At 74.2% G+C, this 53,032-nt stretch carries 59 protein-coding genes and 1 pseudogene (2 of these 60 only partly in view); 30 read left to right on the top strand and 30 right to left on the bottom strand.

Features of this window, described 5'->3' with window-relative positions; translation table 11 throughout:
- Positions 1–900, top strand: partial view of a S8 family serine peptidase gene (locus ACFY7E_RS17830; RefSeq protein ID WP_389486127.1) — the end only. It extends 2,460 nt beyond the left edge of the window; 900 of the gene's 3,360 nt are visible here — the last part of the coding sequence; the start codon falls outside the window, past its left edge; it ends in the stop codon at positions 898–900.
- 341 nt (positions 901–1,241) lie between these two features.
- Here ACFY7E_RS17830 and ACFY7E_RS17825 read toward each other — a convergent pair whose 3' ends face one another.
- Positions 1,242–1,961, bottom strand: coding sequence for a hypothetical protein (locus ACFY7E_RS17825; protein WP_389485845.1), 720 nt, complete (start codon positions 1,959–1,961; stop codon positions 1,242–1,244).
- Between the two features lie 351 nt (positions 1,962–2,312).
- Between ACFY7E_RS17825 and ACFY7E_RS17820 the strand changes: the two genes are divergently transcribed.
- The gene (locus tag ACFY7E_RS17820) at positions 2,313–5,411 is read left to right on the top strand and encodes a glycoside hydrolase family 3 N-terminal domain-containing protein (RefSeq protein ID WP_389485843.1); all 3,099 of its coding nucleotides are present in this window, start codon (positions 2,313–2,315) and stop codon (positions 5,409–5,411) included.
- A gap of 137 nt (positions 5,412–5,548) precedes the next feature.
- Positions 5,549–5,842 (top strand): YkvA family protein, encoded by a 294-nt coding sequence (locus tag ACFY7E_RS17815; RefSeq protein ID WP_389485841.1) that lies wholly within the window; start codon positions 5,549–5,551, stop codon positions 5,840–5,842.
- Positions 5,843–5,903: 61 nt separating this feature from the next.
- On the opposite strand, the gene ACFY7E_RS17810 is transcribed toward ACFY7E_RS17815, so the two are convergent.
- The 6 genes from ACFY7E_RS17810 to ACFY7E_RS17785 all read right to left on the bottom strand — a co-directional run bounded on the left by ACFY7E_RS17810 (position 5,904) and on the right by ACFY7E_RS17785 (position 10,133).
- Positions 5,904–6,293, bottom strand: a complete 390-nt coding sequence (locus ACFY7E_RS17810; RefSeq protein WP_389485839.1) for a PRC-barrel domain-containing protein — start codon at positions 6,291–6,293, stop codon at positions 5,904–5,906.
- An 85-nt stretch (positions 6,294–6,378) separates the two neighbouring features.
- On the bottom strand, positions 6,379–6,813 hold the full coding sequence (locus ACFY7E_RS17805; protein WP_389485837.1) for a glutaredoxin domain-containing protein: 435 nt from the start codon (positions 6,811–6,813) through the stop codon (positions 6,379–6,381).
- Positions 6,814–6,860: 47 nt separating this feature from the next.
- Complete coding sequence (locus ACFY7E_RS17800; protein ID WP_389485835.1) at positions 6,861–7,373, bottom strand: DUF3291 domain-containing protein; 513 nt, start codon at positions 7,371–7,373, stop codon at positions 6,861–6,863.
- A gap of 32 nt (positions 7,374–7,405) precedes the next feature.
- A complete protein-coding gene (locus ACFY7E_RS17795; protein ID WP_389485833.1) occupies positions 7,406–8,095 on the bottom strand; it encodes a helix-turn-helix transcriptional regulator in 690 nt (229 codons plus the stop codon).
- 91 nt (positions 8,096–8,186) lie between these two features.
- Complete coding sequence (locus ACFY7E_RS17790; RefSeq protein WP_389485831.1) at positions 8,187–8,870, bottom strand: response regulator; 684 nt, start codon at positions 8,868–8,870, stop codon at positions 8,187–8,189.
- A gap of 33 nt (positions 8,871–8,903) precedes the next feature.
- Positions 8,904–10,133: a sensor histidine kinase gene (locus ACFY7E_RS17785; RefSeq protein ID WP_389485829.1), complete on the bottom strand. Its 1,230-nt coding sequence runs from the start codon at positions 10,131–10,133 to the stop codon at positions 8,904–8,906.
- Positions 10,134–10,708: 575 nt separating this feature from the next.
- Here ACFY7E_RS17785 and ACFY7E_RS17780 point away from each other — a divergent pair.
- The gene (locus tag ACFY7E_RS17780) at positions 10,709–11,362 is read left to right on the top strand and encodes a serine/threonine-protein kinase (RefSeq protein ID WP_389485827.1); all 654 of its coding nucleotides are present in this window, start codon (positions 10,709–10,711) and stop codon (positions 11,360–11,362) included.
- Between the two features lie 849 nt (positions 11,363–12,211).
- Here ACFY7E_RS17780 and ACFY7E_RS17775 read toward each other — a convergent pair.
- A complete protein-coding gene (locus ACFY7E_RS17775) occupies positions 12,212–12,829 on the bottom strand; it encodes a TOPRIM nucleotidyl transferase/hydrolase domain-containing protein (protein WP_389485825.1) in 618 nt (205 codons plus the stop codon).
- 79 nt (positions 12,830–12,908) lie between these two features.
- Positions 12,909–14,282, bottom strand: coding sequence for a cytochrome P450 (locus tag ACFY7E_RS17770; protein ID WP_389485823.1), 1,374 nt, complete (start codon positions 14,280–14,282; stop codon positions 12,909–12,911).
- Between the two features lie 141 nt (positions 14,283–14,423).
- Between ACFY7E_RS17770 and ACFY7E_RS17765 the strand changes: the two genes are divergently transcribed.
- Both ACFY7E_RS17765 and ACFY7E_RS17760 read left to right on the top strand, forming a co-directional pair.
- Positions 14,424–14,918, top strand: coding sequence for a VOC family protein (locus tag ACFY7E_RS17765; protein WP_389485821.1), 495 nt, complete (start codon positions 14,424–14,426; stop codon positions 14,916–14,918).
- 191 nt (positions 14,919–15,109) lie between these two features.
- The gene (locus tag ACFY7E_RS17760; RefSeq protein WP_389485819.1) at positions 15,110–16,009 is read left to right on the top strand and encodes an NAD-dependent protein deacetylase; all 900 of its coding nucleotides are present in this window, start codon (positions 15,110–15,112) and stop codon (positions 16,007–16,009) included.
- 75 nt (positions 16,010–16,084) lie between these two features.
- Here the strand turns inward: ACFY7E_RS17760 and ACFY7E_RS17755 are convergent, their stop codons facing one another.
- From ACFY7E_RS17755 to ACFY7E_RS17745, 3 genes are all read right to left on the bottom strand, one after another.
- Entirely contained in the window at positions 16,085–17,032 is a 948-nt protein-coding gene (locus ACFY7E_RS17755; RefSeq protein ID WP_389485817.1) for a methyltransferase domain-containing protein, read from the bottom strand.
- Between the two features lie 109 nt (positions 17,033–17,141).
- The gene (locus ACFY7E_RS17750) at positions 17,142–17,738 is read right to left on the bottom strand and encodes a helix-turn-helix domain-containing protein (protein ID WP_389485815.1); all 597 of its coding nucleotides are present in this window, start codon (positions 17,736–17,738) and stop codon (positions 17,142–17,144) included.
- Positions 17,739–17,788: 50 nt separating this feature from the next.
- A complete protein-coding gene (locus tag ACFY7E_RS17745) occupies positions 17,789–18,460 on the bottom strand; it encodes a type III effector protein (RefSeq protein WP_389485813.1) in 672 nt (223 codons plus the stop codon).
- A 132-nt stretch (positions 18,461–18,592) separates the two neighbouring features.
- Between ACFY7E_RS17745 and ACFY7E_RS17740 the strand changes: the two genes are divergently transcribed.
- The 18 genes from ACFY7E_RS17740 to ACFY7E_RS17655 all read left to right on the top strand — a co-directional run bounded on the left by ACFY7E_RS17740 (position 18,593) and on the right by ACFY7E_RS17655 (position 35,351).
- Positions 18,593–19,027: an Hsp20/alpha crystallin family protein gene (locus tag ACFY7E_RS17740; protein ID WP_389485811.1), complete on the top strand. Its 435-nt coding sequence runs from the start codon at positions 18,593–18,595 to the stop codon at positions 19,025–19,027.
- Between the two features lie 107 nt (positions 19,028–19,134).
- On the top strand, positions 19,135–19,533 hold the full coding sequence (locus tag ACFY7E_RS17735) for a DUF2267 domain-containing protein (protein WP_383436588.1): 399 nt from the start codon (positions 19,135–19,137) through the stop codon (positions 19,531–19,533).
- A gap of 103 nt (positions 19,534–19,636) precedes the next feature.
- The gene (locus tag ACFY7E_RS17730) at positions 19,637–20,182 is read left to right on the top strand and encodes a DUF2267 domain-containing protein (RefSeq protein ID WP_389485809.1); all 546 of its coding nucleotides are present in this window, start codon (positions 19,637–19,639) and stop codon (positions 20,180–20,182) included.
- 95 nt (positions 20,183–20,277) lie between these two features.
- Positions 20,278–20,805, top strand: coding sequence for an NUDIX hydrolase family protein (locus ACFY7E_RS17725; RefSeq protein ID WP_125662469.1), 528 nt, complete (start codon positions 20,278–20,280; stop codon positions 20,803–20,805).
- 118 nt (positions 20,806–20,923) lie between these two features.
- The gene (locus ACFY7E_RS17720) at positions 20,924–21,310 is read left to right on the top strand and encodes a hypothetical protein (RefSeq protein ID WP_389485808.1); all 387 of its coding nucleotides are present in this window, start codon (positions 20,924–20,926) and stop codon (positions 21,308–21,310) included.
- 167 nt (positions 21,311–21,477) lie between these two features.
- Positions 21,478–21,726, top strand: coding sequence for a hypothetical protein (locus tag ACFY7E_RS17715; RefSeq protein WP_389485806.1), 249 nt, complete (start codon positions 21,478–21,480; stop codon positions 21,724–21,726).
- A 43-nt stretch (positions 21,727–21,769) separates the two neighbouring features.
- Positions 21,770–22,882 (top strand): YihY/virulence factor BrkB family protein, encoded by a 1,113-nt coding sequence (locus tag ACFY7E_RS17710; protein ID WP_389485804.1) that lies wholly within the window; start codon positions 21,770–21,772, stop codon positions 22,880–22,882.
- 75 nt (positions 22,883–22,957) lie between these two features.
- On the top strand, positions 22,958–23,977 hold the full coding sequence (locus ACFY7E_RS17705; protein WP_389485803.1) for an SDR family NAD(P)-dependent oxidoreductase: 1,020 nt from the start codon (positions 22,958–22,960) through the stop codon (positions 23,975–23,977).
- Positions 23,978–24,026: 49 nt separating this feature from the next.
- Positions 24,027–24,491, top strand: coding sequence for an SRPBCC family protein (locus ACFY7E_RS17700; protein WP_383444655.1), 465 nt, complete (start codon positions 24,027–24,029; stop codon positions 24,489–24,491).
- Positions 24,488–26,068: a phytoene desaturase family protein gene (locus ACFY7E_RS17695; protein WP_389485801.1), complete on the top strand. Its 1,581-nt coding sequence runs from the start codon at positions 24,488–24,490 to the stop codon at positions 26,066–26,068. The genes ACFY7E_RS17700 and ACFY7E_RS17695 overlap by 4 nt, the downstream gene beginning before the upstream one ends.
- Positions 26,069–26,192: 124 nt before the next feature.
- Positions 26,193–26,483 carry a hypothetical protein gene (locus ACFY7E_RS17690; RefSeq protein WP_389485799.1) on the top strand — a complete coding sequence of 97 codons (291 nt, stop codon included), beginning with the start codon at positions 26,193–26,195 and terminating at the stop codon, positions 26,481–26,483.
- A 165-nt stretch (positions 26,484–26,648) separates the two neighbouring features.
- Positions 26,649–27,065 carry a YciI family protein gene (locus ACFY7E_RS17685; RefSeq protein WP_383444664.1) on the top strand — a complete coding sequence of 139 codons (417 nt, stop codon included), beginning with the start codon at positions 26,649–26,651 and terminating at the stop codon, positions 27,063–27,065.
- Positions 27,065–28,210, top strand: a complete 1,146-nt coding sequence (locus ACFY7E_RS17680; protein ID WP_389485797.1) for an RNA polymerase sigma factor — start codon at positions 27,065–27,067, stop codon at positions 28,208–28,210. Before ACFY7E_RS17685 ends, ACFY7E_RS17680 begins: the two co-directional genes overlap by 1 nt.
- 331 nt (positions 28,211–28,541) lie before the next feature.
- On the top strand, positions 28,542–30,260 hold the full coding sequence (locus ACFY7E_RS17675; RefSeq protein ID WP_389485795.1) for a PP2C family protein-serine/threonine phosphatase: 1,719 nt from the start codon (positions 28,542–28,544) through the stop codon (positions 30,258–30,260).
- 283 nt (positions 30,261–30,543) lie between these two features.
- Positions 30,544–31,623 carry an NUDIX domain-containing protein gene (locus tag ACFY7E_RS17670; RefSeq protein ID WP_389485793.1) on the top strand — a complete coding sequence of 360 codons (1,080 nt, stop codon included), beginning with the start codon at positions 30,544–30,546 and terminating at the stop codon, positions 31,621–31,623.
- Between the two features lie 125 nt (positions 31,624–31,748).
- Positions 31,749–32,780, top strand: coding sequence for a saccharopine dehydrogenase family protein (locus tag ACFY7E_RS17665; RefSeq protein WP_389485791.1), 1,032 nt, complete (start codon positions 31,749–31,751; stop codon positions 32,778–32,780).
- A 141-nt stretch (positions 32,781–32,921) separates the two neighbouring features.
- Positions 32,922–33,209: a WhiB family transcriptional regulator gene (locus tag ACFY7E_RS17660; RefSeq protein ID WP_389485789.1), complete on the top strand. Its 288-nt coding sequence runs from the start codon at positions 32,922–32,924 to the stop codon at positions 33,207–33,209.
- Between the two features lie 645 nt (positions 33,210–33,854).
- A complete protein-coding gene (locus ACFY7E_RS17655; RefSeq protein WP_389485787.1) occupies positions 33,855–35,351 on the top strand; it encodes a hypothetical protein in 1,497 nt (498 codons plus the stop codon).
- Between the two features lie 87 nt (positions 35,352–35,438).
- Here ACFY7E_RS17655 and ACFY7E_RS17650 read toward each other — a convergent pair whose 3' ends face one another.
- A complete protein-coding gene (locus ACFY7E_RS17650; RefSeq protein ID WP_389485785.1) occupies positions 35,439–35,807 on the bottom strand; it encodes a PRC-barrel domain-containing protein in 369 nt (122 codons plus the stop codon).
- A 171-nt stretch (positions 35,808–35,978) separates the two neighbouring features.
- Here ACFY7E_RS17650 and ACFY7E_RS17645 point away from each other — a divergent pair, with 171 nt between their 5' ends.
- Complete coding sequence (locus ACFY7E_RS17645) at positions 35,979–36,854, top strand: SDR family oxidoreductase (protein WP_389485783.1); 876 nt, start codon at positions 35,979–35,981, stop codon at positions 36,852–36,854.
- Between the two features lie 97 nt (positions 36,855–36,951).
- Here ACFY7E_RS17645 and ACFY7E_RS17640 read toward each other — a convergent pair whose 3' ends face one another.
- Both ACFY7E_RS17640 and ACFY7E_RS17635 read right to left on the bottom strand, forming a co-directional pair.
- Positions 36,952–37,779, bottom strand: coding sequence for a metallophosphoesterase (locus ACFY7E_RS17640; protein ID WP_389485781.1), 828 nt, complete (start codon positions 37,777–37,779; stop codon positions 36,952–36,954).
- Positions 37,776–38,027: a BON domain-containing protein gene (locus ACFY7E_RS17635; RefSeq protein ID WP_389485779.1), complete on the bottom strand. Its 252-nt coding sequence runs from the start codon at positions 38,025–38,027 to the stop codon at positions 37,776–37,778. The genes ACFY7E_RS17640 and ACFY7E_RS17635 overlap by 4 nt, the downstream gene beginning before the upstream one ends.
- 165 nt (positions 38,028–38,192) lie before the next feature.
- Here ACFY7E_RS17635 and ACFY7E_RS17630 point away from each other — a divergent pair, with 165 nt between their 5' ends.
- The gene (locus ACFY7E_RS17630) at positions 38,193–39,203 is read left to right on the top strand and encodes a DNA topoisomerase IB (RefSeq protein WP_389485777.1); all 1,011 of its coding nucleotides are present in this window, start codon (positions 38,193–38,195) and stop codon (positions 39,201–39,203) included.
- Positions 39,204–39,378: 175 nt separating this feature from the next.
- Here ACFY7E_RS17630 and ACFY7E_RS17625 read toward each other — a convergent pair whose 3' ends face one another.
- Positions 39,379–40,029 carry a TetR/AcrR family transcriptional regulator C-terminal domain-containing protein gene (locus ACFY7E_RS17625; protein ID WP_389485776.1) on the bottom strand — a complete coding sequence of 217 codons (651 nt, stop codon included), beginning with the start codon at positions 40,027–40,029 and terminating at the stop codon, positions 39,379–39,381.
- A 67-nt stretch (positions 40,030–40,096) separates the two neighbouring features.
- Here ACFY7E_RS17625 and ACFY7E_RS17620 point away from each other — a divergent pair, with 67 nt between their 5' ends.
- The gene (locus tag ACFY7E_RS17620) at positions 40,097–41,359 is read left to right on the top strand and encodes a beta-ketoacyl-[acyl-carrier-protein] synthase family protein (protein WP_389485774.1); all 1,263 of its coding nucleotides are present in this window, start codon (positions 40,097–40,099) and stop codon (positions 41,357–41,359) included.
- 99 nt (positions 41,360–41,458) lie between these two features.
- Here the strand turns inward: ACFY7E_RS17620 and ACFY7E_RS17615 are convergent, their stop codons facing one another.
- Positions 41,459–41,716: a hypothetical protein gene (locus tag ACFY7E_RS17615; protein WP_389485772.1), complete on the bottom strand. Its 258-nt coding sequence runs from the start codon at positions 41,714–41,716 to the stop codon at positions 41,459–41,461.
- Between the two features lie 53 nt (positions 41,717–41,769).
- A complete protein-coding gene (locus ACFY7E_RS17610) occupies positions 41,770–42,177 on the bottom strand; it encodes a VOC family protein (RefSeq protein WP_383447152.1) in 408 nt (135 codons plus the stop codon).
- Between the two features lie 446 nt (positions 42,178–42,623).
- Here ACFY7E_RS17610 and ACFY7E_RS17605 point away from each other — a divergent pair, with 446 nt between their 5' ends.
- Positions 42,624–42,770: a hypothetical protein gene (locus ACFY7E_RS17605; protein WP_383447154.1), complete on the top strand. Its 147-nt coding sequence runs from the start codon at positions 42,624–42,626 to the stop codon at positions 42,768–42,770.
- A 76-nt stretch (positions 42,771–42,846) separates the two neighbouring features.
- Here the strand turns inward: ACFY7E_RS17605 and ACFY7E_RS17600 are convergent, their stop codons facing one another.
- The 4 genes from ACFY7E_RS17600 to ACFY7E_RS17585 form a co-directional block, all read right to left on the bottom strand.
- Positions 42,847–44,112, bottom strand: coding sequence for a cation:proton antiporter (locus ACFY7E_RS17600; protein ID WP_389485768.1), 1,266 nt, complete (start codon positions 44,110–44,112; stop codon positions 42,847–42,849).
- Positions 44,113–44,169: 57 nt separating this feature from the next.
- Positions 44,170–44,394 carry a hypothetical protein gene (locus ACFY7E_RS17595; protein WP_389485766.1) on the bottom strand — a complete coding sequence of 75 codons (225 nt, stop codon included), beginning with the start codon at positions 44,392–44,394 and terminating at the stop codon, positions 44,170–44,172.
- Between the two features lie 42 nt (positions 44,395–44,436).
- Entirely contained in the window at positions 44,437–45,708 is a 1,272-nt protein-coding gene (locus ACFY7E_RS17590) for a cytochrome P450 (protein WP_389485764.1), read from the bottom strand.
- Between the two features lie 112 nt (positions 45,709–45,820).
- Positions 45,821–47,011 (bottom strand): zinc-dependent alcohol dehydrogenase, encoded by a 1,191-nt coding sequence (locus ACFY7E_RS17585; RefSeq protein WP_383443267.1) that lies wholly within the window; start codon positions 47,009–47,011, stop codon positions 45,821–45,823.
- Between the two features lie 213 nt (positions 47,012–47,224).
- Between ACFY7E_RS17585 and ligD the strand changes: the two genes are divergently transcribed.
- Positions 47,225–48,142: a non-homologous end-joining DNA ligase gene (ligD, locus tag ACFY7E_RS17580; protein ID WP_389485761.1), complete on the top strand. Its 918-nt coding sequence runs from the start codon at positions 47,225–47,227 to the stop codon at positions 48,140–48,142.
- Here the strand turns inward: ligD and ACFY7E_RS17575 are convergent.
- From ACFY7E_RS17575 to ACFY7E_RS17560, 4 genes and pseudogenes are all read right to left on the bottom strand, one after another.
- Complete coding sequence (locus ACFY7E_RS17575) at positions 48,090–48,515, bottom strand: DUF6213 family protein (protein WP_383443261.1); 426 nt, start codon at positions 48,513–48,515, stop codon at positions 48,090–48,092. The two genes, ligD and ACFY7E_RS17575, sit on opposite strands and share 53 nt — an antisense overlap.
- Before the next feature lie 49 nt (positions 48,516–48,564).
- The gene (locus ACFY7E_RS17570) at positions 48,565–49,038 is read right to left on the bottom strand and encodes a universal stress protein (protein WP_389485758.1); all 474 of its coding nucleotides are present in this window, start codon (positions 49,036–49,038) and stop codon (positions 48,565–48,567) included.
- A gap of 274 nt (positions 49,039–49,312) precedes the next feature.
- Positions 49,313–49,849, bottom strand: a complete 537-nt coding sequence (locus ACFY7E_RS17565) for a cysteine hydrolase family protein (protein WP_389485755.1) — start codon at positions 49,847–49,849, stop codon at positions 49,313–49,315.
- Positions 49,850–50,266: 417 nt separating this feature from the next.
- Positions 50,267–50,725 (bottom strand): annotated as a pseudogene (locus ACFY7E_RS17560) (SRPBCC family protein); the annotation flags it as partial.
- A gap of 358 nt (positions 50,726–51,083) precedes the next feature.
- On the opposite strand from ACFY7E_RS17560, the gene ACFY7E_RS17555 reads away from it, so the two are divergent.
- Positions 51,084–51,377: a hypothetical protein gene (locus ACFY7E_RS17555; protein ID WP_389485752.1), complete on the top strand. Its 294-nt coding sequence runs from the start codon at positions 51,084–51,086 to the stop codon at positions 51,375–51,377.
- Between the two features lie 165 nt (positions 51,378–51,542).
- Here ACFY7E_RS17555 and ACFY7E_RS17550 read toward each other — a convergent pair whose 3' ends face one another.
- The 4 genes from ACFY7E_RS17550 to ACFY7E_RS17535 all read right to left on the bottom strand — a co-directional run.
- Positions 51,543–51,716, bottom strand: coding sequence for a hypothetical protein (locus ACFY7E_RS17550; RefSeq protein ID WP_383443251.1), 174 nt, complete (start codon positions 51,714–51,716; stop codon positions 51,543–51,545).
- A 64-nt stretch (positions 51,717–51,780) separates the two neighbouring features.
- Positions 51,781–52,395: a flavodoxin family protein gene (locus tag ACFY7E_RS17545; protein ID WP_383443249.1), complete on the bottom strand. Its 615-nt coding sequence runs from the start codon at positions 52,393–52,395 to the stop codon at positions 51,781–51,783.
- 150 nt (positions 52,396–52,545) lie between these two features.
- The gene (locus ACFY7E_RS17540; RefSeq protein ID WP_389485747.1) at positions 52,546–52,758 is read right to left on the bottom strand and encodes a hypothetical protein; all 213 of its coding nucleotides are present in this window, start codon (positions 52,756–52,758) and stop codon (positions 52,546–52,548) included.
- 129 nt (positions 52,759–52,887) lie between these two features.
- Positions 52,888–53,032: the end of a hypothetical protein gene (locus ACFY7E_RS17535; RefSeq protein WP_389485745.1), read on the bottom strand. Its footprint extends 1,772 nt past the window's final position; only the last 145 of its 1,917 coding nucleotides appear in the window; its start codon lies off the right edge, out of view; its stop codon occupies positions 52,888–52,890.

The following is a 53,032-nucleotide window of genomic DNA, read 5'->3' as shown; positions in this document are numbered from 1 at the left end:
GCCCTCGCCTCCCCGTACGCGCACCTGCCCGGTGCGCCGGAGGGCAACGGGTTCTCCGCACCCCAGCCGACGCCGGGTACGCGCACCTTCCACGTCTCCACCGGCGACGGGGTCTCGTGGCTCACCCGGTTCAACCAGACGGGCGAACTCGACGAATGGGGCCACCCGGCCTTCGAGGGTGCCTACGAGATGGTCCGGCCGAAGCGCTACGAGGCCGGCGGGACGTACCGGGAGACGTTCAACACGGGGGTCTTCGGCCCGCTCCTGGGCGAGGGCATGGGTGTCTTCCGCACCGCTCCCGACCCGGTCACGGGTGAGCAGCGGCTCGCCGGCGCCCTGCCGGTGCTCGCCGACGGCGAGGGACACGCGGGGAGCACCCGGTACGCCTCGGCCACGTCGGTGCTGTACCGCGACGGCGTCGAGGTCGGCCGGAACGACGACCCGCTGAGCGGCTCCCGGCCCTTCACCGTCGAGGCCGCCGACGCCGAGTACCGGCTGACGGTCTCCGTGGAACGCCCGGCGGACGTCGCGGCGGCCTCCACCCGGGTCGACGCCGGTTTCACGTTCCGCTCGAAGCAGGTCGCGGCCACCACCGCCCTGCCGGTGTCGACGGTCCGCTTCGCGCCCCCCGTCGACCTCGCCTCGCGCCTTCCCGCGGGCGTCCCGGTCCTGGTGCCGGTGACCGTGCAGGGCTCGGCGGCCGGCGGGAACCTCAAGGCGCTCGCCGTGTCCGTGAGTCACGACGACGGGAAGACCTGGAAGGCCGTGGAGGTCCGGGGCGGCCGGATCTCCGTGAAGAGCCCGGCGAAGGGCAGCGGCATCGCCCTCTCCGCCGAGGTCACGGACAAGCAGGGCAACACGTCGACCCTGACGATCCACAACGCGTGGTACGGCAAGTGACGCCGCCCGCCTGACCGTTCCGCCCCGGCCCGGTGCCACCGCCTCGGGCGGCGCCGGGCCGGGGTGCGCCCGGGGGTCGTACACGGCGGGGTCCACGTGGGCCGGATCGGGGTGGTCGGCGTCGTACCGGTCGTTGCCGGCCTCAGAACCGGTACTGCTCGTCGGTCGGCCCGCCTTGTGCCGCCGGCTCGTCGGCGAGCACGAAGACGCCGGGGAAGTGCCCCCGCGGATGCCTCACCCCTCCTTGGAACCGGACGGACGAGGTCTGCTCCACGGGCCTCTTCCCTTCGTGCCGTTCGTGCCCGGCCGACGCGGTCCGGGCGCCCTTGCGCATCAGCCCGTCAGAGGGGCGTGACGCAGGAGCCCGGACGGCCGGGCGAGTCGGTCACGTACGCGGGGCGCAGGAGGTAGTCGCCGGGGCCGCAGGACGCCTCGTCCAGCACCCGGTACTCCGCCGACGGGGAGCCGCAGTCCACCTTCCGCAACTGCTGGTCGGGCCAGTCGGCCTCGTTGCGTACGCAATCGCCCACGGACGGCGCGGCGGGTCCCTCGTCGTCCGCGAGCAGGCCCACGAGCACCAGGGCCGGGACCGCCAGGGCGAGCAGGGCGACCGGGGTGAGCAGCAGCATCGCGGGAGCCCGGCGCAGGACTCGCCTGCCGGGGTCGAGCGGCGGTCGCACGGCGCCGTACGGCTCGGGGAGGCGGCGCAGGGCGGCCCGGGCGCCGAAGACGTTCGCCAGGATCACGAAGGGCGTGACGAAGAGGGAGAAGAGGCCCCACCAGCCGGTCAGCAGGGTGCCGGAGGTCATCTGCCGGTAGACGGCGAGGCCGCACGTGCGGCAGAGGACTCCGCGCCGCGTGATCGTGCGCATGATGACGATCATGCCCTGGTGGGCGCGGACGGTCACGGCGGTCGCGGGCTGCGCCCCGCAGACCTCGCAGCCGGGCGCCGACGGGTACGCGGGCGCGTACGGGTACGGGGGCGGGTACTGCTGGGGATGCGGGTGCGGGTACTGCTGCGGATGGTGCGGTGGGTGCGATTGCGCATGCGGAAACGTCATAGTGCGGTTCCCCCTTCGTCGTCGAACCAGCACCCTAACCGGCGTCCCACCCTCCTCCTGCTGGGGCTCTTCCCCTTGAAGGGACAGCTCGTCAAGCCCCTTCTACCGTTCAGAGTTTGAACGCACATAGGTCGCACGGAGGCCCCTCCAGGGGAGCCGTGCCGGTTTCAGTCGTTGTCCGTGTTGACTCTTGACGACCTGACGGGCTGACGGTTGACTCGCCCGCACCGCTCTGAGAGCGCTCCCAGAGCGGTCCCGGCAGCGATGTCGTCCCTTGACACGGGGGCTCCCCGGTCGCGGACCGTGTTCGTGAAGTGATCGAAGGATCCCGCCCGTACTGAAGGAGCCGCAATGCCACGCACCAGACACCAGAGCCGCTTCGGGAACCGCGTCCGGGGCAGAACCGCGACGGCGGTGGTCGCCGCCGTCGCCGTGCTCGGCGGGCTGCTCGCCGGGGCGCTGCCGAGCGCGGCCGCCGCCGACGAACCCGCGCCGGTGGCCGTCGACCGGTTCGAGGGGGAGGTCCCCTTCGGCAATCCGCCGGCGGAGGGCATCTTCACCTGGGGCAGCGACGCCGACGACCACCCGGCGCTGCGGATCGCCGAGCGCGCCGACGCCCCCGAGGGCTCCAGGGTCCTGGAGGGCACGTTCGACATCAGCGGCTGGGGCGGCTTCACCCACGACTTCGCCTTCGACGAGCCGGCCCACGACTGGACCGCGTTCAAGGGCATCCGCTTCTGGTGGTACGGCCAGAACACCGCTCCCCTGCCGCCCGGTTCGGGCAAGCGGATCAACTTCGAGCTCAAGGACGGCGGCGCCGACGGCGAGGCGTCCGAGCTGTGGACCACGTCCTTCACCGACGACTGGGAGGGCTGGCACCTCGTCGAGATCCCGTTCTCCGAGTTCCGGTACCGGGCCGACTACCAGCCCGTCGGCGGCATCGACCAGGTCCTCGGGCTCAACGAGATGTGGGGCTACGCGCTGACCCTGCCGCCCGGCTCGCCCGGCTCGTTCGCCCTCGACGGGGTGGAGCTGTACGGCAAGGCGGAGCCCGCGCTGAACACCAGGGTGATCACCGACGCCGCCGTGTACCCGGTGGCCGAGGGCGGCAGCGCGCGGGTGAAGGTGACGGTGGCCACCACCGGTTCGGGTCCCCTGGGCGAGCCCGTCACCGTCGCGTACACCACCGGGGAGGGGACCGCCGGGGCCGGGAAGGACTACGCGCCGGTCAGCGGCACCCTGACCTTCCCGGCGGGCACCCCGTCCGGGACCTCGCAGACCGTCACCGTGGCGACGAGGAAGGACGGTTCGGCCGAGGAGGCCGAGACGATCCCGCTCGCCCTGGACGTGACCGGCGCCAAGGCGCCCGCCGAGGTCCCGCAGGTCGTCGTGGACGCGCACGGGCTCCCGTACCTCGACAAGCGGCTGCCGGTGAAGAAGCGGGTCAAGGACCTCCTCGGGCGGATGACCCTGGAGGAGAAGGTCGGGCAGATGACGCAGGCCGAGCGCAACGCGCTGCGGTCGCAGGGCGACATCGCCTCCTACCGGCTCGGCTCGCTGCTCTCCGGCGGCGGCTCGGTGCCGACGCCCAACACGCCCGGGGCCTGGGCGAAGATGATCGACGCCTACCAGCTCAGGGCACGGGCCACCCGCTTCCAGATCCCGCTGATCTACGGCGTGGACGCGGTGCACGGGCACAACAACGTCATCGGCGCGACGATCATGCCGCACAACATCGGCATCGGCGCGGGGCGCGACCCGAAGGTCGCCGAGCGGACCGGGGCGGTCACCGCCAAGGAGGTCCGGGCCACCGGCATCCCGTGGGACTTCGCTCCCTGCGTGTGCGTCACCCGGGACGAGCGCTGGGGCCGTTCGTACGAGGCGTTCGGCGAGGACCCGGCCCTGGTGAAGGCCATGGAGACGGTCATCGACGGCATGCAGGGCGCGCGCGACGGCACGGACCTGGACCGCAACGACAAGGTGCTCACCAGCGCCAAGCACTTCGTCGGCGACGGCGGTACGGATTTCGGGTCGTCGGCGACGGGTTCGTACACGATCGACCAGGGCGTCACCAGGGTGACCCGGGAGGAACTGGAGGCGGTGCACCTGGCGCCGTTCGCCGAGGCGGTCAGGCGCGGTGCGGGCACGGTCATGCCCTCGTACTCCTCGCTCGACATCGTCGGTGACGACAAGGGCCCGGTGAAGATGCACGCCAACGCCGAGATGATCAACGGCGTCCTCAAGGACCGCATGGGCTTCGAGGGCTTCGTGATCAGCGACTGGCAGGCGATCGACCAGATCCCGGGCGACTACGCGAGCGACGTGCGGACCTCGGTCAACGCCGGCCTCGACATGATCATGGTGCCGACCAACTACCAGGACTTCACCCGGATCCTGGCGGAGGAGGTCACGGCCGGGCGGGTCGCCCGGGCGCGCGTGGACGACGCGGTCGCGCGGATCCTGACCCAGAAGTTCCGGCTCGGCCTGTTCGAGAAGCCGTACGCCGACACCACCCACCTCGACGCGGTCGGCTCGGCCGCGCACCGCGCCGTGGCGCGGGAGGCGGTCGCCAAGTCGCAGGTGCTCCTGAAGAACGACGGCGGCGTGCTGCCGCTGAAGAAGTCGCAGAAGGTGTACGTCGCCGGCTCCAACGCCGACGACCTGGGCAACCAGGCCGGTGGCTGGACCATCAGCTGGCAGGGTTCGTCCGGCCGGAACACGGCCGGCACCACGATCCTCGAAGGCATGCGCGAGGCGGCCCCGGACACGACGATCGACTACTCGAAGGACGCCTCGGCCGCGACCGGGGGGTACGACGTCGGGGTCGTGGTGGTCGGCGAGACGCCGTACGCCGAGGGCATCGGCGACGTGGGCAACGGCCACGACCTGGAGCTGACGGCGGCCGACAAGGCGGCGGTGGACAAGGTGTGCGCGGCGATGCCGTGCGCGGTCCTGGTCGTCTCCGGGCGGCCGCAGCTGATCGGGGACCGGCTCGGGGCGATCGACACCCTGGTGGCGTCCTGGCTGCCCGGCACCGAGGGCGACGGCGTGGCGGACGTGCTCTACGGGACGCGGCCGTTCACCGGCCAGCTCCCGGTCACCTGGCCGAAGTCGGAGGCGCAGCTGCCGATCAACGTCGGTGACGCCTCGTACGACCCGCAGTTCCCGTTCGGCTGGGGGCTGACGACCCGGCCGGTGCCGCAGGCCGGGGGCGAGCTGACGCTCAAGGCGATCGGGGTCGCGGCCAAGGTGCTCCAGGCGGCCGGACGCGGCACGTCGCCGGAGGGCCGCGAGCTGCTGTCCCGGGCGCGGGACGTCGTCCAGAAGAGGATCGGCCAGGACGTCACCCCGGCGACGGCCGCGCCGTTCGCGGAGGCGGACCGGCTGCTGCTCTCGGGTGATCTGACGGGCGCGGTCGCGCGGCTGACGACGGCGTACCGGGCGGCCTGAGCCGGTGCGCGGGAGGCCCCTTCCCGGGTGCGGGAGGGGGCCCTTCCCATGGGTTCCGCGCCCGGCCGCTCCCCCTCCCCGGCCGACGGCGGGGCGTACCACCCGTGTGGTGCGGGGACGCGGGGTAGGAGAGCGTCATGGACAGCTCCCTCTGGATCGTGGTGGCCTTGGTCCTCGCCCTCGTGGTGGCGGGATACGCGGCCGTTCTGCTCGTACGTGTCTTCCGGGCCCGCAGGCTGCTGCTCGACGCCGGCGTCCCGTTGCAGTCCAAGGCCCTGTTCTGGACGGCGGTGGTGTACACGGTGTCGCCGGTCGACCTGATCCCGGACCCGGTCTACCTGGACGACGTCGGCGTCCTCCTGCTGGCCCTGCGGGCGCTGCACTCGGCGGCCGCCAGGAGCAGGGCGGGCCGCGAGGAACTCAAGGGCTGACGCGACGAGGCGGTCCCCCGCGATCTTCTGCGGGGGACCGCCTCGTCGTGTACGACCGGGGTCAGAAGGCGCTCGGCCCGTCCTTGAGCGGTCCGCCTCCGAACGGTCCGCCCGTCCGGTAGTACGTGGCGATCTCCTCCCGGTACTGCCGGTCGGCGAGGTGCTTGTCGGAGTGGAACTCCGGCGCGTCCTTGATCTGCTCCTTGGTCAGGTCGAGGTGCACCGCCTCTCCCTCCAGGTCGATCCGGGTGACCGCGCTCGCCGGGATCAGCACCTCCTTGCCGAAGATCCACACCCCGGTGTCGACGACCAGGTAGGAGTCACCGACCTCGTCGGAGTGCTTGTCGACCTTGCCGATGTGCCCGTCGGTCGCCTCGACCCTCCATCCGCTCAGGTCGGTGCCCACCAGGTGACCGAACGCCTGCCCGTAACTCCACACGTTCTCCGCCATGTTGCTCACTCCTCCGTTCTCGGACGTCTCCTCAGGGGGACCGCCTGCCCCGAGGGCCGGACCTCACACCCCCGCGGACGCCGGGTCACGCGGGAGGGGGGAGCTGCGACCGCACCCACGCGGGCTCGGGGTTGACGTGCGGCCGGCCCGCGACGAAGACGGTCGGCACGGTCTCGTCGCCGTCGTTGACGGCCCGCACCACGGCCGCGCCGGCGGGGTCGCGCCAGATGTCGACCCAGAGCAGACGGTCGGCGTCGCGGCCCAGTCGGGCGCGCAGCCGCAGGCAGTACTTGCAGCCCGGCCGCCAGAAGACGATCGGCCGGCCGTCGGCCGCGCCGAGGCGTCGTGCCTCCTCCGCACCGGTCACCCGGGGGAAGACCAGGGGCGAGTGCGCGACGGCGACGAGCGCGAGCACCAGCAGGATCACCGCGGCTTCGCCGGGGTTCTCGCGGAAGGTCAGGCCGGCGACGGCGATACCGCAGAGCAGGAACAGCGTCGGAAGTGCCCAGGCTCGCGTCATGGTGACGCAGGCTACCGGAGGCTCTCGGCGGTTCGCCGACAGTGTCGTCAGCGGTTCGCCGTCGGTGTCGTCGACGGCGCCTCCCCGGCGTGCCGGACGGCTTCGTCGGCGGCGTGGAAGGAGGCGAAGGTGAAGGCGCGGGGGGACGGCCCGTGCGCGCGCAGGGCCGCCAGGCGTTCCAGGGCCTCACCGGCGGTCGGACGATGGCCGGCGGTGACCCACCAGAGCACCAGGTGCGCTTCGACGTGCCGTTGGAACCATTCGCGACGCCGCCGCATCGCCTCCAGGTGCCCGCTGCGGTAGGCGAAGTCCCACAAGGCCTCCCGGGTCTCCCACACGGACAGGTTGACGATGACGTCCTCACCCGCCGGGCGCAGGCCGGTGGCGTCGGCCGCCCCCTCCTCCACGAGCCGCCACACGAAGCCGGGCGCGTCGTCGGCGGCGGCGTTGACCGGGTCGAGCAGATCGACGAAAGGCTTCACGCGCGGGTCGTCGAGGGGGTGGAGGAGCGTGGCGACGTTGAGCTGGGCGAGGTGCAGGGCGTGCGGGGAGGCGGTCATGACCTCATCTCAGCACGGCCCGCTTTTCTATGTCAATGATCATTATTTTTAGAAGCTTCAACCACCACGCAGCACTCCCCCGGTCTGGCGTCCATGCGGGCACGCACGGGACCGTCGGCGCCGAGCAGCCCCTCGAGGAGGGCGAGGTTCATGCCGCAGACGAGCGGCGGGAAGCGTTCCGCGACGGCGTGGAAGGGGCAGTTGCGCATGCGGACGACGAGCTCGCCCGCACCGGTCTCCCCTCCGTCGCCCCCGGCGGCCTCCAGACGGGGTTCGTAGCCGCGGGCGGCCAGCACCTCCACGGCCTCCTCAAGACCTCCGCAGGGTGCCGCCGGGTCGCGCAGGGCCTCGCCCCGGCGGCGCGCGGCCGCGCGGATTCCGGCGTCGAGGCCGGCCTGTTCGGCGGCCTCGGCGAGGAGTTCGGCGGCGGTGCGGTAGTCGCGGGCGGGCAGCGACACCGACCGCTCGGTCCGCGTCCGCGTGTACACCTTCGCGGGGCGTCCCGCCCCGGGCCCCGAGCGTCCCGTGAGGCGGCGGCTGCCGCTCTCCAGGAGCCCCGCCTCGGTCAGCCGGTCCAGGTGGTGCGCGGCGAGCGTGCGCGCCACCCCGGTCGCCTCGGCGGCCTCGTTGCGGCCGACCTCGCGGCCCTGGGCCGCCACGTACTCGTACAGGCGGCGGCGTACCGGATCCTGCAGCGCCGCGATCGCATCGATGTCCTCCACGCGCCCATTCTATGAACAACATGATTGGGAGATAGAAAAGCGGACCCCGTCCCGTACCGGGCCGCCCCGGGTCGCGTCCGATCGCTCCGGGTCAGAGGCCCGGGACGACGAGGCCGCTCTCGTAGGCGAGGACGACCGCCTGCGCGCGGCTGGCCAGGCCGAGCTTGCCCATGGCGCGGTTGAGATGGGTCTTGACGGTGGCCTCGCTGATGTGGAGGTCCCCGGCGATCTGCCGGTTCGACAGGCCCCTGCCGGTCAGTTGGAGCACCTCGCGCTCCCGGCCGGTCAGCGCGTCGAGCGCGGGGGTCCCGGCCCGGACGGTCTCCTCGGCGGGGGCGACGCGGTGGGCGAACGCCTCGACGAGGCGTCTGGTGACGCTCGGGGCGAAGAGGTGGTCGCCGCCCGCCACGGCGGCCACGGCCGCCAGGAGCCGTTCGGGTCCCGAGTCCTTGAGCAGGAAGCCGGAGGCGCCGACGCGCAGTGCCCCGTACACGTACTCGTCGAGGTCGAAGGTGGTGAGGATCAGGACGCGGGGCGCCGGGTCGGGCGCCTCGGCGAGGATGCGGGCGGTGGCGTCGATCCCGTTGCCGCCGGGCATGCGGACGTCCATGAGGATGACGTCGGGGCGGAGTCGCGCCGCGAGGGCCACGGCCTCCTCGCCGTCCACGGCCTCTCCGACCACCTCCGTGCCCGGGGCGGCCTTCAGGAGCCCGACCAGGCCCGCGCGGATGAGGAACTGGTCGTCGACGACCAGGACCCTGATCACCTGGTTCATCCGAGGGGTGGTTCTCCTGTCGGGCGGGCGGGGTCAGCCCTCCCGGACCGCCGGCGGGAGCCTGTCGTCCGGGTCGGGGCCACCGCGACGGCCGGGAGCGGGCAGTGCGCCGGCCCGTGCCGTGAGGGGCAGGGCCAGTCGCACGGCGAAACCGCCGCCGTCGTCGCGCGGGCCGATGTCGATCCGCCCGCCGTACAGCTTGGCCCGCTCGCGCATGCCGATCAAGCCGTGGCCGGTTCCCGCGGGCATGTGGGCCGGAATCGACCGCCCGCCCTCGTTGGTGACGTCCACCTCCAGGTGGTGCGGTCCGTAGCGGACGACGACCTCGGTCGCGGCTCCCGGCGCGTGCTTGAGGACGTTGGTGAGCGACTCCTGGACGACGCGGTAGGCGCAGAGGTCGGCGCCGGGGCCGATCGGCCGGGGGACGCCCAGGACGCTCAGCGCGACGGGCGTCCCTCCGGCCCCGACTCGCGCCACGAGTTCGTCGAGCCGGGCCAGGCCGGGCATCGGGCGGTCCGGCGCGCGCGGGTCGGTGCCCTCGCGCAACAGCGTGAGCATGCGGCGGAGTTCGTCGAGCGCCTCGGCGCCCGTGTCGGCGATGGTGTCCAGGGCGGTGCGCGCGGTGGCCGGATCGCTGTCGAAGACGAACCGCGCGAGGCCCGACTGCACGGAGATCACCGCCATGTGGTGGGCGACCACGTCGTGCAGTTCCCGGGCGATCCTGCCGCGCTCGTACGCGACCTCCCGCAGGGCCCGTTCCTCCTGTTCGGCGGTGAGCGCGCGGGTGAGTTCGGTGGCCCTGCGGGAGAGCGCGCCGAACCACCAGAGCACCGCCGGGAAGACCACCGCCTGGCCCGCGGCGGCCGCCAGCGAGCCGTGGTGCCCGCCGTTCACCTCGTCGAGCAGGCCGGCGCCGAGCCAGGCCAGGCCGGTGACCGCCGCGCCGGGGACCGAGATCCGGGCGGGGCGGTGCGAGGCGAGGGTGAAGGTCGCCAGGAGCGTCGCCAGGGAGTTGACCACGGGCCAGTACCCCAGGGCCGCGTAGACCGCGAAGCCGCCCTGCGCGAGGACGAACACGGCGACGGGGAAGCGCGTCCGGACCACCGCGGGCAGGTTGACCACGACGACGAGCGCGTAGGCCACCGGGTCGAGGACCGGCCAGCGCTGGGCGGCGGCGTCCTGCCCGAGCAGCAGGGCCAGCCCCGTCATCGCGACGCCTATGAGCGCGTTGACGAGGGGGCCTCGGAGGGGACGGAGCTTCATCGCCGCAGCCTAGGGGGTGCAGACCCGACGGCACACCGGGGTGGTCGTACGGTCCGGGAGCCGTACGGACCGCGGGCCGCGCGCCGTGCGGGCCTGGGCGCCGTGCGGGCCTTCCGGCGCCGGCGCCCGGTCGCGGGGCGCGTGTACCGCGTGCGTTGCAGGCGCCCGGCCCCTGTCGCACCGGGTGGAGGCGCGAATCGTTCCGGGACGGGACGAGCGCCCGCCGGCGGGCGACTGTGGTCGGGGTACGGCGAGCGGCCGGCGGAACTTGCCCGTTTCCGGGGCGAGTTCGAGGGTTCCGCGTCACGCGGGGCACGGGACGGGGAGGGCGAGAGGGAAGTGACGACGAGCGGGGGAACCGGGGACGAGCCCACCAGCTACGGGCTGCGGCCGCCGGTGCCGCCTCCCCGGGCCGGTGTCGCGGCCCCGCGTCCGGCGGATTCCGCGAGTCCGGGGGAACGGCACGAGAGACCGGCGGAGGGCGCCCGCCCGGTGCGGCCTCTCCCCCGGAGACCGGCGCCGGCCGGCTGCTGGGCGGTCGCTACCGGCTGCTCGAACGCCTGGGCGCGGGCGGCATGGGGACGGTGTGGCGGGCCCGGGACGAGGTCGTGGACCGTGACGTGGCCGTCAAGGAGCCCCGCGTCCCCGAGCACTTCTCCGCCGCCGAGCGCCGCACCGCCCACGAGCGCATGCGCCGCGAGGCACGGGCGGCGGCCCGGATCGACCACCCCTCCGTGGTCACCCTCCACGACGTCGTCGTGGAGGACGGCCGGCCGTGGATCGTGAGGGAGCTCCTGCGGGGCAGGTCCCTGGCCGAGATCCTCGACGAGGGCACCCTGGACCCCCGTGAGGCGGCGCGGATCGGGCGGGCCGTCCTGGACGCGCTCCACGCGGCTCACGAGGCCGGCGTGCTGCACCGGGACGTCAAGCCCGGCAACGTGATGGTCCGCCGTCACGGCCGGGTCGTCCTGACCGACTCCGGCGTCGCCCAGGTCGAGGGCGGGCAGAAGCTCACCGAGACCGGGAGCTTCATCGGCTCCCCCGAGTACCTCGCCCCCGAGCGCGTCCTGGGGCGGCGGCCGGGCCCGGAGTCCGACCTGTGGTCCCTCGGGGTCACGCCCTACCAGGCGGTCGAGGGCGTCTCGCCCTTCCGCCGGCAGACCACCCCCTCCACCCTGCAGGCGATCCTCCTCGCGGAACTGCCCCGCCCCGGCGCGCGCGGAAGATGACGGCGCTGATCACCGGCCTGCTGCGCAAGGAGCCCGAGAGCCGCCTCACCGTCCAGGCCGCGCGGCCCCTCCTGAGCGCCCTCGCCGCTCCCCCGGCCCGGCCCGCGCCGGTGCGCACGCCCACCGTGGTGGTGGACGGCGCGCCGAGCGGACCGCCCGCCCCGCCGCCGGTACGGCCGCTCTGGGGCCGTTACGGCGTCGGGGCCGTCGCCGTGGTCGTCCTGGCCCTGGTCGTCACCCTGGTGCTCCGGTTCACGGGCGACGGGCCGCCGGAGGGCTGGAAGAGGTACGACGAGTACCGGATGCGGTTGTCCGTCCCGGCCCCGGCCGACCGGGCGATCGCCGTCCAGGACGATCCGGGCAGCGACGACGGGGCCTATCGCGGCACCCGTTACGCCGCGCCCAAGGGCGACGTGTGGCTGTTCGTCGACCGGACGGAGAAGGCCACCGAGACGCCCCGGGCGATCGCGGAGCGGTGGAAGAGCGAGCACGAGTCGGCCGCTCCGCCGGTGGGCGGCACCCCCGGCGTCGCCACCGTCGGGTCCACCACCCACCGGGGCCGTGACGCGGCGATCCTCACCGAGTCCTACAGCCGGCAGGAGGACGATGTCACGCGGCGGCTGTACCGGACCCTCATCGTCGTCACCTCCCGGCAGGAGCGCGTGACCCTGGCGGTGGACGTGCCCGACGGGAGGGGCGCGGCGGAGACCGCCGGGGACCTGCTGGAGAAGGCCCGCTCCACCTTCGAGATCCGGAACCCCCAGGGCCCGTCCGACCCTGATCCGCCGAACAGGCCTCAGGAGTTCTCGCGCGTTGTGCGCGGTGGGCCGCCGCGTCGTCGCGCGGCGGTCACAGGCTCGTCAGGAGGGCGTCGAGGGGGCCCGGCACCCGCCCGGTGTCGAGGGCCTCCGTCAGGAGGCGGCCGTAGCGGATCTTGCGGCCCTTCTTCGTGCCGAGGAAGCGCCGCAGCTGCCGCTGCCGGGGCCGGCCGTGCTGCGCGGGCTGGTTCAGGAAGGTCCGCCAGGCGCGCAGGTCGCCCTCCGCCCGGATGGTCTCCTCGACCGCTTCCGGGCCCAGCGCGCGGACGAGTTCGTCCTCCAGGTCCGCCACGCAGACGAAGAAGCCCCCGGCCGGCGCCCCGGCCCGCTCCAGGCCCCGGTCGTAGAAGCCGCGCTCGTTCTCGTCGCACAGTCCCGTCAGCCGCAGGCCCAGGCCGGGCGGGCCGAGCAGGGCGGCGTAGCGGGCGATGTTCGTCGCCCCGCCCATCGGGACCACGCACACGCCTTCCGCGGCGAGGTCCCGGCCGTGCCGCGCGGCCAGTGCCCCGACGGCCGCGGAGTCGCTCGGTCCTTCCAGGAGCACCGCCGTCCGCGGTCCCAGGGCCGCGGCGAGTTCCCTCGCCGCGGCCCCGGAGCCGCCGGCCGCCCAGCGGCCGATCTCGTCCTGGAGTTCCCTCATGTCCGCCATGGCGCGAGTCTGCACCCCCGGCCGCCGGTGCGGCACCGAATTGTTCCGGGGCCGGCGGCCGGGACCGGCCCCGCCGTGGTCACGCCTCCCTGGGGATCAGGCGGCAGCGGGCCGGGCCCGCGGCCTGGAGGGTGATCGCGGAGGTGAGGGGCACCTCGGTGTCGACGGCCTCGAACCCGTACCGCTGGAGGATCATCGCCAGGGCGATCACCGACTCCAGCATCGAGAAGTGCTGGCCGATGCAGGCACGCGGGCCGCCGCCGAAGGGGAACCAGGCGTACCGGGGGCGGGCGGCCTCCGCCTCGGGCGTGAAGCGGTCGGGGTCGAAGCGCTCGGCGTCCTCCCAGTAGTCCGGGTGGCGGTGGGTGACCCAGGGGGCCACCACGACGTCCGCGCCCGCCGGGATGGCGACGCCTCCGATCTCGGTGGCGGCGACCGCGCGGCGGCCGACGACCGGGGCGGCCGGGAAGAGGCGCATGGCCTCCTTGAGGACCTGGGTGACGTAGGGCAGCGCGTCGAGGTCGGCGGCGCCGGGGGTGCGGCCGGCGAGGACCCGGTCGACCTCCTCCCGCGCCCGCTTCTGCGCCTCCGGGTGGAGGCCGAGCAGGTGGAGGGCGAAGCCCAGGGAGGTGGCGGTGGTCTCGTGCCCGGCGAGCAGGAACACGAGGACCTGTTCGCGCAGTTCGGTGGCGTCGAAGCTGCCGTCCTCGGCGCTCTCGGCCCCGACGAGGAGGGTGAGGAGGTCGTCGCCCCCGTCCGGAGCCCGGCCGGAGGTCCGGCGCTCGGCGATGATGCGGTCGCAGACCTCGTACAGCGCCCGGTGGACGGCGGCGGCCCTGCGGTTGCCGGGAGTGGGCCAGCCGCGGGGGACGTTGAGGGGGGAGTAGCCGCGGCGCAGGACGTAGGCGCCGAGTTCGGGGAAGCTGCGTTCGACGATCTCCACGGCCGCGTCGACATCCGTGCCGAAGAGGATGCGGGCGACGGCGCGCAGGGCGAGCCGGGCCGTCTCCTGGAGGACGTCGACGGATTCGGCGCCGCCGTCCCGCCACTCCCCGGTGAGGGTGGTGACCTCGGCGGCGACGGCCGCGGCGTAGCCGTCGACGCGGCGGCGGGTGAAGAGGGGCTGGACGAGCCGGCGCTGGCGGAGGTAGTCCTCGTCCTGGCTGGTGAGGAGGCCGTTGCCGAAGGACTCGCGGACCTCCTGGTAGAAGGCGTTGTCCTTGCGGAAGTTGGCCGACTCGCCGGCGAGGACCTGCTGGGCGCCCTCGGCGGAGAAGACGCCGTAGACGGTGGCGCGGACGCCGGGCGGGCCCGCGGTGATCCGGACGACGTCCCCGTGCTCGCGCCGGGCGCGCAGGAAGGTCGCCAGGGAGTCCTTCTTCAGGTCGGACATGGAGCCGAGCAGCGGGTGTCCCGCGAGTTCGGGCGCTTCGGTACCGGCGGTGATGGCCATGGACGGTTCCCCTCGATCGTCGCCTGCCGGTGATTCTCCCCCAGGAAGTGACTCGCGGGTAGGGACGGCCGAACAGCAGGCCGTATCTGGCCTGTTGGCGTGAAAAGGTCGTCTGTCAGTGGTGTCTGGAAAGCTCGTGCCATGGATCGAACCGCACCCACGGAGGGCCCCGGGCGCCCCGGGATGACCCTGCAACTGACCATCGACTGCGCGGACCCGCAGCGCCTCGTGCCCTTCTGGCTGGAGGCCCTGCGGTACGTCCCCGACCCGCCGCCCGCCGGCCACGCCACCTGGCGGGCGTACTGGGAGGCCGTCGGCGTTCCCGAGGAGGAGCTGGACGGGGACGCCGGGGAGCTTCCCGAGTCCATCGTGGATCCGGGCGGCACGGGTCCCCGGGTCTGGTTCCAGCGCGTCCCCGAGCCGAAGACCGTCAAGAACCGCGTCCACCTCGACCTCAAGGTCGGTGGCGGCCGCGAGGTCCCGCTCGCCCTGCGCCGCGAGCGGGTGGACGGCGAGGCGACCCGGCTGACGGCGATCGGCGCGACCGTGCTGTACACGATGGACCGGCCGAACGGCATGGACCACTACGCGGTGGTCCTCCAGGATCCGGAGGGCAACGAGTTCTGCCTCGTCTGACCGGCAGGGCCGGAGGGATCCGCGGGGTCACGGTCGGGACGGAGGATCTTCGGCGTCACGGCCGGGATGTGGGGTCTCCGGCGTCACGGTCGGCCGCCACCGCCGGCTCCGTCCGGGCCCTCCACGGCGGTTCTCGGCCGAACGGCTCCAGGCGGGGGCGGGCGGCGGTGCCCGTTCCGTACTCTGGCGGCATGCGCATGCGTCCCACTCTGAGCTGGACCCCCGCCGAGGACCTGCCGCCGGGCACCACAGACCCGTCGCCGGTCGTCGACGTGCTGGGTGCCGGTGGCGTGCTGGTGCTCAGCGGGGCGGGCCTCTCCACGGAGTCGGGCATTCCCGACTACCGGGGCGAGGGCGGGAGCCTGAGCCGGCACACCCCGATGACCTACCAGGAATTCACCGCGAGCGCCTCGGCCCGGCGCCGCTACTGGGCGCGCAGCCACCTCGGCCGGCGCACCTTCCACCGCGCCCGCCCCAACGCCGGGCACCGGTCCGTGGCCGCCTTCGGGCGGTACGGCCTCCTCTCGGGCGTGATCACCCAGAACGTCGACGGTCTGCACCAGGCCGCCGGCAGCGAGGACGTCGTGGAGCTCCACGGAAGCCTGGACCGGGTCGTCTGCCTCTCCTGCGGCGTCTTCAGCCCGCGCCACGACCTCGCCCGGCGGCTGGAGGAGGCCAACCCGGGTTTCGATCCGGTGGCGGCAGGGATCAATCCGGACGGTGACGCCGACCTCGACGACGAGCAGGTCGGCGACTTCCGCGTGGTGCCCTGCGCGGTCTGCGGCGGCGTCCTCAAGCCGGACGTGGTGTTCTTCGGCGAAACCGTCCCGCCGTCGCGGGTCGCGCACTGCCGCGAGCTGGTCCGTGAGGCGACCTCCCTGCTGGTCCTGGGCTCCTCGCTGACGGTGATGTCCGGGCTCCGGTTCGTCCGCCAGGCGGCCGAGGCCGGGAAGCCGGTACTGATCGTGAACCGCGATCAGACGCGGGGCGACCGGCACGCCGTCACCCGTGTCGCGCTCCCCCTGGGAGCGACCCTCACCGCCGTGGCCGGCCGCCTGGGCGTCCCCGTCGACGACGGGGACGGGGGCTGAGGGGCGGCGCGTACGGGCACGGGGCCGGAGCCCGGATGGGGCGGCCGCGCCGCGAGCCGACGGCCGCGCGGCGGATCAGCCCTCGCGGCGGGCGGCCCAGACGGTCCGCTCGGTGCGTACGCCGAGGTCCGTGCGCCGCAGGATGCTGTGGGGCCCGTCGGTGTCGAGCAGCCGGTCGAGCGCGGCGAGGTCCTCGGGCGGGAGCACCTCGGCGACGCCGCGCCGGATGCGTCGCAGGCCGCCGAGGGCGTACGCGCCGATCCTGTCGTCGCGGGAGGCCTCGATGTCCACGGTGATCGTGCGTTCGCCGTCGAGGGTGAAACCGGCGCCGGTGAGCATCGGCCCCCAGTCGGCGCCGCGGTGCGGCACGTGCTCGGTGTGGAAGCGTTCGCCCGCGGTGTGACAGCGCTCCTCCAGGCCGGGCCGGTCCTCCGGGCCGGGCCGGTCCTCCGGGGCGTTCTCGGGCAGGAAGCGGGGGAAGCCGGCCAGCTCGACCACCGCGAACAGGCCGCCGGGGGCGAGGAGTCCGTGGACCTCGCGCAGGGCGTGGTCGGGGTGGCGCATGTGGTGCATCGAGGCCGAGGCCCACACCAGGTCCGGGGTGCCGAGGTCGGGCCAGTCGGTGAGGTCGAGGTCGGCCTGCACGGTGCGCACGCGCCCCTCCACACCCCTGGCGCACGCCTTCTCCCTCAGCCGCTGGAGGTGTGCGGCCGAGGAGTCGACGGCGGTGACGCGGGCCTCGGGGAAGCGGTCGAGGAGGGCGAAGGTGCCCGCTCCCGTGCCGCATCCCAGGTCGACGATCGCGCGGGGAGCCGTTCGGGCGGGCAGCCAGGAGACGAGGGCGGCGATGTGCTCGGCGAGGACTTCCGCGTCCAGGTCGAGGATCTCCGCCTGATCGTCCGCGCCCTGGGGGTGGCTGTGGGAGGCGTCGTGGGCGTGGGTGTGGCCGTGGGAAGCGTCGTGGGCGTGCGGGTGGTGGTGGGAGGCGCCGTGGCCGGAAGAGGGGAGGTGTGCGTGGGTCATGGCTCCACGCTAGGGCGGCCATGCTCCTGAGGCACGGCTTCATTCGGTTTACGCAAGAAGGTCGCCTCCTGCGCTGCCCGAGGCGCAAGATACGGCCCCCTGCGCGGCCTCACCGGCCGGTCGACGCCTGGGGGTCGCGGTCCCCGTCGTCGCGCTGGTGGCCGCGGCGGGCGTCGCGGTCGAAGATGCCCAGGACCTCACAGGGCCCCCCTTCCGCGCCGATCGCGTGCGGCATCATCGTGGGGAACTCCGCGGCCTGGTTGGTCTCGATGCGGAAGCTGCGGTTCCCCAGCATGAGGGTCGCGGTGCCGGACAGGACGACGAGCCACTCCCGCCCCGGATGCGCGCGCATGCGGGAGGGGCTGTCCGGCGGCGGGTCGGTCATCCGCTGGCGTATGACGGTCACACCCGGCTCGCCCTTGATCGGCCAGCGCATCTGCCCGCGCGCGCCGTCGATCACCGGGCTGATGACGACGTCGTCGGCGGCGGTCTCCACGAGCTGGTCGAGCGTGGTGTCCAGGGCGCGGGCGAGGACGACCAGCTGATCGAGGGCCAGACGTCGCCGGCCGTTCTCGATGCGGCTGAGGGAGGACTGGCTGAGGCGGGCACGGGTGGCCAGCTCCTCCAGGGACCAGCCCTGCGCCAACCGCAGGGCGCGGATCCGCTTGCGTACCAGACCGTCCAGATCCTCGTCCTCTTGCCTCATGGGCAACAGCGTATGCGTTCCCCGCACAGGCCGACCGGGGCTCTTCCCGGTCACGGCCGCGGGGTGCCGGAGCGGCGTCGACCGCTCTCCTCCCGGAGGGTCGCGGTGCGGTGGGTGAGGGTGTCGACGCGCTCGGCCAGGTCCGGGTGGAGGGGGGCGAGGTGGCGGTGGGTGCGGGCGAGGGGCTCCAGGAGGAGGGCCGGGTCGTCGTCCGCGAGGGCCGCGCCGAGGTCGTGCCGGAGGGCGGCGGGAAGGACGGAGAGGGCGGTGATCTGACCGGCGAGGCGGCGCAGGTCCGCCGCGTTGCCCCGGGCCCAGGTGGTGACGGTGCGGTCGGCCGCGCGGCGGTCGCGGGTGGCCTGGACGCGCTGCTCGCCGGTGGCGCCGGGAGTGCCGGGGCGCACCCGCAGATAGCGGCGCTCGGCCGCCTGCCGGCTGGTGACCCCGAGGGGGTGGGCGAGCTCGGCCCAGCTGGCGCCCGCGTCGCGCGCGGCCTCGATGAGGCCGGGCTCCCAGCCCGCGAGCTGCTCGCGCAGTCCACGCAGGAGCAGGAGCGCGGCGAGCGCCTCCTCGGAGGAGGTCCCCGAAGGAGTGCCCCGTCCGTCCGGGGCGCCCGCCGCGTCCGGCGTGCCCGTCGAGCGGGCGCTCCGCACGGTTTCGTCCATCGCGGCCAGGGCCGTGAGAGCCGCGTGGAAGGTGACGGGAAGGTCGGCTCCTGTCATGGGACCACATCCTCTCCGCTTGTCGTCTTTCCGTTGACGATGGAGTTGTCGTCCATCCGTTGACATGTTACAACGGTGTCAGGTGAAGCGCATTGGCAGTCACTGCCTGATCCCACTTGGAGGTGTTTCGCGATGTTGATGCGCACCGACCCGTTCCGCGAGCTCGACCGCCTCACGCAGCAGATGCTGGGCACGACCGGTACGTGGTCCCGTCCCTCCGCCGTCCCGATGGACGCCTATCGCGAGGGCGACGCTTATGTGATCGTCATGGACCTGCCCGGCGTGTCGACGGACGCGATCGACATCGACGTCGAGCGGAACATGCTGACGGTCAAGGCCGAGCGACGGCCCGTCCCCAGGGCCGACGACGTCCAGATGGAGCTGTCCGAGCGGCCCCTCGGCGTCTTCTCCCGGCAGCTGGTGCTGGCCGACACCCTCGACACCGAGAAGATCACGGCCGACTACGAGGCCGGCGTCCTCACCCTGCGGATCCCGATCGCCGAGCGCGCGAAGCCCCGGAAGATCGCCATCGGCCGCGGCGACGGCCGCAAGCAGATCGGCGGCTGAACCGCCGCGAGGCGGGAGCGGGGGACGGAAGCCCGCCTCCCCTCCCCCGCTCCCCCTCGCCCCCGCCCCCCGTCACTCCGCCTCCCCACCCGAAGGAAGGGGCCGTGATGAGACCGCGATGGCACACGTTCCTCGACCACGTCCGGGAACGCGGTGACTACGACACACCCCAGGAGGCCGAACGGGCCGCCCGCGTCGTCCTGGCACTGCTCGGCGCCCATCTGGTCGGCGACGTGCGGGCCGTGCTCGCCGCCCGCCTCCCCGAGACCTTCGCCCTCGTCCTGCTCAACCCCCTCCAGGCCGCCGAACCGCTCTCGCCGGAACGCTTCGTGCGCGCGACGGCCGCCTGGATCGAGGGAGCCACCGAGCGGACCGCGGCGTGGGACGTCGGCGCCGTCCTCAGCGTCGTCGCCGACGCCGCCGGAGAGGAACTCACAGGCCGGATGCTCCTCCAGCTCCCGCCCGGCTACGACCTCCTCTTCGGGCGGCCACACCTCTCCCGGTGAAGTCCGGCCCGCCCGGTTCCCGGTGGGCCCGCCCCGTCCCGTCGAGACCCATCCGCTCCGCCCGGCCCCGCCGGGCCCGAAGAGAACGGCGATCCACACGATCATGACCCTCAGGACCGAGACGACGACCCCCGTGTCCCCCGCGACCCCCGCGGCCCGGCCCGCGCCGGCACCCGGCGGGGTGTCCTACACCGACCTGCTCGAACGGGTCCGCTACGAAGGCGCCTACCCCACCCGCGAGCGGGCCGAGGAGTCCGTACGCGCCGTGCTGGCGGCCCTGGGACGGCAGCTCGTCGGTGACGAGCGGGTCGAGCTCGCCGCCCGCCTCCCCGTCGAGGCGGCCCTGACCTTCACCGCCCAGGTGCCCGTCACCACCCCCCTCACCGGCTGGGAGTTCGTCAAGGACCTGGCCCGGCGCACCGGCGGCAGCCCCGCCACCACCCGCTGGGACGTCGGCGCCGTCCTCGCCCCCGTCGCCCGGCTGGCCGGTCCCGAGCTCGTCGACCGCGTCGTGGACCAGCTCCCCTCCGGCTACGCCCTCCTCTTCGGCAAGGCCGAACTCCGCCCGTCCCGGAGCGCGACCCGCACGACCCGCACGGCCCGTGCACCCCGTACGGCCCGGCCCTTCGCGGACCGGGGAGCCGCCTAGGGATTCGCCGAAAACGTCACTCGAACGAGGGGTGTAGGCCTCCCGCCCCGTTCCGCTGAAGCCGGGCGGGTAAGTATGATCAAGCGATGTCTGATATGACCGAGACCACGCCCGGCTGGCTGTCCACGGACGACCTGGAGATGACCAGGGCCCACATGCCCATCCTGTACGTCGAGGCCGTGCCCGTGCGCGTGGACGACAGCGGCGAAGTCACCAGCGTCGGGCTGCTCCTGCGCATAGGCGCGGACGGAACGATCAGCCGCACCCTCGTGTCCGGCCGCGTCATGCACCACGAGCGGGTCCGCGACGCGCTGCTGCGCCACCTGGAGAAGGACCTCGGCCCGGTGGCCCTCCCCCGGGTGCCCGCCTCCCTGCAGCCCTTCACCGTCGCCGAGTACTTCCCCACGGCGGGCATCACCCCGTACCACGACCCCCGTCAGCACGCGGTGTCCCTCGCCTACATCGTGCCGGTGACCGGCGACTGCCGTCCCCGTCAGGACGCTCTCGACCTCGTCTGGTTCAGCCCGCAGGAAGCGGCCTCCCCGGCCGTGCAGGGCGAGATGCCGGGCGGTCGCGGAGTACTGCTCAAGCAGGCCCTCGCGCACGTCGGACACACCTACTGAGGCCGTCCGCCCGCGGCCGCGGAGCGGTGGTCGCGGCGGGACGGCATCCGGGCCGAACCGGGGCGGGGCGCCGCGTGGCACCGCCCCGGTGACCGTCCCGCGCGCTTACGGTGCCCCCATGACGACAGAACCGGAAGGGGACCGGGCCGGATCCGCCGACGTCCGCGCGGCCCGGGCGGCCATCGAGGCCCATCTGAGCCGTACGGACCCCGGCGGGAAGACCACCGACAACGCCCGGAAGGGCGAGGACGGGGCCCCGGGCGACCTCCGCATCGACGACGCCACGGCGGAGCGCATCGCCCGCGAGGCCTGGGACGCGGTCCTCGCGGCCACGCCTCCCCCGCCCGATCCCGGCACCGATCCGGCCCCCGCGCGGGGCGCCCGGGAACCCGCCGAGGTCACCGAGCTCCGCGGGCGGGCGATCGCCGTCGCCCGCGGCCTGCACCGGCTCGGCTACCACCTCGACGAGACGCTGCTGCCCGGCCCCGACATGGCCGCCGGCTAGCGCGGACGGAAAGCGGCGCCCACCGGCAGCCAGGGCCGGTCCTTTCGGGTGGTCGCAGAACCTTCACACGTGCCGTCGCGCGCCGGACGCCGATCCGGGCACCCGCACGGGGAGCGAGGAAACGCGGTTCGGTGAGTCCGACGCGTTCGACGAGGAGGAAATGTGCCGTGGTTGCGATCGCCGTTCTGCTGCTCCCCCTGCTGGGACTGCTCCTGTTCCTCATGGACCGGGTCGAGGACCGGGTGACGGCGCCGCCGAGGGCCTCGCGCCACGCCGGCCGCCGCCACCTCCGGCTGGTGAAGGACTCCGACCGGCCCGCCGCCGGACGCCGTCCGGCGCGGCACCGGTCGGTCCGGGGCGGGTCCGCGTCCGAGGACGGGACCGGCACGGGCGCCGGGCGGACCGACGCGGCCTGACGACGTGGGCTTATGCGCGCCGAGCGGGGGCACCCGCAGGGGCATGGTCACATCTCACCACGCAGGAGACGAAGAACGCGGCGACGAGGCCGCGAAGCGGGAGACGCCGACGCCCGAGGAGGTCGGTCCCGGCCCCGAAGTGGAGCGGCGCGCACCGGACGCCCCCACCGACCTGAAGGGCCGGTCCTGGCTCGGGGTCCTCAAGGGGTCGGCGCGGGAGTTCAAGGACGACGAGCTGACGGACCGCGCGGCGGCCCTCACCTACTACGGCATCCTGGCCCTCTTCCCGGCCATCCTGGTGCTCCTCTCCCTGCTCGGCATCAGCGGGAAGTCGACCACCGACCGGGTGATGGACAACCTGCGGGAGCTCACCCCGGGCCCGGCCCGCGACATGCTGAACAACGCCGTGGAACAGCTCCAGGGGCAGGCCGGAACGGGCTCGGTCATGGCGATCGTCGGCGTGGTGCTCGCCCTCTGGTCGGCGTCGGGCTACGTGGGGGCGTTCATCAGGGCGGCCAACCAGGTCTACGACATGCCGGAGGGCCGCCCGGTGTGGAAGCTCCTGCCCGTACGGGTCGGGATGACGGCCGTCCTGATGGTCCTCGCGGTCATCAGCGCCCTGATCGTCGTGTTCACCGGCACGCTGGCGCGCCAGGCCGGGACCGCGCTCGGCATCGGCGACACCGCGCTGACGGTGTGGTCGATCGCCAAGTGGCCGGTCCTGGTCCTGTTGGTTTCCGCCATGATCGCGCTGCTCTACGGGGCCAGCCCCAATGCCAAGGTCAAGGGGTGGAAGTGGGTCACCCCCGGCAGCTTCCTGGCCCTGGTGATCTGGATGCTCGCCTCCGCCGGGTTCGCGCTGTACGTCAGCCAGTTCGCCTCGTACAACAAGACGTACGGCACGATGGCCGGTGTCATCGTCTTCCTGGTCTGGCTGTGGATCAGCAACCTCGCCCTGCTCCTGGGTCTGGAGTTCGACGCCGAGACAGTGCGGCAGCGGGCCGTGCTCGGCGGGATGCCGCCGAACCAGGAGCCGTACACCGAGCCGCGGGACACCCGCGCCTGGGACGAGGAGGACGTGCGCCGTCTGAAGGGGATCGAGCGGGACGCCGAGGAGCGGCGGTCGCCCGGTGACGCCCCGGGGAAGCAGGCGTAGGGCGAGAACCCCCGATCCCGCTCCGATGGACCACTCCGGGTGCATGAACGCCCGGGAAAAGGTCAGATGCGACGCATGAGGACAGAAGAGCGCGCACTCCCGCCCGGTACCGTCGTCGTGGTCACCGGCGCGTCGAGCGGGATCGGACGCGCCGCGGCACGGGCGTTCGCCGAGCACGGCGCGCGCCTGGTCGTCACCGCCCGCAGTACGGACGCCCTGAACGAGGTGGCGCGGGAGTGCACGGCCGCGCACGAACGGGCCGAGGCGGTGGCCGTTCCCGCCGACGTCACGGATCCGGCCGCGACGGCCCGGGTCGCCCGGACGGCGCTCGACCGGTACGGCCGGATCGACGTCTGGGTGAACGCGGCGGGGGTCGGCGTCCTGGGGCGCCTCGACCAGGTGTCGCCGGACGACGTGCGGCGGCTGTGGGAGGTCAACGTCCTGGGCGTGTTCCACGGGGTGCGCGCGGCGCTCCCCGCGATGCGCCTCCGGGGCCGGGGCGTGATCGTCAACCTCTCGTCCCTGCTCGGGGGCGCCGTCGAGGCCCCCTACCAGGGCCCCTACGCGGCCTCCAAGGCCGCCCTGATCACCCTCGACGAGGTGCTGCGCCAGGAGCTGGCGCTCTCCGGGGACCACGGGGTCTCCGTGTGCACCGTCCTTCCGACCGGGGTCGACACCCCATTCTTCCAGCACGCCGCCAACCGCACGGGCCGTCGTGTGCGGTCCCTGCCGGCCGTCGCCACCCCCGAGCGGGTGGCGGCGGCCGTCGTGCGCGCGGCGGTCCGCCCCCGGCGGCGCGTGGTCGTCGGACCGGGCGCGCGGCTCCTGCCGGTCGCCCACGCCCTGGCGCCCGGCCCGGTACGGCGCGTGATCCGGCGGCGTACCGAGAAGACGTACTTCGGCGGCCCGGGCACGGCGCCGGACACCTCCGGCATCCTCCACGACCCGTCCGGGGACACCGCGGCGGTGTCCGGCGGCCGGCACGCGCGGCTCCGTACGGCGGGTCGCCGGGCCGTCGCCCTGGTCGCCGGCGCCGGCGTGGTGGCCGGCGTCCTCCGCGTCCGCTCCCGGCGCCCCTTCCGGCCCCTCTCCTGACGCCCCTTCCGAGTCCCCTCCCGTCTTCCCTCCCGAGGAGATCACAGCAATGGCACGGTGGAACCGTCTCGTCGAAGCCACGCCCGAGGACGTCTGGTCGGTCCTGAGCGACGGCCGGTCGTACTCGCGGTTCGTGGTCGGCACCCATGACACCTGGGAGGAGGACGGGGAGTGGCCCGCCCCGGGCGCGGAGCTGGGATACGTACTGAAGATCGGACCGAAGTCGTACCGGGGCCGCACCACCTCGCGGATCTGCGAGCCGGGCCGCCGCCTCGAACTGGAGGCGAAGACCGACCTGGGCACCGCCCGCATCGCCTTCCGTCTGGTGCCGTGGGGCCGCGACACCTTGGTCGTCGTCGACGAACACCCCCTCCGGGGGCCCGCGGCGCGCTGGCACAACACGGCCGTCGACGTACTGACGCGCTGGCGGCACCGCAGCATGCTGGCGCGCCTGGAGGAAGTCGCCGTCGCCCGGGCGCGGGAAGCCGGCCGGGGACGGGGGGTCCGGTCGTGACGACGCCCGACGCGGTGGTCGTCGGGGCCGGGCCCAACGGTCTGGTGGCGGCCAACCTCCTCGCCGACGCGGGATGGCACGTCGTCGTCCTGGAGGCCCGGGACGAGCCGGGCGGCGCCGTGCGCAGCGACCGGGGCGTCCACCCCGACTACGTCCACGACACGTTCAGCGCCTTCTACCCGCTCGCCGCCGCGTCGCCGGTGATCCGGGACCTCGCGCTCGACCGGTACGGCCTGCGCTGGAGCCACGCCCCCGCCGTCGTGGCCCATCCGCTCGCCGACGGGCGCTGCGCGGTCCTCGAACGCGACGTCCGGGACACCGCCGCCTCGACGGCCGGTTTCGCCGCGGGCGACGGCGCGGCCTGGGAGCGGCTGCACCGGCTCTGGAGCGGTGTCGCCGACGACCTGATCGGCTGCCTGTTCACCCCGTTCCCGCCGGTGCGGGCGGGGACACGGCTCCTCGCCAGGACCGGCCCGAACGACGCGCTGCGACTGCTGCGCACGATGCTCCTGCCCGCCCGCCGCTTCGGCGAGGAGAACTTCGCGGGCGAGGGCGGGAAGCTGCTGATCGCCGGGAACGCGCTCCACGCCGACCTGGGTCCCGAGTCGGCCCTCGGGGGCGGTTTCGGCTGGCTCATGAGCATGCTCGGGCAGGACCACGGCTTCCCGGTGCCAGTGGGCGGCGCGGGCCGGCTCACCGACGCGCTCGTGGCGCGGCTGCTCGACCGGGGCGGTGAGCTGCGCTGCGGCCACCCCGTGGCCCGGGTCGTGGTCCGGGGCGGCCGGGCGGTCGCCGTCCGCACCGAGGACGGCACCGAGGTCCCCGCGCGGCGGGCGGTCCTCGCCGACGTCCCGGCGCCCCTGCTGTACGAGCGCCTCGTCGGCGAGGAGCACCTGCCGCCGCGGCTCCGCGCCGAACTGCGCCGCTTCCAGTGGGACTTCTCCACCGTCAAGGTGGACTGGGCGCTCGACCGGCCGATCCCCTGGACCTCCGAGGGCGCGCGCCGTGCCGGGACCGTGCACGTCGCCGAGGGCATGGACGCGCTCACCCGCTTCGCCGGGCAGATCGCCATGCGGCAGGTGCCGGAGGTGCCGTTCACCGTGCTCGGGCAGATGACCACGGCGGATCCGACCCGCTCCCCCGCCGGTACGGAATCGGCGTGGGGCTACACGCACGTCCCGCAGCACATCCGGTCCGACGCCGGGAAGGACGGCATCCGCGGGCGCTGGGACGAGCGGGAGAAGGAGGCGATCGCCGACCGCGTCGAGGCGGGCATCGAGCGTCTGGCGCCCGGGTTCCGCGCCACCGTCCGCGCCCGGCGGGTTCTGGCGCCGCCCGACCTGGAGCGGCTCAATCCGGCCCTGGTGGGCGGGGCCGTCAACCAGGGCACCACCAATCTGCACCAGCAGCTGGTCTTCCGCCCCGTGCCGGGCACCGGGCGGCCGCGCACACCGATCCGGGGCCTCTACCTCGCCTCCGCCACCGCGCATCCGGGCGGCGGCGTCCACGGGGCCCCCGGGGCCAACGCGGCCCGCGCCGTCCTCAGGGGCTTCCACCTCCCCCGGCGGCGGCGCTGAGGGCGCCGGGGGCAGCGGGACCCGGATGCCGTACGCAGCGGTAGGTGGTGTGCCGGCAGAGGGGCGGATCGCCGCCACAGGGGTGGCGCGGGGGTTCCACCCCGCCTCATGAGGAGGGACCGTCATGGCGCTCTTCGTCCACGCCGTCGTCCCGGGAGTCACCACGGAGCAGTACGACAAACTGAACGCCGATCTCCAGCAGACGCCCGGCGTCTTCGACGGCTGCATGGCCCACGCGTGCGTGCCGACGGACGGCGGGCTCGAGGTCTTCGACATGCGGGAGACCGAGCAGCAGATGAACGCGTTCGTCGAGAAGACGATGCCCGTCGCCACCGAACACGGCTGGCCCGACACGGGCGTCGCCCCGCGCATCATGCGCGTCCACCGCCACTGGGTCCCCGGCGCGACCGGCTGACCTGCGTCTTCGGGGCGGCCCCGGGCCGGGGCCGCCCCTTCTCGCGCGTCCCGCGAGAAGAAGTGGGAAAAACTTCGGCCGGTGATGTCGAGATCCCGTGCTCCGCTCCGTCCCCGGGGTGAACGCGACCACAATGGGTCGCACGCCCTTCGAGGAGAGGTCACGATGGCCAAGTACCTGCTGCTGAAGCACTACCGAGGCGCCCCGGAGCCGGTCAACTGCGCGCCGATGGACCAGTGGACGCCGGAGGAGATCTCGGCGCACATGCGGTACATGAACGACTTCGCGGACCGGCTGCGGGAGAGCGGGGAGTTCGTCGACGGCCAGGCGGTCGCCCCGGAGGGGGCGTGGGTGCGCTACGACGGCGAGGGCCGCCCGCCGGTCACCGACGGCCCGTTCGCCGAGACCAAGGACCTCATCGCCGGCTGGATGGTGATCGACGTCGACGGCTACGAGCGGGCCGTCGAGCTGGCGGGCGAGTTGTCGGCCGCTCCGGGGGCGGGCGGGAAGCCGATCCACGAGTGGATCGAGGTGCGCCCCTTCCTGACCGCTCCTCCCACCACCACGGAGTGGTGCCACTGATGGACGAAGCCCTGCTCAGGGGCCTCGTCCCGGGCGTCCTCGGGATCCTCGTCCGCCGCGGAGCCGACTTCGCGGCGGCCGAGGACGCCGTGCAGGACGCGCTGGTCGAGGCGGTCCGCGTCTGGCCGGCCGATCCGCCCCGGGACCCGAAGGGCTGGCTGGTCACCGTGGCCTGGCGCCGGTTCCTCGACGCGACCCGGGCGGACACCGCCCGCCGCCGGCGCGAGGACCTCCTGGAGGAGGAGCCGGCGCCCGGGCCCGTGCCCGCCGTGGACGACACGCTCCGGCTGTACTTCCTGTGCGCTCATCCGTCGCTGACGCCGTCGGCGGCGGTCGCGCTCACGCTGCGCGCCGTGGGCGGACTGACCACCCGGCAGATCGCCCGCGCCTACCTGGTGCCCGAGGCGACCATGGCGCAGCGGATCAGCCGGGCGAAGCGCACGGTCTCCGGCGTGCGCCTGGACCGGCCCGGCGACGTGGCCACCGTGCTGCGCGTGCTCTACCTCGTCTTCAACGAGGGGTACTCGGGCGACGTCGACCTCGCCGCCGAGGCGATCCGGCTCGCCCGGCAGCTCGCGGCCGTGATCGACCACCCGGAGGTGTCGGGGCTGCTCGCCCTGATGCTGCTCCACCACGCCCGGCGCGCGGCCAGGACCGCGCCCGACGGCGATCTGGTGCCGCTCGCCGAGCAGGACCGGGGCCGGTGGGACACCGGGATGATCGCCGAGGGCGTCGGCATCCTGCAGGCGGCCCTCGCGCGCGACCGGCTGGGCGAGTTCCAGGCCCAGGCCGCCGTCGCGGCGCTGCACGCCGACGCGCCCGCCGCGGAGGAGACGGACTGGGTGCAGATCGTCGAGTGGTACGACGAGCTCGCGCGCCTGACGGACAGTCCGGTCGTCCGGCTCAACCGGGCGGTGGCGGTCGGCGAGGCCGACGGGCCGCGGGCCGGTCTCGCGGCGCTCGCGGCGCTGGACGGTTCACTGCCCCGGTACACGGCCGTGGAGGCGTACCTCCACGAGCGCGCCGGTGACACGGCGACGGCGGCCCGGCTGTACGCCGAGGCGGCCCGCAAGGCGCCCAACCTGGCCGAACGGGACCATCTGACGCGCCGGGCCGCCCGGCTCAACACCGAGCGGGGCCGCTGAGGACGCCGGGGCCGCGGGCGGTCGGGGCCGCCGAAGCCACCCGAGGGCCGCTGGCGATCGCCCGGGGCGCTGGAGACCGCCGGAGACCGCCAAGGCCCGGCCGGGGCCGTCGGCGGGAGCGTGCGGCGGCTTCGGGGACCCTCGTGGTGCGGTTCCCCGGGCGCGGCCGGCCCCGCGCATGAATCGGGTGGCGTTGGGCAGCCGCCCCCCTGGCGGCCGGGGCCCTGGCGGCCGTGCGGGTCGCCGCCGGGCGGGCGGCCGGTGGAGCCGAACGAGGCGCCGCCGGTGCTCGGCGGCGGGCGGCACGTCGTGCGGTTCGCGGAGGCGGACGATGAGCTTTCCCCTGCCCGACAGCGTCGATGCCCTCAAGGACATGATCGGCCGCGAGGTCACCTCCCTGCGCGCGGCGGTGCGCCGGAACACGGAGCGTCCGTCGAGCGCGCCGGCCGGCACCGACCGGGCGTCGCCGGTGCGGTCCCTGGCGGTGCTGCCGGCCTCCGCGGAGACGGGAGGGGCGTCGCCGTGCCTGTGCGGGAGCCACGAGCCGGGCGCCCGCGGGGCCTGTTCGATACTGGCCGCGATCCCCGCCTCGGCCGTGCTGCTCGAACCGCTGTGGAACGAGTCGGGCGGCATCCCGGACTTCCGGATCGTCGCCGGCAACCGCATCCGGTCGGCGGACTGGCTGGAGGAGCCGGACCACCAGGTCGGACAGCGTTTCCTGGAGGCGCGTCCGGGTGCGGCGGACGCGGGCCTGCTGACCGCCCTGACGGACGTGGTGGGCACCGGCAGGCCCCTGAACGGGCAGGTCGTGGACTACACGGAGCAGCGGCTCGGCCGTATCCACCGGACCCCGCTCCTGTACACCGCCGCCCGGTGCGGCGAGCAGGTCCTCGTGACCTGGCGGCCCCTGCAGAGCACGGCCGAGATGATGACGATCGACGCGCAGTTCATCGCCTCGATGGGGTGGGGGAACTGGGACCTGCTCTCCGGGAAGGTGACCTGGTCGGAGGGGCTCAGCCGGATCCTCCACGCCGACGTGCGCATGCCGTGGTCGCTGGAGCAGCTGTGCGACGCGCTGCTGCCGGACGACCTGACGGCGTTCGCCGAGTTCCTCACGTCGGTCCTCGCGGGCGAGGAGCCCGCCTGGACCCGGATCCGTTTCGTGGTGCTCGGCGAGGTCCGCACGCTCGACCTGCTCGGCCGGCCGGCCACGGGGACGGACGGCAGGGCGTGGGCGCTCAATCTGGTGGCGCGCGACCTCACGCCGCAGATCCGCAGCCGGCGGCGGCTGGCCGAGACGGAGCGGGAGACGGACCTGCTGCGACGGCAGACGGAGGCGGAGCGGAGGATCGCGGACACGCTGCGCGAGGCGATCCTCCCGACGCATTCGGAGGCGCTCGCGGCGGTCGGTCTCACGGTGGCGGCCTCCTACCGGCCGGCCGAGCCCGACGCGGCGGTGGGCGGTGACTGGTACAAGTGCCGGCTGCTGCCGGACGGCCGGGTGCTCGTGGCGATCGGCGACGCGTCGGGGCACGGTCTGGAGGCCGTGGCGCGGATGGCGCAGCAGCGGCACGCCCTGGCGGGCCTGGCGCAGACGGGCGCCTCCGCCGGGGAGATCACGACCTGGCTGAACGAGCTGGTGTGCAGCGACCCGGCGGGGCGGACGGCCACGGTGGTGGCCGGCCACCTCGACGACGAGAAGGTCCTGCGCTGGGCCGACGCCGGTCATCCCGCGCCGCTGCTGCTGCGCGACGGCCGCGCCGAGCCGCTGGAGGCCGAGCAGCGCGGTCCGCTCCTCGGCGCGCTGCCGGGATACGCGTACGAGACCTCGTCGACGCCGCTGCGCCCGGGCGATCTGCTGGTGCTCTACACCGACGGCATGGTCGAGCACCGGGGCGAGGACGTGACCGTGGGGATCGCGCGGCTGGCGGACGCGGTGGCGGCCTCGTCGCTCCTGGAACCCCGGGAGGTGACCGACGCGCTGCTGGCCGATCCCGGGATCGCGGGGCACGAGGACGACGCGTGCCTCCTGGTGATCCGGGTGGACTGAGCACGCTGTGCGCGGTGCGGCGGCCCCCCGCCGTACGCCGTGCGCGTCCTCGGGGTCGCTCCCCCGCGAGGGCCGGGCGTGACGCTCCGCTCCCCCGTCCGTCGAGCGGAGCGGAGCGGGGAGGGCGTGTGGCCGTCGGGCCGCCGGGGAAGGAGACCGTGCTCACGGCGCCGGACGGCCCGCGCCGGACCGGCCCCGGCCGGAGGAGCCCCGTACCGACCCGCGGGCCGCGGCACGGCCCGTCTTCGCCGCCCCGCCGGGGCGCCGCACCGAACGGAGAGAGATGACGACGCCTTCCGCACCCGACGGGTCCCCCGGTACGTCGATGACCGACGAGGAGTACGGGGTCCTGCGCGCCTCCGCCGCCCTGTGGGCCGGGACGTCCGTGCTGATCACAGACGAGCGCGGGCGGGTCCTGGTCCAGCGCGTCGACTACCGCCCCTCGCGCCTCCTGCCGGGCGGGGCCGTCGACAAGGGCGAGCCGCCCGCCCGCGCCGCCGCCCGGGAGCTGGGGGAGGAGCTCGGCGTCACGGCGGTCGTCGACCGGGGCCTCGCCGTCGACTGGGTCTCCGCCGGCGGTTTCGGCGCGCCCGGGGTCATGCGGTTCCCCGGCGAGATCGTGCACGTCTTCGACGGGGGCGTCTGGGACGAGGAGCGGATCGCCGCGATCCGGCTGCCCGGGCACGAGGTCGAGGCGGTGGAGTTCGTGGAGCCCGCCGACCTGCCCGGTCTGATGATCCCGGGCGACGCCCGCCGCGCCCTGTCCGCGCTGCGCGCCCGCGTCGAGGGCGGCGGCCCGGCGCTCCTGGAGGACGGCGTCCCGATCGCTCCCGGCGTCCTCGACCGGGTCGGTGCCCTGGGCACCGCGCGGGAGCACTGCCACCACCCCTTCCACACCGCTCCCGTGCCGGACGGCCTTCCGGTCCGCGAGTCGTGGGGCTGGCTGTTCGCCCCGGACGGGCGGGTGCTCGTCCTCCTCGATCCCGGCACCGGCGCGGCCCGGCTGCCCGGCGGTGCGCCCGGACCGGCGGACCTCGGCGATCCCTGGGCGGCTCCGGTTCGCGAGGCGGGCGGGGCGGCGGTCACGGCGGTCCGTCCCCTGTATCTCGGGCACCTCCCCGGCCCGGACGGGTCGCACGCGCTCGTCCGGCACGCCGCCGCGCTCACGCGTCTCGGTCCTCCGCCCGTCGACCGCGCCCCCGTCCGGGTCCTGGCCACCCCGGAGCAGGCGCTGGAGCTCTTCGACCGGGGCCCGTACGGGGCCGGGGAATTGGCGGCCGTCCACCGGGCCCGCGAACTCCTCGGTCTCCCCCGGGCCGACCGCCGCCCCGTCACCGAACTCCCCGGTCCCGTCTCGTACTAGCTCCCGGACCGGCGTGCCGCTGTCCGAAAGTGTGCGGGTGACGGCACTTCCGGTCCTGGTGCCGTCCGACCACCCCCGCCAGGATGGTTCACAGTTGAACAATCAAGAGCGGTGGGAGAGTCGTGATGGGTGCGGGGCAGATCGTGACGGTGTTCGGAGCGTACGGGCACACCGGGCGGTTCGTGGTGGCGGAGCTGCTGGAGCGGGGGTTCGTGCCGGTCCTGGCCGGGCGCGACGGGAGCAGGCTGCGGGTGCTCGCGGACTCCCGTCCGGGGCTGGACGCGCGAACGGCCACGGTCGACGACCCGGCCTCGCTCGACCGGGCGCTGGCCGGCGCGCACGCCGTGGTCAACTGCGCCGGTCCCTTCGCCACGACCGCGGGACCGGTGATCGAGGCGGCGCTGCGCGCCGGGATCCCGTACGTGGACGTGGCCGCGGAGATCGAGGCCAACCTCGACACGTTCGCGCACTTCGCGGAGCGCGCCGCCGCGGCCGGCACCTCGGTGGTGCCCGCGATGGCGTTCTTCGGCGGTCTCGGCGACCTGCTGGTCACGGCGGCGGCGGGCGACTGGACGGAGGCCGACGAGGTGCACGTCGCGTACGGGCTGAGCGGCTGGCACCCCACCGCCGGAACCCGTACGGCGGGCGCGGTCTCCCGGGAGCGCAGGGACGGCCGGCGCGTGGTGTTCGAGGGCGGGAGGCTCGTACACCGCGACGACGCCCCGCCGACCCTGGAGTGGACCTTCCCCGAGCCGCTGGGGGCCCGGTCCGTGATCGGGGAGTTCACCATGGCCGACGTCGTCACCGTCCCCAGCCACCTGAACGTTCCCGAAGTGCGCACCTACATGACCGTCGAGGCGGCGCGGGACCTGGCCGCCCCCGACACGCCGGCGCCGGCCGCGGTCGACGCGCACGGGCGGTCCGGCCAGACGTTCCTCGTCGACGTCGTGGTGCGCTCCGGCGGGGAGGAGCGGCGGGCCGTGGCGCGCGGCCGGGACATCTACGCGGTCAGCGCGCCGCTCGCCGTGGAGGCGCTGGACCGTCTCCTCACCGGGCGGGCCGGGGCGCCCGGCGTCGTCTCGGCCGGCGCGGCCTTCGACGCGCCCGACTTCCTGCGCGCCCTGTCCCCGCACCTCTCGGTCGAACTGCCCGGGTAGTTATCCGGGCCCCGCGCGCCGGGGAGGGCCGTCGCGGACGTGCGGCGACGTGTTTTCCGCGCCCGGGTGTTTCGAGGTGCCCTTTGCGGCCAGACGCGACATCGGAGGCATTCACGAACCGACGCGAGGAGGACAAGCGGGATGGCTAAGGTGTCGCATCTGCCCGGGCGGGCGGAGCACCAGTGGAACTGGCAGATGTCGGCCGCGTGCCGCGGCGTGGGCAGCGAGGTGTTCTTCCACCCCGAGGGCGAGCGGGGACCGGATCGGACGGCGCGCGAGGAGGCCGCCAAGGCCGTCTGCGCGGCGTGCCCGGTGCGCGCCCGCTGCCTGGAGCACGCCCTCAGCGTGGCGGAACCCTACGGAGTCTGGGGCGGGTTGACGGAACAGGAACGCGAGCTGGTCCTGCGGACCGGAGCCGCCGCGGCTTGAGGCCTGTCCGACGGATTCAGGGTCGGACAGGCCCTGGGGGACGCCTTGTCGGCCAGGTGGCGAGCCGGACGAGGGCGAGGACGGCCAGGCGGCGGTCGGGGCGTTCTTCGTGACGGGTGGCGTTGCCACCCCCTTGTTCGAGGCTCGGTGGGGAAGCGACGCTCGACGACAGCGGCGCCGGGAACGGCCCTGCGGAATCCGCAGGACCGCTCCCGGCGCCGCTCGCGTCCGTCACGGCGTCGACGCGATGGAGCCGGGTCCGGAGGCCGCTCGGATGTGGAGACCGGCTCGAGGCAGCGCGTACGGACGGTGATTGGGCTCACATCCTCTTCGTGTGGTTGAAGATCGTCTTCGTCCCGTAGGTTCTGACAGGACCACCCGACCGGCAGACCTCCGGGACGGGTGACCACGGGGGACGGACGACGTGCGTCCGGATCCCGTCCCGGCCCGTGCGGCCGGGACGGGGTACGACGCGTCCTGTCGCGGCGGCGAGGCCGACCACCTCGCGTGACGCCCTGCCCCCGATCATGCGAAGCGTCGATTTCACGGGGGCGAACCACTCATGCACGGGCCGTTAACCACCGGACCCTCAGTCGCCACCGTGCGAAGCGTCACCGACCCCGGGGCGGACGCGCCGCCGTCGTCATGACTTCGCACCTGTCCGTCCTCCGGCGTCGTCCACCCGTCTGGTCGGTTCCCGTGCTGTGGACGCTGGCTCTCGGACTGTGGGGGCTGTCCAGGCAGCACAGCGTGTGGCGGGACGAGGCCGCGACCTGGCAGGTGGCCCGGCGTTCCGTCGCCGACATCTGGCACATGCTGGGGCAGGTCGACGTCGTGCACGGGCTCTACTACCTCCTGATGCACGGGCTCTTCGCCTGCTTCGGAGCCAGTACCACGGTCCTGAGGCTGCCCTCCGTGCTGGCGATGGCGGTGGCGGCGGCCTGTGTGACGGTCATCGGCCGACGGCTGGCCGGAGTGTGGGCGGGTCTGGCCGGAGGGCTGGCGCTCGGGCTGCTCCCGGCCGTGCAGTTCCACCTCCAGGAGGGCCGCCCGTACGCCCTGGTCGCGGCCGGCGCCGGAATCTCGACGCTGCTGCTGGTGACCGCGGTGGAAGGGCGCGGCCGGGCGGCGTGCTGGACGGCGTACGGCGCGACCGTCCTGGTGTGCGCGCTGCTGAACTGGCTGTCGCTGCTGATTCTGCCCGCGCACCTGGTGACCCTGGTCTGCGTGAGGGCCGGGCGCGGGACGTGCCTGCGCTGGGCGGCGGCTGCTTCGGCGGCGGTGGCGGGTGCGCTGCCGTTGATCCTGTTCAGCCGGAGCCAGTCCGACCAGGTGTCCTGGATCCCGCCGCTGACGTGGCACATGACGATCGGCCCGGCGGTCCTGCTGGCGATCGGTGGTCTCGGGGTCCTGCTGGACCGGCCGCGGGCGGTCCGCCTGTCGGTCGCGGCCGTCGGGATGCCGCTGCTGGCGGTGCCGCAGATCGGCCTGATCTGCCTCTCCTTGGTCCAGCCGCTGTTTCTGGACCGCTACGTGCTGTTCAGCATGCTGGGTCTGGCCCTGCTGATCGGCGCGGCACTGGGCGCGGCGGTGCGGGCGGTGCGGGCGCGGTTTCCGGGAGCGGCGCCGTGGCTCGTACCGGCAGTGGTCACCGTGGCGGTGGTGGCGCTGTTGCCGCAGTCGCTGGCCAAACGCTCCCCGGCGAGCCGGGTGGACGACGTGCTCGCGGTGTCGGCGGACGTGCGGCGGCTGAAGGAGGCCGGGGACGCGGTGCTCTTCGTGCCGGCGGCCCGGCGCGATGCCGCGCTGGTCTCCCCCGAGGCCTTCGCCGGCCTGCGGGACATCGCGCTCGAAAGGAGCCCCGTCGCGTCCGGGACGCTGAAGGGCGAGGAGGCCGGTCCGGCCCGGATCCGCACCGCGATGCTGGCGCAGCGGCGGATCCTGCTGGTCACGGACGTGGCGGGGGTGGCACGGCCGGTGTCGGCGGAACGGGACAGGGTGAAGACCGCCGTACTGCGGGAGTACTTCACGGTGGTGGCGGACGAGCAGGTGCGCGGGCGGCGGGTGATCGTGTACGAGCGGCTCGGGACGGCCCGGCGGTCCGCCGACGAAGCTCCGGCGGGCGGCCCGGGCGCGCGGTGAGCCGCCGTGGCGTAGTCGGACGGCAAAGGAGCGGCCCGAACTCGACGAGTTCGGGCCGCTCCTTTGCCGCCTCTTCCGCCGCGGTCCTCAGACGAGACGGCCGCCGAAAGGTCCGCCCAGGCCGTAGTACGTGCCCAGCTGTTCGCGGTAGGCCGGGTCGCCGAGGTGGTTGTCGCGGTGGAACTCCGGAGCGTCCTTGATCTGCTCCTTGGTCCGGTCCACGAAGATCTTCCGCTCCTCCGGGTCGATCCGGGTCACGGTGCTCGCCGGCAGCAGGACCTCCTTGCCGAAGATCCAGACCCCGGTGTCCACGACCAGATAGGCGTCGTCGACCTCGTCGGAGTGCTTGTCCACCTTCCCGATGTCGCCGTCGGTCGCCTCGACCTTGTAGCCGATCAGGTCGGCACCGGCGAGGTGCCCCGCGGTCGACCGGTACCTCCACGCGTGCTCGGTCATTCGTCACCAGCTCCTCCGGTAGGGGAAGGACGGCCGGCGGTCCGCCGCCGTCCGGACTCCGCCTGCCCCGGCCCCCGCGACTCATTCGCCTGCCGGCCGGGGAGGCGGCCGGACGGGGGCCGTCCGGCCGGAAGGCGGGATACGGGTCGGGCGCCCGGGTAGCCGAACCCCATGGACACCACCGAGAACCCCCCTCGCCACCCCGTCCCCCCGTTCCCCGACCAGCAGCAGGAGCACCCCGGTTCGACCGAGCGGATGGATCCGCGGCCCGACCACGGTGAGGACTCCTACCGGGGCCACGGCCTGCTCCCCGACCGGGCGGCGGTCGTCACCGGCGGTGACTCCGGGATCGGCAGGGCGGTGTGCCTGGCGTTCGCCCGCGAAGGCGCGGACGTCGTCTTCACCCACCTTCCCGAGGAGGCGGACGAGGCGGAGGAGACGGCGCGCCTGGTCCGCGAGGCGGGCCGCAAGGCGGTTCCCGTCGAGTGCGACGTCCGCGACGAGGAGCAGTGCGCGGCCCTGATCGACCGGGCGGTGGGCGAGCTGGGGCGCGTCGACGTCCTCGTCAACAACGCCGCGTACCAGATGTCCCAGCCCGACGGGATCGAGGCCATCACCACGGAGCAGTTCGACCGGGTGATGAAGACCAACCTGTACGGGATGTTCTGGCTCTCCCGCGCGGTCCTCCCCCACATGCCCCGCGGCGGGTGCGTCATCAACACCACCTCCGTGCAGGGCTACCAGCCCAGCCCGCACCTGCTCGACTACGCGATGACGAAGGCCGCGATCGTCTCCTTCACCCACAGCATGGCGCAGCTGCTCGCCGAGCGCGGCATCCGCGTCAACGGGGTGGCCCCCGGCCCCGTGTGGACCCCGCTGATCCCCTCGACGATGCCGGACGTGAAGGACTTCGGCGGCCAGTCGCCCCTGGGGCGTCCCGCCCAGCCGGCGGAGATGGCGCCCGCGTACGTCTTCCTCGCCTCGCCCGGTGCGAGCTACATCACCGGCGAGATCGTCAACGCGACCGGCGGCACTCCCCTGCCGTAAGCGGCTCCGGGGACCGACGCGGAAGCCGTACGGCCTCCGGGTCGTACGACCTCCGGGTCGTACGGCTTCCGCGTCGTGCGGGGCGGCTCGGCCGGTGTCACATGGGGGCGTCGGCCGCCGGGGGCCGCCCGGCCCGGCCCGGGGCCTCCAGGGCCTCGGGGTGCTCCCGCGTCCGGGTGAGGGGGAGGTGGTAGAGGGCGAACGCCTTGCCGATGACGGGCTGGGCGACGTTGCGGACGCGCACCCCGCCCGCCGTCATGCCGTGCTCGGTGCCCATGTGGGCGTGGCCGTGGACCGCGAGGTCGGCGCCCGCCCCGTCGATGGCCTCGGCCAGGAGGTAGCTGCCCAGGAAGGGGTAGATCTCGACCGGTTCGCCCGCGAGCGTGTCGGGGACGGGCGAGAAGTGGGTGAGGGCGATGCGCGCTTCACAGTCGGCCAGCTCGGACAGGGACTCGTGGAGGCCCTCGGCGGCCCGTCGCGTGGTGCGGACGAAGTCCTTCATCTCGCGTTCGCCGAACTCTCCGGCGCTGCGGCCCGCGAAGCCGCCGCAGAAGCCCTTCGTACCGGCGATGCCGAGGCGGCCGCCGTCCACCGACAGGACCGTCCGGTCGCCCTCCAGGACGGCGACCCCCGCGTCGGTGAGGACGCGCGCGATGTCCGCCTCCTGGTCGGAGTGGTAGTCGTGGTTGCCGAGGACGGCCACCACGGGGACGCCGAGGTCCCGGACCTCGTCCGCGACCACCTCCGCCTCGGCGACCGTGCCGTGGCGGGTGAGGTCACCGGCGAGGAGGAGGACGTCCGCGCAGAGCGGCAGGGTCTCGAAGGAGGGGCGCAGCAGGCCCCGGCAGTCCGGGCTCAGGTGGATGTCGCCGACGGCCGCCACCCGGACGACGGCTCCGTCCTCGTGCTTCTCGGGGGCGGTCACAGCAGCTCCTCCGGGCGCTCGGGGGGATCGATGCAGGCGACCGTCAGGTCCGCGTGGACGGGGAGGCCGGCCAGTTCCGTCTCGGCGAGCCGGAGGATCTCCTCCCGGTGCGTGGCCGTCGGGACCGTGCCCGTGAGGAGCACGGCGCTGCCGCGCGCCTCGATGCGCACCCCGAGTTCGGCCATGTCGTCGCGTGCGAGCCGCTCCCTGAACCGGGCGATCCGGTACTCGTTCTCGCCGGTGTCCATCACGCTCCTCCGTCCTGTTCGTCCTGTCGGTGTCGTTCCTCGGGCCGGCGCGTCCCGTGCGGGACGGCCGCCCTTCACCGTCGCGTCTCCCCCGTCCCGTACGCACCATTCCTCCCCCGGGAGCACCGGGGAGTGGACGGGGCCGCACCGGGGCAGTGGGGAGGGGTGCGACTGAGAACGAGTGATCCCGGACGGCCCGGCTGGCGCCGGGTCCACCACGGCAGGGGCTTCCGGTACCTGGACGCCGACGGCGCGCCCCTGGGCGAGGGGGACCGGGCCAGGGTGATCGCGCTCGCCGTTCCGCCCGCGTGGCGGGACGTCTGGGTGTGTCCGTGGCCCACCGGGCACGTCCAGGCCGTGGGGACGGACGCGGCGGGCCGCAGGCAGTACCTCTACCACGAGGAGTTCCGGCGGCGGCGGGAGGAGGCGAAGCACGAGCACGTGCGGGAGGTGGCCCGCCGGCTTCCCCGGCTGCGACGGGCGGTCGAGCACGACCTGGCCCTGCGCGGGCTGTGCCGCGACCGGGTGCTCGCCTGTACGGTCCGCCTGCTCGACCTGGGGTTCTTCCGGGTCGGCGGCGAGCGCTACCTGCGGGAGAACTCCTCGCACGGCCTCACGACCCTGCTGCGCGAGCACGTCCGCTGCGCTCGCGGAGAGGTGTCCCTCGACTACCCGGCGAAGTCGGGGATCCGGCGGGTGCGGACGCTCGTGGACGAGTCGGCGCACGGGGTCGTCCGGGCGCTGCTCCGGCGGCGCGACGACGGTGAGCGGCTGTTCGCGTACTGGGCGGGGCGGACCTGGCACGAGGTGCGGGCGCAGGAGGTGAACGCGTACCTGCGGGACCGTTCCGGGGCCGACCTCACCGCCAAGGACTTCCGCACCTGGCACGCCACGGTGCTCGCCGCCGTCGCGCTGGGGGTGTCGGCACCGGTGGCCGGGGAGTCGCGCACCGCGCGGACGAAGGCCGTCCGGCGGGCCGTGCGCGAGGTCAGCGACCACCTCGGCAACACTCCGGCGGTCTGCCGCGCCTCGTACATCGACCCGCTCGTCGTCGAGCGCTTCGAGCAGGGCGTCACCGTCGCCGGGGCGCTGGAACGGCTCGGCGAGGACGGCGGGTTCGGGCATCCGGCCACGCGGGGAGCGATGGAGCGGGCGGTGCTCCGACTGCTCCGCTGAGCCGGTCGCGCAGCCGGTGACGTGCGGGGCCGGACCGCTTCCGGTGTTCCGGGTGCCGGGTCACGGCATCCGGTGTGTCCGGGCCCCGAGTCGTGGCGTCCGGCATGTCCGTGCGCCGGCTCATGGCGTCCGGCGTGTCCGTGCGCCGGGTCCCGCGTCCGGCGCGGAGGGGGCCTCAGGTCCGCGGGTCCGTCCCGTCGGGCCGGTCGTCGCGCTCGGGTTCGTCGTGGAGGGTCAGCGCCCCGGCGAGGTCGAGGTCGGCGACGGTGCCGTGCGCCCCGGCGCGGACGAGCAGCACCGCGCCGAGCGCGGTGCTCCAGAACGTCCTGGCCTCCACGTCGAGCGGTCGGCGGGTCCGCCAGCCGCGGCTGTCGACGAGCCGGCCCACGAAGCGCTCGGACTGCCGGAAGAGCAGCTGGAGGTGCCGGTCGACCACGGGCGCGAGTTCGGGTCTGGAGATCCCGGCGGCGAGCGCCCGCGCGACCGGCGGGAGCGAGGGCATGGCCAGGACGGCGCGGGCGATGTTGCGCCGGAACGTCGCCGCGTCGGGGGCCTGGCGGCCGATGCGCTCGATCCGTCGGGCGTCGTGCAGCAGGCCGAGGAAGGCGGCGTGCACGAGCAGCGAGTCCTTGGAGCCGAAGTGGTAGGTGACCTGGTTGGGGAAGGCTCCCGCCGCCTCCGCGATCTCCGCGACGCTCACCTCGGCGCCGGGCCGCTCCCTGCAGAGCCGTGCGGCCTCCTCGATCAGCCGGCGTCTGGTCGCGCGGCCGCGGTCGCGCGAGCGGGCCGGGGCCGCCGACCGGGCTTCGGTTCGCTTCTTCTCCACCCTCGAATTGTATGTGATACAACAAAGCCTCATTCACTTGTATCGCATACAAGAAAAGGTGAGGGACATGCACCGGACCGAAGTCGTCGTGACCGGACTCGGCGCGATCACGCCGCTCGGCGGAGACGTGGCGTCCACCTGGGACGCCCTGCTCGCCGGCGAGTCCGGCATCCGCGGCGGCGTCCTGCCCGGCCACGAGAAGGCCGGGCTCCCCGACACCGTCGCGGGGACGATGGCGGCCGACCCCGCCGGGTCGCTGCCGCCGGCGCGGGCCAGGCGGCTCGACCGCTCGCAGCAGGCGGCCCTCACCGCGGCGGCCGAGGCCTGGGCCGACGCCGGTGCCCCGCGGGTGGACCCGGACAGGTTCGCGTCGGCGATCGGCACGGGCATCGGGGGCGTGGAGACGCTGCTGAGGGAGGACGACGTCCTGGAGGCGTCCGGGGCGCGGCGCGTCTCGCCCCGGACGGTCCCGATGCTCATGCCCAACGCGGCGGCGGCGCTGATCAGCATCGAGTACGGCGCGCGGGCCGGGGTCTACACGCCCGTCTCGGCGTGCTCCTCCGGCGCCGAGGCGATCGCCCTGGGGGCCCGGCTCATCCGGGCCGGCGAGGCGGACGTGGTCATCGCGGGCGGGACCGAGGCGGCGATCACCGCGATCACCGTCGCCGGCTTCGTCCAGGCGCAGGCGCTGTCGCGGCACACCGGCGAACCCGCCTCGGCCTCCCGGCCGTTCGCCGCGGACCGCAGCGGGTTCGTCCTCGGCGAGGGCGCGGCCGTCATGGTGCTGGAGAGCGCCGAACACGCCGCCGCCCGGGGCGCGCGCGTCCACGCGGTGCTCGCGGGCGCCGGCATCGCCGCCGACGCCCACCACATCACGGCTCCCGCGCCCGACGGCTCCGGCCAGGTCGCGGCCATGCGGAAGGCGCTCGCGCAGGCCGGTCTGGCCCCCGAGCGGATCGGCCACGTCAACGCCCACGCCACCGGGACCCCGCTCGGCGACGTCGCCGAGGCGCGGGCGATCGGGGAGGTGTTCGGCCGCGCCACCGTGACAGCCCCCAAGGCGGCGCTCGGCCATCTCTTCGGCGCCGCCGGTGCGATCGAGGCGATCCTCGCCGTCCTCGGTGTGGAGCACGGCGTCGTCCCGCCGACCCGCAACCTCACCGCGGCCGGTGTGGATCCCGGTATCGACCTCGATGTGGTCGCGGAGCGACGGGACGTCCCCCAGGAGGCCGTGCTCAGCAACTCCTTCGGCTTCGGCGGGCAGAACGTGTCGCTCGTCTTCACCGGAGCGGAGCGCCGCACGTCCCGTACCGCGCCGGCCGGACTCTGAACTGTCCGGGTATGTCGTCGGCCGCGCTCCGGCCCGCGCGAGCAGGCCGCCGGCCGGGCGCGGCGCCGGTCGGCGCGGCCGGGGAAGGCCCCACCCCCGCTACGGTCGGCCCTCCTCGCTCTCGGCCTCGCCCCTGCGGCCGTGCGGGCGGCGCTGTTCCTCGCGGCCCAGGCCCGGGGACTGACGCTTGGCGCTCATGCCGCCCTCGTCGTCCGCGATCCCGTCCGGGCGGCCCCGGGTGGCCTTCTCCGCCTCCCGGCGCGCCTCGACGTCGCCGCTCTCGCCGACGGCCTCCGAGGGCGTGGTCCGCGGCGGGGCGTCCGCGGGCAGGGTGCGTCGGCGCTCGTGGTGGCTCATGGTCGTCCTCCTCGGTCGTACGGGCGGGCCCGTGGGGCAACTGCCCCTCGGCGTCACGCGGAAACGCCGCCGACGGGGGCGAGCACGAAGGCGTGGCCGGCCGGGTCCGTGTAGCGGCGCGTGTCGGTGCGCCGGTCGAGGCGGCTGCCGTTCCGGTCGACGGAGACGGGCCGCGCGCCCAGGGAGACGGCTTCCCGCTCGGCCTCGTCGAGCGCGTCGGGCGCCACGAGGATGAGCAGGTGCGCCTGCTGGGCGTCGTCCGGCCGGGGCCAGCTCGGCGGCGCCTGGCCGGGATCGCGGCGGATGCCCAGGACGACGCCCGCGGAGCCGGAGAGCAGCAGCAGGTCGGGGTCGCCGGCGCTCGGCTCGACGGTGGCGTCGAGCAGGGCGGCGTAGAAGCGGGCGAGGGGTTCGGGGTCGGTGCTGTCGAGGACGAGGACGCCGGTCTTGGAAACGGTCATGCGGTCCGTGTTCCCCGTCACACCCCTTTCAGGCAAAGGGAGTCGGCGACGGTCGAGCGGATCGCACGGGTGGAACGGGCGGCGGTCCGGGCGACGGTGGCGCGCCGTCGCGTGCCCGGCCGCATCAGGGGTATGCGGAGGCCATGGAAGCATGGTCACAGGGTGTGATCGACGTGGTCCGCGAGGACTTCGACCGGGTGAGGGCGGAGTTGACGGCCGCCGTGTCCGAGGGGCGCCGGGGCCGTGGCCCTCGCGGGACACGGGTACGAGAGGCTGCGGCGCACCCGGGCCGCGTCGCGGGAGGCGCCGGCCGGTTCGCCGGGAGCGGTGAGAGGGGTCGCCGACGAGCTGACGGCGTGATCGGCACGAGTCCTCGGAGACGGGCCCCGCCACCGGCGCCCCTCCCCCGGGCACGAGACGGACGACGTACGAGCACAGGAGGTTCCATGTCCACGTTGTTGACCCGCATCAAGGAGTTCGGCCGCAGCCCCCAGGGGCGCCGGGCGATCGCGTCGGTACGGCGCGCCGCCGCCGACCCCCGGAACCAGGCCCGCGCCCGCCAGCTCCTCGGCAGGCTCGGGAAACGCCGCTGAACGGCTTGTTCCACCATTTCCCCGCCCCTGCGGGCCCGGCTTCCGGCCGGGCCCGCGGGGGCGGGTGCGTGGAGGGTCACGGCGGCGCGTCGGACGGGCGGATCTCGCGCAGGCGGTCCAGGCGGCGGATGGCCGGGGTGGCACTCGCCCCGTGGAGTATCACGGAGAGCGCCACCGTGGTGGTGGTCAGGACCCACAGCTCCTGGGCCCGGTCCTCGAAGCCGTGGTGGCCGAGGGCGTAGGCGAGGTAGAAGAGGGAACCGATGCCGCGCAGTCCGAAGACGGCGGTGACGACGCGCTCCCGTGGTCCGGTGACGAAGCCGAGCTGCGCGATCCATCCCGTCAGCGGGCGGACGACCACGATCAGGACCAGGGCGAGCAGGACCGTCCGCCAGGTCATCGCCTCGATGCCGGTGGCGACGAGGTAGTGGCCGAGGAGGAAGAGCAGGGCCGCCGTCAGGAGGCGTTCGATCTGCTCGGTGAAGCCGTGGAGCACCTTGTGGTAGCCGTGGCCGCGCTCGGCGGCCCGGACGGCGCAGGCGGTGACGAAGACGGCGACGAAGCCGTAGCCGTGGGCGAGTTCGGTGAGGCCGTACGAGAGGAAGGTGGCGGCGAGCGCGACGAAGCCCTCCATGTGCTCGGACAGCCTGAGCGAGCGGGCGCCGGCCCGGAAGAACATCCAGCCGAGCAGCCGCCCGAGGACGATCCCGATCACGACGGCGATCACCGCCCTGGCCAGGAGGTCGAAGCCGAACCAGTGCCCCCAGTCGGCCTCCGCCCAGACGCCGCCCGCCCCGGCGAGCGCGATGGCGGCCAGGACGAAGGGGAAGGCGAGGCCGTCGTTGAGGCCGGCCTCGGCGGTGAGCGTGAAGCGGACCTCGTCCTCGTCGTCGTCCTCGTCGGTCGGCTCCCCCACCCGCACCTCGGCGGCCAGCACCGGGTCGGTCGGCGCGAGGAGGGCGCCCACGAGGAGCGCCGTGGCCACGGGCCAGTCGAAGAGCCACCAGGTGAGCGCGGTGGTCGCGACGACGGTCAGGGGCAGGGTGATCCCGAGGAGCCGCCACGGACCGGCCCAGGAGCGCAGTCCGAAGCGCCGGTTCAGCGCGAGTCCGGCGCCCATGAGGGAGACGATCACGCAGATCTCGGTGACGTGCTCGACCCAGACCCGGTCCGCCACCGGGTCGAGTTCGGGCATCGGGAGGGGCAGCAGGCCGGTCAGACCGCCGACCACCAGGAACACCATGGGCATCGAGAACGGCATGCCCCGGACGAGCCTCGGCAGGACCGCCGCCGCCAGGGTTCCGAGGCCCAGGGCCGTGAACACGAGATCGGCGGGACTCAAGAGCGGGGTTCTCCGTTTCCGAGGGGGGCGGGGATGGGGGCGGCGGCGGTGGCCCGGTCAGTCGGCGGGCTCGTCGGGGACGGGGTGCTCGGGGTTGACGGTCCCGTTCTCCGGTCGCCCTTTGGGCCCCGTCCCGGACACGTCGGTGTCCGGCAGGTCCTCCTCGCCCGGGTCCCGCGTGACGGGTATGGCCATCGGGTCCTCGCCCTCGGCGGCCTGCTCGTCCTCGCGGTCGCGGGGAACCGGGTTCTCCGAGTTGCCCGGGGTGTGCGCGTCGCTCATACGGATCTCCATCCTCTGTGTCGGTCGGGTGGTGTGCTGCGGTCAGCCCGCCGCCGCCGGCGAGGCCAGGCGGACGCGTTCCATGACGTATCCGCTGCGCGGGAGCGTCGGTACGCGGTGCAGGGGGATCGACAGGTCCTGGTCGGGCACATCGTGGTGCAGGCGGGCGAGGCGCGGGGCCAGGGAGGCCAGGAGGGCGAGGGTGATGTCCTCGCCGGGGCACCGGTGACCCGCCGCCGAGTCGCCGCCGCCCTGCGGGACGAGGTCGTCGCGGCCGATCGTCACGCCCGGCCGGGTGAACCGGGTCGGGTCGAAGGCGTACGGCTCCGGCCACAGGTCGGGGTCGTGGTCGTGGCCGTACAGGTCGAGGAGGACCAGGGTGCCCTTCTTGATCGGGACGCCGCCCCACCGGGTGTCGGCCGCCGCGAGGCCGCCGGTGAACGGCGCGAAGGGGTAGAAGCGGCGGACCTCCTGGGCGAAGCCCCAGGCGTACCGCTCGTCCGCCGCCAGGAGCATGCGGTGCTCCGGCCGGCGGTGCAGGGCGTGGGCGGCGAAGGTGACGAACCAGCTGACCGCGACCGTGGGGCGCAGGACGTTCAGGAGTTCGACGGCCGCGGTGTGCGGGTCGAGCTGCCGGCCGTTCGCGTCGGTGTGCGCGGCCACCGCCTGTGCGATCGTCGCCTGCCCCGACGGGGCGCCCGCGGACCGCAGCTCCTCGATCAGCGGGGTGAGCCGCTCCTCCTGCCGCGTCCTCGCCCGCCGTGCGCGCACGTGCCGGGGGCCGACGGCGGCGAAGCCGTCCACCATGGCCACGAGGTCCCGCGCGACGGCCTCCTCCTCGCCCCCGGCCAGCGGGACGCCGGCCCAGTCGTGCACGGCCCTGGTCAGGACGCGGGCGGTCTCGTCGAAGAGCACCACCCGTTCCCGGTCCTGCCATCCCTCCTCGGCCCGGTCCCACGCGCGCCGGGCCTGTTCCACCAGGGCCGCGATCCGCTCCGGGTCCTTGAGCAGCGTCAGGAACATCGCCTTGCGGCCGCGGTGCGGGCCCCCGTCGAGGGTGTGGACGGCTCCGCGGCCGAACAGGGTGTCCAGGACGGGTCCGGGCAGGGCGTCGTGCCGGCGGACGTGCCGCTCGTCGTAGAAGAAGTCCACCGCCTCCTTGCCGTGCAGCGCGACTCCGCGCCGGCCGAGGATCCGCACCGGCACGGCCGGGGCGTTCCCGGCGCGCCGGCGCAGGTCGGGAAGCCACCCGTACCCCTTCATCAGGAGGGCCGCGGTGCTGTCGAGCAGAGGGGCGTGAGGGGGACCGGACATGTCCTGTGACGTCGCTTCCATGAGAGACGGGTTCCACGCGGTCGTAATTTCACACCGCCCGGCCGGGGCGGGGACGGGATTCGTCCGGCCCGGCGGTGTGGGACGCGCCCGTTCAGCGGCCGGGGGTCAGCACCGTCTTGATCATGCCGTCCTTCTTGTCCTGGAACGTCTTGTACGCCTGGGGCGCGTCCTCCAGGGGCAGGGTGTGGGTGGCGAAGTCGTCGACGCCGAGCGGGTCGGCGTCGTCGAGGAGCGGAAGGATGTCCTCCACCCAGCGCCAGACGTTGGCCTGGCCCATGCGGAGCTGGATCTGCTTGTCGAAGAGGCTGAACATCGGCACGGGGTCCACGGCGCCGCCGTAGACGCCGGACAGGCTGATGGTGCCGCCGCGGCGGACCACGTCCACCGCCGTGTCGAAGGCGGCCATGCTGTCCATGCCGGCCTTCGTCATCATCTTCTGGGCGATCGCGTCGGGCAGGAACCCGGGGACCTTCTGCGCGAGCTTGGTGAGCGGGGCGCCGTGGGCCTCCATGCCGACGGCGTCGATGACCGCGTCCGTGCCCCGGCCGTCCGTGAGGTCCCGCACCCGGTCGCCGAGGTCCTTGCCGTGCTCCTTGAGGTTCAGGACCTCGACGCCGCGGCTCCGGGCGCGACGGAGCCGCTCGGGGACGAGGTCCACGCCGATGACCTTGCTCGCGCCCTTGTGGAGCGCGATGCGGGCGGCCATGTCGCCGATGGGGCCGAGTCCGAGGACGGTCACGGTGCCGCCGGGCGGGACGTCGGCGTACGCCACGGCCTGCCAGGCGGTCGGCAGCACGTCGGAGAGGTAGAGGTAGCGCTGGTCGGAGGCCTCCTGGCCCACCTTGATGGGCAGGGTGTCGCCGAAGGGGACGCGCATGAACTCCGCCTGGCCGCCGGGGACCTGCCCGTAGAGCTTGGTGTACCCGAACAGGGAGGCGCCCGTCCCGTACTCCCTGACCTGGGTGGTCTCGCACTGGGACTGCAGGCCCTGGTCGCACGTCCAGCACGTGCCGCAGGAGACGTTGAACGGCACCACCACCCGGTCGCCGACCTTGAGGTTCCGCACCTCGGGGCCGACCTCCTCCACGATTCCCATGGGCTCGTGGCCGAGGATGTCGCCGGGGTCCAGGAAGGGCCCGAACACTTCGTACAGGTGCAGGTCGGAGCCGCAGATGCCGCTGGAGGTGACGCGGACGATCACATCCGTCGGGTCGACGATCCGGGGGTCGGGCACGGTGTCCACACGAACGTCCCGGTGTCCGTGCCAGGTCAACGCCCTCATGGTCAAACTCCTCACATGCGGCTTCCGGGGGTCACGGCGCGAGTGCCCCGGACCGCCGGGTCGTATGCGTCCGGGGGGTTCGTCCCCCGTCCCCAGCCGCCCGGCGGGAGCGCGCGGTAGCCGTGCGGCTTCGCGGGTAGCGGCTCGTGAGGAGACCCCGCGCGAACACGGGAACAAGGGGGCCGGGTGTCGAGCACGGAGAGGGAGGACGCGATGACGGAGACCCTGAAGGTACGGGCGGGCAGGCGGGCCGTCACGGTCGGCCGGCCGGAGAAGGTGCTCTTCCCCGAGGACGGCATCACCAAGGCCGACCTCGCGGAGTACTACCGTGCCGTGGCCCCGAGGATGCTGCCGCACCTGCGCGGCCGTCCGCTGACCCTGGAGCGCCATCCGGGCGGCATCGGCGACCGGGGCTTCTTCCAGAAGGACGTGCCGGAGCACTTCCCGGACTGGGTGGGGCGCGCCGAGATGCCGAAGGAGGGCGGTACCGTCACGTACGTCCTGGCCGGGGACGCGGCCACCCTGGTCCTCCTCGCCGACCAGGGCTCCGTCACCCTGCACCGGTGGCTGTCGAAGGTCGACCGCCCCCACCACCCGGACCGGCTGGTCTTCGACCTCGACCCGTCCGGGGAGGGGTTCGGGGCGGTGCGGGACGCCGCCCGGTGGCTCCGTGACCTGCTCGACGAGCTGGGGCTGCCGTCGCTGCTCATGACCACCGGCTCACGGGGACTGCACGTCCTGGTGCCGCTGGACCGGAGCACGCCCTTCGACGACGTGCGGGCCTTCGCCGCCGACGTCTCCGGGGTGCTCGCCGCCCGTTACCCCGACCGGCTCACCACCGAGGTGCGCAAGAAGGCGCGGGAGGGACGCCTCTACCTCGACATCCAGCGCAACGCGTACGGGCAGACCGCCGTGGCCCCGTACACGGTGCGGGCCGGGGCCGGTGCGCCCGTCGCGGCCCCGCTCGCCTGGGACGACCTGGACGATCCGGCGCTCGACGCACGCGCCCGGCGCCTCACCGACGTGGACCTGCTCCTGAAGGAGGACCCGTGGAGCCCGGCTCCGCGCGGGCGCTCCCTCAGGGCTGCGGCGGACCGCCTCCGTCGTACGGGTCTCCGTGCTCGTCCCTGAGGGGGTTGCCGCTCTCGAAGCGGCCCCCTTCGCCGAACGGGCGCCCTTCGTCGAACGGGCTGCCTTCGTTGAGCGGACCGTCGTAGGGGACGACCTCGTCGGACGGGTCCTCGTCGCCGCTTCCGTCGGCGAACGGCTCCTCCTGATCGAACGGGTCCTCGTCGCCGTTCGGCGCGAGCGCGATGCACTCCACGTCGATCCGGTCGGCAACCTCCGTCAGCGCTCCCGCCAGGGCCACCACCGTCTCCGGTGCGAGGTCGAGGTCGTCTTCGCCGGTCGACTCGAGCCACCCGGCCGCGAGGTGCCGGAGCAGACCGGTCACCTCGTCGGCGGGGAGGACGAGATGGCCGTCCGGCAGAAGCACCAAGGACATGGATGCGTTCATGATGGTCCGACCTCCGTGTCACCGACGCGTATCAGGGTCAGGGGGTGTCGCCCGCGGGCGGGGCGCCGTCGGCCGTCTCCGGGCGGACGATGACGACGGGACAGGACGCGTGCGCGGCGCACTGCTGGCTCACCGAGCCGAGGAGCAGGCTGGCGAAGCCGCCCCGGCCCCGGCTTCCGACGACGAGCAGTTCGGCGCCGTCCGACTCGTCGATCAGCACCCGGGCGGGGTTGCCGCGCACCACGTGCTGGACCAGGGGGACGTCGGCGTCCGGGGGGACGATCGCCGTGAACTCCTCGGAGAGCGACCGCCGGGCCTGCTCCTCGTCGAACAGCACGTCCACGGCCGGCGCGGACCATCCTTCCGCCCCGGGGAGGTCGTAGACCCCCACGGCGCGCACGGTCGCGCCGGTGCGCCGCGCGTACCGGAGTGCCCAGCGCAGGGCCGCGTGCGACGCCGGTGAGCCGTCCACGCCCACCACCACGCGGGAGGTGCCGTCATCGGTGCTCATGTCATGCCCCTTCTCGCTCACGCCGGGAGAGCCGGTTCGGGCCCGGGCGGCGGGGATCGGCTCCGTCTCTTCTCCGCCCGCTGCCGGAGGGGACCTCCTCGCTTCCGGAAAGGGTCTCCCGCCCCCGACTACCCGGCACCACGTGCCGTACGCGCGGCCGGCCCGACACGGGGGCGAGGTCACCCCTCCGTACCAATGTGCCCCGGGAGGGCCGGGCCCGCCCGGCAGCCGCCGCCGTACGCGTCCGTCCCGGGGGCGCGGAGCGGGTGCCCGCTCAGTCCAGGGCCTTGTCGGCGGGGATGATGCGCGCGCCCATGTTGGTCTCCATCATGCGCAGGGCGGCGTCGGCCAGGTCCTCGTGGATGTGGGCGACGGCGTCCCGGGCGACGGTGACGGAGAGGTGGCGGATGTGGGCGTCGAGGGCGGAGTAGAGCACGCACTGCTCGGTGACCTGCCCGCAGAGCACGAGGTGGTCCACGTCGAGCGTTCCCAGCAGATAGGCGAGCGGGGTCTCGTAGAAGACGGAGTGGCGCGCCTTGACGACGAAGTAGGAGGACTCGTCCGGGCGCACCGGGTCGACCAGGTCGGCGTGCGGGCCGTCGAGGGCCGCTTCCAGGATCTCCCCGTGGTGGGAGCGCCACTTGCCGAAGTTCTCGTTGGCGTAGATGACCGGGAGGTCCCGCTCGCGGGCCTGTTCCAGGAGGCGCACCACGGCGGGGAGCGCCCGTGTGACCGAGGGGACGAGGAGTTCCGCGTCCGGGTGGTCGTAGCGGTTGAGCATGTCGATGACGACGAGGGCGGTCTTGCTCATGTATCCCAAGTTTCCAGATCATCGGCCCGGGCGCGCGCTCAGCCTTCCGGTTCTTCAGACGCTGGCGGTTCTGGTGGTTCTTGTCGGCTCGCGGAAGGGGGCGGGTGAGCGGCCGTGGGTCGCGGCGGACGGCCGCGGGGCCGGTCGCGGGACGTCGTCCGTCCGCGCGACCGGCCCCGGGCCTGTGGTCGGTGGTGTCCGGGGGCCTCAGGGGCGGTCGGCGGGCGGCCAGGCGTCCGCGCCGCGCGTGGACCCGTCGGCCTGGCCCGGGGCGGTGGGGAAGCCACCGGTCGGGTCCGTCGTGCCCGTCGCACCCGGAGCGCCCGGGGCGCCCGTCGGAGCGGTCGTGCCCCGGGTGCCGCCGGTCGGAGCCGTCGTACCGGGGGTGCCGCCGACCGGGGCCGCCGTGCCCGTGCTGTCCGAGGGGCGGACGCGGCCGCGCCAGCCGCCGGTCGCCTGCCCCCGCTCCTCGATGAAGCCCTTGAACCGCTTCAGGTCGCCCTTGACCCGCAGGTCGAGGATCCCGAGGGCGTCACCGGTCTTCTCCACCGCGCCCTCCGGCTCCACCTCCATCGCGAGCCGGATCCTGGTGTGGTCCTCGTCGAGCCGCTGGAAGGTCACGACGCCCTTCTGCCGCACCTCTCCGCCCACGGTGCGCCACGCGACGCGCTCGTCCGGCAGCTGGTCGACGATCTCGGTGTCGAACTCGCGCCGCACTCCCGCCACCTTGGTCCGCCAGTGGCAGTGGCGGTCGTCCACCTGCCGTACCTCTTCCACGCCCTCCATGAAGCGGGGGAACTCCTCGAACTGCGTCCACTGGTCGTAGGCGCTTCGCACCGGGACGTCCACATCGATGGTCTTCTCGACCGTACTCACCGGTTTGCCTCCTTCGTTCCGTCGTGGTCGTCCCCCGCGTACCCGGCCGCCCTCGCCTCAATCAGGTCCCACGCGTCCGGTGCGCGGAGCCGCAACGGGAAAGGTGCAGGCAGGCGCGTTCCTTGCATAATGGAGGGTGGCAACCACCTGTCGAGCTGCTTCAGGCTGGACACGGAGCGTCCTGCGGCGGAGAACGGCATCGAGGCCGGCTCGCGCCGAGGATGCGGCGCTCACGGTGTTCCCGTCGAGCTCCACGAACCGCTCACCGTGCGCCGCACCGGGACCGCTCGCCGGTCCCTCCCACTGATCACCGCCCTGTGCCGCGCCCGCGGCGCCCACCCGGTCCGGGAGGTAGACCATGCTCGTGAGCCATGTCCTCGAGGACGGCACCCTGCACCTGAGACTCCTCCGCGAGCTCGACGTCACCAGCCGTGCCGCGGCGGCCCTGGAGATCGAGGCGATCGTCTCGGCCTACCGTCCCGGCCGGGTCCTCCTCGAATTCCCGACTCCCTCCCCGTCCCCGGCCTCCTACAGCGCGCTCGCCCGGGCCCGCAGGATGTGCGCGAGCCTCGGCATCGCCCTGACGGTGAGCGGCCCGGGTTCCGTACCGCTCCAGGCTCCGGGGAGCGTGCCCCCGGCCATGACCGCCTGAGAGCCCTTGACGGCGTACGCATCGTAGGGCGCGGGGCTTCCTCGGTACGTCAGGACTTGTACACCAGGGCTCGTACGCCGGGATTCGTACACCGGGATTCGTACGCCGGGGAGGGCCGTGACGTTCTCACGGCCCTCCCCGGTTCGCGCTGCGGAAGGTCTCCCCCTACGCGGAGTCCCTGTCGCCGTCCTTGTCACCGTCCTCGTTCTCCTCGTCGCCCGCCTCGCCGACGACCGCGTCGGCCGCCTCCTCGCGCGCCTTCTCGTCGCCGCTCTCCCCCGGGGCCTCGGAGGGAGGGGTGGTGCGGGGGCCCGGTCCGTCGTTCCGGTGCTGGGTCATGTCTGTGGCTCCTCGGTCTCGATCGGGAACAGGGTCTGAGTCCGGATCCGGATCCGGATCCGGGTCAGGACGGCGGGTACGGGGCGGACTTGAGGCGACGGGCCAGATGGGCCGTGTTGGCGGCGAGGGTCGCGGTGGTGCCGGCCGTGGCCTCGGGGGTCTTGTCGAGGTCCTGGTAGTCGGTGCCCTGCATCGCCTCCCCGACCCAGTAGGTGACGGCGTTGGGGGCGAGGGAGAAGCCGACGTCGTTGAGGCCCTGGAAGAGGTCCGCGCTCACCTTGTGCGCGCCGTCCTCGTTCCCGACCACGCAGACGGCCGCCACCTTGCCGTAGGTCAGCATCCGGCCCTCGTCGTCCGTCTCGGAGAGTTCGGCGTCCAGCCGCTCCAGGACGCGCTGGGCGATACTGGAGGGGTGGCCGAGCCAGATGGGGGTCGACAGGACCAGGATGTCCGCGCCCAGAACGGTGTCGCGGATCTCCGGCCAGTCGTCTCCCTCCCCCATGTCGGTCTCCACGCCGGGCAGGACGTTGCGGTCGGCGATCCTGATGGTCTTGCCGGTGACGCCGTGCTCGCCCAGTGCCGCCATGACCTGTTCCGCCAGGAGCTGCGAACTGGAACGCGCGGGCGACGGGGAAAGGCTGCAGACGAGAGCGACGGCGCGCAGGGGTGTCGTGTCCATGGGTGTGCCGCTACCCCGCCGAGGGGGCCTTATGTCGCACAAGCGGACCATATCGCGCGTTTGCCGGTCGGCCATCGGGGCAGGACCTCCCCTCCCCCGAAGAGACTCTTCGGGATTCACACCCCCGGGCCAGCCGTGGCCGGCGGTGTGTCACCAGCCGCCGTCGAGGAACGCCGAAAGGGCAGGTCCCGGGGCCGCCGCGGTCGTCGTGTCCGCCACGGCGATCACGGCCATCGCCACGTGATAGCGGGCGAAGTCGTCGATCACCGCGTCGAGGACGGGCGGGGCGGGATCGGCCGCGTCCCCGGGGGCGCGTACAGGTAGCGCGGCGCGCAGGTGACGGTGGCGTGCCCGACGGACCACCACAGCGCGGTCACGAGGGCGGCGACCAGGGCGACGGGGAAGCACCCCGACCGCGTGGGCGGTGTCGAGCCACGGTCCGGGGCGGGGCACGGCGGCGGTTCCGCGCGGGCCCCGGCCCCGGGACCCGTGTCAGGACCAGGACGCCACCACCAACGAGCGCTCCGCGGCCGCCAGATGGACCGCCGAGGCGAGCCAGGCACGGGCGTAGCCGTCGGCCGGGGCGTCGGTGAGGCGGCCGAAGGCGTCGCGGGGACGGCGGTCCGCCTCCGCCGTC

Origin of the sequence: Streptomyces sp. NPDC012825, from assembly GCF_042900925.1 — a bacterium.
Lineage (GTDB): Bacteria > Actinomycetota > Actinomycetes > Streptomycetales > Streptomycetaceae > Streptomyces.
The sequence above is the reverse complement of the archived record's forward strand: the minus strand, read 5'-3'. Positions and strand labels throughout refer to the sequence as shown.

What these genes read in the sequence shown, in the direction of transcription:
- ACFY7E_RS17825 (WP_389485845.1), bottom strand. Translation starts at nt 1,961, where the DNA reads ATGACGTTTCCGCATGCGCAATCGCACCCACCGCACCATCCGCAGCAG.
- ACFY7E_RS17820 (WP_389485843.1), top strand. Translation starts at nt 2,313, where the DNA reads ATGCCACGCACCAGACACCAGAGCCGCTTCGGGAACCGCGTCCGGGGC.
- ACFY7E_RS17815 (WP_389485841.1), top strand. Translation starts at nt 5,549, where the DNA reads ATGGACAGCTCCCTCTGGATCGTGGTGGCCTTGGTCCTCGCCCTCGTG.
- ACFY7E_RS17810 (WP_389485839.1), bottom strand. Translation starts at nt 6,293, where the DNA reads ATGGCGGAGAACGTGTGGAGTTACGGGCAGGCGTTCGGTCACCTGGTG.
- ACFY7E_RS17805 (WP_389485837.1), bottom strand. Translation starts at nt 6,813, where the DNA reads ATGACGCGAGCCTGGGCACTTCCGACGCTGTTCCTGCTCTGCGGTATC.
- ACFY7E_RS17800 (WP_389485835.1), bottom strand. Translation starts at nt 7,373, where the DNA reads ATGACCGCCTCCCCGCACGCCCTGCACCTCGCCCAGCTCAACGTCGCC.
- ACFY7E_RS17790 (WP_389485831.1), bottom strand. Translation starts at nt 8,870, where the DNA reads ATGAACCAGGTGATCAGGGTCCTGGTCGTCGACGACCAGTTCCTCATC.
- ACFY7E_RS17785 (WP_389485829.1), bottom strand. Translation starts at nt 10,133, where the DNA reads ATGAAGCTCCGTCCCCTCCGAGGCCCCCTCGTCAACGCGCTCATAGGC.
- ACFY7E_RS17780 (WP_389485827.1), top strand. Translation starts at nt 10,709, where the DNA reads ATGGGGACGGTGTGGCGGGCCCGGGACGAGGTCGTGGACCGTGACGTG.
- ACFY7E_RS17775 (WP_389485825.1), bottom strand. Translation starts at nt 12,829, where the DNA reads ATGGCGGACATGAGGGAACTCCAGGACGAGATCGGCCGCTGGGCGGCC.
- ACFY7E_RS17770 (WP_389485823.1), bottom strand. Translation starts at nt 14,282, where the DNA reads ATGGCCATCACCGCCGGTACCGAAGCGCCCGAACTCGCGGGACACCCG.
- ACFY7E_RS17765 (WP_389485821.1), top strand. Translation starts at nt 14,424, where the DNA reads ATGGATCGAACCGCACCCACGGAGGGCCCCGGGCGCCCCGGGATGACC.
- ACFY7E_RS17760 (WP_389485819.1), top strand. Translation starts at nt 15,110, where the DNA reads ATGCGCATGCGTCCCACTCTGAGCTGGACCCCCGCCGAGGACCTGCCG.
- ACFY7E_RS17755 (WP_389485817.1), bottom strand. Translation starts at nt 17,032, where the DNA reads ATGACCCACGCACACCTCCCCTCTTCCGGCCACGGCGCCTCCCACCAC.
- ACFY7E_RS17750 (WP_389485815.1), bottom strand. Translation starts at nt 17,738, where the DNA reads ATGAGGCAAGAGGACGAGGATCTGGACGGTCTGGTACGCAAGCGGATC.
- ACFY7E_RS17745 (WP_389485813.1), bottom strand. Translation starts at nt 18,460, where the DNA reads ATGACAGGAGCCGACCTTCCCGTCACCTTCCACGCGGCTCTCACGGCC.
- ACFY7E_RS17740 (WP_389485811.1), top strand. Translation starts at nt 18,593, where the DNA reads ATGTTGATGCGCACCGACCCGTTCCGCGAGCTCGACCGCCTCACGCAG.
- ACFY7E_RS17735 (WP_383436588.1), top strand. Translation starts at nt 19,135, where the DNA reads ATGAGACCGCGATGGCACACGTTCCTCGACCACGTCCGGGAACGCGGT.
- ACFY7E_RS17730 (WP_389485809.1), top strand. Translation starts at nt 19,637, where the DNA reads ATGACCCTCAGGACCGAGACGACGACCCCCGTGTCCCCCGCGACCCCC.
- ACFY7E_RS17725 (WP_125662469.1), top strand. Translation starts at nt 20,278, where the DNA reads ATGACCGAGACCACGCCCGGCTGGCTGTCCACGGACGACCTGGAGATG.
- ACFY7E_RS17720 (WP_389485808.1), top strand. Translation starts at nt 20,924, where the DNA reads ATGACGACAGAACCGGAAGGGGACCGGGCCGGATCCGCCGACGTCCGC.
- ACFY7E_RS17710 (WP_389485804.1), top strand. Translation starts at nt 21,770, where the DNA reads ATGGTCACATCTCACCACGCAGGAGACGAAGAACGCGGCGACGAGGCC.
- ACFY7E_RS17705 (WP_389485803.1), top strand. Translation starts at nt 22,958, where the DNA reads ATGAGGACAGAAGAGCGCGCACTCCCGCCCGGTACCGTCGTCGTGGTC.
- ACFY7E_RS17700 (WP_383444655.1), top strand. Translation starts at nt 24,027, where the DNA reads ATGGCACGGTGGAACCGTCTCGTCGAAGCCACGCCCGAGGACGTCTGG.
- ACFY7E_RS17690 (WP_389485799.1), top strand. Translation starts at nt 26,193, where the DNA reads ATGGCGCTCTTCGTCCACGCCGTCGTCCCGGGAGTCACCACGGAGCAG.
- ACFY7E_RS17685 (WP_383444664.1), top strand. Translation starts at nt 26,649, where the DNA reads ATGGCCAAGTACCTGCTGCTGAAGCACTACCGAGGCGCCCCGGAGCCG.
- ACFY7E_RS17680 (WP_389485797.1), top strand. Translation starts at nt 27,065, where the DNA reads ATGGACGAAGCCCTGCTCAGGGGCCTCGTCCCGGGCGTCCTCGGGATC.
- ACFY7E_RS17675 (WP_389485795.1), top strand. Translation starts at nt 28,542, where the DNA reads ATGAGCTTTCCCCTGCCCGACAGCGTCGATGCCCTCAAGGACATGATC.
- ACFY7E_RS17670 (WP_389485793.1), top strand. Translation starts at nt 30,544, where the DNA reads ATGACGACGCCTTCCGCACCCGACGGGTCCCCCGGTACGTCGATGACC.
- ACFY7E_RS17665 (WP_389485791.1), top strand. Translation starts at nt 31,749, where the DNA reads ATGGGTGCGGGGCAGATCGTGACGGTGTTCGGAGCGTACGGGCACACC.
- ACFY7E_RS17660 (WP_389485789.1), top strand. Translation starts at nt 32,922, where the DNA reads ATGGCTAAGGTGTCGCATCTGCCCGGGCGGGCGGAGCACCAGTGGAAC.
- ACFY7E_RS17655 (WP_389485787.1), top strand. Translation starts at nt 33,855, where the DNA reads ATGACTTCGCACCTGTCCGTCCTCCGGCGTCGTCCACCCGTCTGGTCG.
- ACFY7E_RS17650 (WP_389485785.1), bottom strand. Translation starts at nt 35,807, where the DNA reads ATGACCGAGCACGCGTGGAGGTACCGGTCGACCGCGGGGCACCTCGCC.
- ACFY7E_RS17645 (WP_389485783.1), top strand. Translation starts at nt 35,979, where the DNA reads ATGGACACCACCGAGAACCCCCCTCGCCACCCCGTCCCCCCGTTCCCC.
- ACFY7E_RS17635 (WP_389485779.1), bottom strand. Translation starts at nt 38,027, where the DNA reads ATGGACACCGGCGAGAACGAGTACCGGATCGCCCGGTTCAGGGAGCGG.
- ACFY7E_RS17620 (WP_389485774.1), top strand. Translation starts at nt 40,097, where the DNA reads ATGCACCGGACCGAAGTCGTCGTGACCGGACTCGGCGCGATCACGCCG.
- ACFY7E_RS17615 (WP_389485772.1), bottom strand. Translation starts at nt 41,716, where the DNA reads ATGAGCCACCACGAGCGCCGACGCACCCTGCCCGCGGACGCCCCGCCG.
- ACFY7E_RS17610 (WP_383447152.1), bottom strand. Translation starts at nt 42,177, where the DNA reads ATGACCGTTTCCAAGACCGGCGTCCTCGTCCTCGACAGCACCGACCCC.
- ACFY7E_RS17605 (WP_383447154.1), top strand. Translation starts at nt 42,624, where the DNA reads ATGTCCACGTTGTTGACCCGCATCAAGGAGTTCGGCCGCAGCCCCCAG.
- ACFY7E_RS17595 (WP_389485766.1), bottom strand. Translation starts at nt 44,394, where the DNA reads ATGAGCGACGCGCACACCCCGGGCAACTCGGAGAACCCGGTTCCCCGC.
- ACFY7E_RS17590 (WP_389485764.1), bottom strand. Translation starts at nt 45,708, where the DNA reads ATGTCCGGTCCCCCTCACGCCCCTCTGCTCGACAGCACCGCGGCCCTC.
- ACFY7E_RS17585 (WP_383443267.1), bottom strand. Translation starts at nt 47,011, where the DNA reads ATGAGGGCGTTGACCTGGCACGGACACCGGGACGTTCGTGTGGACACC.
- ligD (WP_389485761.1), top strand. Translation starts at nt 47,225, where the DNA reads ATGACGGAGACCCTGAAGGTACGGGCGGGCAGGCGGGCCGTCACGGTC.
- ACFY7E_RS17575 (WP_383443261.1), bottom strand. Translation starts at nt 48,515, where the DNA reads ATGTCCTTGGTGCTTCTGCCGGACGGCCATCTCGTCCTCCCCGCCGAC.
- ACFY7E_RS17570 (WP_389485758.1), bottom strand. Translation starts at nt 49,038, where the DNA reads ATGAGCACCGATGACGGCACCTCCCGCGTGGTGGTGGGCGTGGACGGC.
- ACFY7E_RS17565 (WP_389485755.1), bottom strand. Translation starts at nt 49,849, where the DNA reads ATGAGCAAGACCGCCCTCGTCGTCATCGACATGCTCAACCGCTACGAC.
- ACFY7E_RS17555 (WP_389485752.1), top strand. Translation starts at nt 51,084, where the DNA reads ATGCTCGTGAGCCATGTCCTCGAGGACGGCACCCTGCACCTGAGACTC.
- ACFY7E_RS17550 (WP_383443251.1), bottom strand. Translation starts at nt 51,716, where the DNA reads ATGACCCAGCACCGGAACGACGGACCGGGCCCCCGCACCACCCCTCCC.
- ACFY7E_RS17545 (WP_383443249.1), bottom strand. Translation starts at nt 52,395, where the DNA reads ATGGACACGACACCCCTGCGCGCCGTCGCTCTCGTCTGCAGCCTTTCC.